This window comes from Deltaproteobacteria bacterium (assembly GCA_019308925.1).
Classification (GTDB): Bacteria; Desulfobacterota; B13-G15; order B13-G15; family RBG-16-54-18; genus JAFDHG01.
Genome location: JAFDHG010000006.1, coordinates 1 through 52201, shown reverse-complemented (window position 1 = coordinate 52201; position 52201 = coordinate 1). Strand labels below are relative to the sequence as shown.

The window sequence follows — 52201 nt, the reverse complement described above, 5'->3', positions numbered from 1 at the left end:
CCTTCTTTTCTTCTATAACATCATCGACAAATATTTTTCTATACAGCACACTGAAATTCAGGTAATTATCTCCAAAACTTCTATCTATGCCGAACCCGCCTGTAAAAGAGCTTCCTTTGGTATAATCCACTATATCCTTTTTCTGAAAGCCCACATTGGTAAGTAAAGCCCCCTCTCCCCTTATACCCCACTTTCCTTTCACCAGCTCAAAATCATAGCCAAACATATGGCCTTTAAAATATTCAGCCTTAACCTTATTTAGGTTGGCATCCAAACGATATGACGGAAAATCCTGAAATCCTCGGAAATAATAAATAGACCAGTCAACTTCCCGGAAGGTGCTCGAAAATCTTCCACCGTATTCTATGTTTTTCATATTTTTTGATGGCAGATTCTCTTCTACCGGCAACGGGAAGTGTACTATATTAAATGGAGAACTTTTCTCGTTTAACTCATCATAGGTACCCTCTTCGAAAAGAGGCACCACGATGAAATCAAGGCGGCTTGCCTCTCCAAAATAAGGAGATACCATGAAAAGAGGGACGGGTAACTTTGCTTCCTTTCTTTCAGCCTCCAAGAAGAGTTTAGAGATATCCAATGGATTTATGATGTCGGTAGGTGCTAATTGATCGAGTTTTCCCCAAATAACTTTAGAGTAACCAATTTTAACCTCAACCTTCGGAAATGAAAAATTAAGATAAGCATCATCTGCTTTCACTAAAATATCATTTTCGTCTTCTTCTCTATTAGACAAAAGTCCATCTATGCGGCCACTGAGATAAAAAGTGAGCCAATCCTTTAAATCTACCTCCTCCTCTAATAAAAACCTGCTTCGTGACTCAAATATATCTTCTTTATTAGGGAAGTATATAACTCTAGTCTCTATGTATCCATTAAGGGAATACGCAGGCCCACAGGGTAACAGCACAAAAGAGAAAAATACCACCGGCAATATAATTCTTCGTATTTTCATGGTTTAAATTTTCTTATTAAAAACCTTCTCGTTGCCACTATGCTTGAGGGAAGGACTAATATATCTCCAATGAGGGCAAAGAATAAAGTCAGGGCAATTAACATTCCAAATTCTCGTGTAGGCTGAAAGCCGGATATTAAAAGGATTAAAAATCCCGCCATATTTATCACCGAAGTAAAAATAATGGCATCCCCGACAGAAACAGTAGTTTCCTTTAAGGCATCTTGGACGGGAAATTTGTTAGATTTAAGTTCTTTCCTGAATCTGGAGATAAAGTGAATGGTATCATCTGCGGCGATACCCAGGGCTACAGAAGCTATCATTACGGTTCCAGTGTTAAGGGCAATACCAGACCACCCCATAATCCCCATAATGAATATTATTGGTAGTAAGTTAGGTATTATGCTTAATCCACCATATCTTGCTGACCAGAAAGCAATAAACAGAACTCCTATTACCGATAAAAATGCTAAAGAGAAACCTCTGATTTGGCTTTCCAGGAGGTATTCTTGCAGTAAATTATATAGATAAATAGTTCCAGTCAGAGTAATACTTATCCCTGTTCCTGAAAAGGTCTCTTTCGCCATTTTCTCCAGCAAATTGCCCAGGATTAGACTTTTTCGGGAAGGCATAGATTCAGTCTTTATAGATATTCTCCCTTGTGCATAATCGGGTGTGACTATGTTTTCCAATTCTTTTCTACCATCGTCAGAGAGGGTAAATAAAAGTAGCTCCTGCGCTATTAGAGATTTAGAGTCGGGTATTCTGTAATATTCAGGGTTATCCGCCTCTAATGCCTTGTTTATCCTTTTCACATAATCTACCAGAGAAATCAGCTTTTTGACACGAGGAAGTTTTTCAATCTCCGAAGACAGCTTATCCACTCTTTTTAATATTTCCGGTTCCTTTAACACATCTTCCTCACCTTTGATGACTATTTCCATAACTCCAATTCCAGAAAGATTCTTATCCACCAGCATAGAGGATTTATAAAAATCTCCTTTTTTAGGGAACCATTCGATTTGGTTTGTTTCTATCTTTACTTTTGTAATACCCCAACCAAAGAAGATGAATCCGAGAACTGCCACTACTAAAGTATATTTAAATCTTCTTTCGTTAAATTTAGAGATCCCATTTAGAAGGTGTTTTAAGCCTCGACCTCTCTTTATTTCTTGGTTAGAGGGTAATAGACTTAACAATAGAGGCACTAGGGTGATAGAGATAAAGAAAGCAAACATAATCCCCGCTGCTGAACCGATACCAAAGTGCTTCACTGCATCAATATGGCTGATAGACAAAGATAATAGTCCAAAGGCAGTGGTTATGCTGGTAATGAAACAGGGAATAGTAATATATTTTATAGTACGTATAAAGGCCTCTCTCTTTTTAGAATCTTCTCTTACCTCATCGAAATATTTCATTATATGAATGCAGTTGGCTATGGATAAGATCATAACCAAAGGAATGAGCATCCCTGTTACTACATTAAAGGTATATCCCAAAGCTGAATAAAACCCCAATGCCCAGCAGAGGCTCATCCCTATAACTAAAAGGATGATAAGATTTTTATACAAAGAGCGGAATAAAACGAATATAAATATACAGATTACAGCAATTGTCAGAAGTGGGAATATACTCTGGTTTTGTTTAGTGAATCTGTTAAATTCAGACATCGCTCTCATATCGCCGGAAAGAGACACTTCTAAATTCCTTGGTCTTCCTTTATGAGCTATCTCTTCAACCTGACAGACCGCTTTATCTGTTTCCTCGGCAGGCATGTCCTCAAAGGTAATCACGATAGCGGTAAATTTTTCATTGGATGAAACCAAATAATCTCTGAACAGCTCGTCTTCGAGGGCGTATTTTCTTATTTTCTGTAAGTTATTTGTTTCTAATTCTAAAAGAAGGGGATTAATCTCAATACCTTCTGAAGTCCCGATTACTTTGTTGGCGTTTGCCAGACTATGGACTCGCTTTACTTGAGCTAAGTCTTCAAACTCTTCTGTCTTTTGCTTGATATAGTTTAAGACCTCTAAGGAAAATATATCTTCAGAGCGTAGAACAACCATTAAGACCCTTCCACCTTCAAATGTATCTCGATAATCCTCATAAACGATGTAATCTGGGTCACTCACTGAAAACCATGCCTTGAGTGAGTTATCCATCTCAATTTTAATTAAAGAACCAAAAACAACCGTTACCGCAATGATTGGGCCCAGCCAGAAGAATCTGAACCTATATAAAATTTTGGCCAATCTTTCCATTATCTCTTTAGCTTTCTTCTTTCAAAACGGTCATCAGAAATACCTTTGTTATACTGAACTTCTTTCACCTTGATGGATGTCTTATGATTGGTTTTGAGATTTTCCATTAAAAGTTCCAGTGAAGTCCAGATTCCATCGATTTTTTCCAGTTTCAAAACTTTGTAGATCTTTTCAATTTCCCCTTTCTTGCTATAATATTCTGCTTTAGTTACAACGAAATTGTCCTTCCTGACCCAGGAAAGGATTTTCGGATATTTGGAACCCTTCTCCTTTGGATATGAGGCTAAAAGATAACAATTTTTCCCTTCATAGATTATCCCTTCTTCTATTAATTGGTAGGTATAGTCTTCCAATTTTCTGCCCGATATATCCTCATAGGAGAAGTCTGTGCCAACGAAGTTTTCATCTTTCTCTCGAGTAGCGATCCTTCTTATCCTGCCAAGGGCAGGGAGATAGAGAAACCTTTCGTTGTCTCTCCCTTTGTGCTCCCATACCAAAAAAGATGTCCCTTTTATATCCTTAGGGTAAGTAAACTTGAGAAGTAGCTTGTCTTTTCCATCAAAATCTTTTCGGATTATGAAAAGTCTTCTTTTCCTTTCTTTGCCCTTCTTGCCTATTAGGGTCATGTCCATTTTAAAACTTGCATCATCACCCTTTTCTCTCTCATCTGTCTTTTGGGCAACCCATAAACCTGTGGGTTGGGAGAAACCAATCTCCATGCCTGATAGCAGGAAGATCAAACTTAGTAAACATAGTAAGCAACGCCTCATCTTTTTATACCTCCTTCTGGATTCCTTCTAATAATGCCTTAGCAAATTGAGTCCAAATTTTTTCATAATCTATCTTTTCGCCACTTATCTAATTCGGTATATATTATAGTTAAATAATTGACATAGGGTCAAATATAATTTTTAAGGCACTTGATCTCCTGAAGCGGGCAGGGCACTTTAAATGCCTTTCCTTTTCATGAATTCAATTAAAAAGGGTTTTGTCGTCTGTGAAAGACAAAGTGGCTATGCTCACGGTCCAATATGGCGACGAGGTGCTGGCAGGTGCCGCAATCAATGCAGCTACCTTCATCCTTCTGCATCTACCAGAGGATTATATTGCCTCCGGGGCAGCGGCTTTGAGCCTGTTCATTTCTTCTTCCCAGCGAAGGTTAGGCCGATGATTCCTCGTGATTTCGCTTTTGCATTATAAAAAACACCGAGCCATACCATTCTTTGTATTTCTTAAACAGGTCTATCTCCCGTTGTTCCTTGTCAAGTACTGCAAGGACCTCGGAGTCATCGACATACTTCGTGCGAAGATCTTGGATTCGCCTCTCTAGGGGACCGTAGTACTCAATCCACCAGGCGTCCTCTGGTAGGGTGAAATGTCCAATGAGGTCATAGCCGCAGCCAGGGATCAGCTCCAGGTTTTTCGGGACGTTCCTTATGCCTGGATAGATCTCCTTCCAGTAGTTGTAGATTTCCTGCGGTGGATCCGGACGCAGCCAGGTCATCTCATGAACAACCAGGAAGCCGTTGGGCTTGATCAACCGTTGCCACTCCTTGAGGCCCCTTTCAAATCCGATGATGAAGATGGAGCCCTCGGCCCAGATGATGTCAAAGCTCTCATCCGGGAAATCCATCTCGAACATCGAGCAGTTCACAACCCGGATACGTTCCGAAAGCCCTGCCTCTTCGATTTTTTTTATAAATTTATCTAGGTAGGGTTGGTGGAAATCTAATCCGATTATCTCGCCTTCACTCAACCTTGCAAGTTCCATCGTCGGCCCACCCGTGCCACAGCCAATATCCAGGATGCGGGGTCTGTCCAGTTCGGGAAGCATTTGGAACGCCCTTCTCGTGTATTGGTTTCTTCCGGGGCCTTCTCTTGGAAGGTCTTGATGTAGCTCGAAGAAGATGTCCCTGGACATTGCCTGCTACCGCAGAATCAGGTGCTTTCTGATGAATATCAATGCTGACTTCTCTTAAACAAAAAAATCCTCGCCTGTTTGCCTGAATAAGAAAATCCTCCCCGTTCTATTGCATCTATCAATTTTTTCTCAGACCCTCTGGTCTTTTTATAAGAAAGCAGACCCCCGGGTTTCAAGATACGATGTATTTCAGATATTATGTTTTCTTGTCCGCCAACAATGTGAGGAAGATTGAAGATAAAGGCAAGGTCAATGCTCTGTTCCGGAAGCCTGGTGTCGGATGCATTGGTAAGCATAGGCTGAACATTTTGTATGCCTTTGCTCTCAATTTTCTTTTGAACCCTTTTGATAGCGAGCGGATGAACATCCACAGCATAGACAATGCCTTCATTTCCCACGATGTTTGCCGCTGGAATGGTAAAGAACCCTGGACCACATCCAACCTCCAGCACTTTTTGACCGGGCTTCAGTCCTGCCGTTTTTAGCAGCTTGTATGGATTTATTAATATCGGGAGAAATGGGTTGTCATGCATCAAGGTTATGATCATGAAAGCAAATTTCGATGGCGTATGCTCAGAACGACGACGTCTTTTATTAATTTTGTTGTTCATTTTTTCTGTCCTTTTTAGGAATTTGGGGGACGGTCTTAACTATTAAATATTCAATTTTATAACTTAATGTTTAAGATGTGACTCTTCCTTCTTTCTCGGCGGCCCTGGTCGCCTCATAGGCCGAGAGCATCTGGTTCAGGGTAGGGGAGGGGAGGTCCTTGGGGTCCATCCCCTATACGGCCCCCATCCGCTTGAGCTGCACCATCAGAACGGAGATGGCCGCAGGGGTGACCCCTGATATCCTGCTGGCCTGTCCCAGGGTCATGGGCCTGATGGTCGAGAGCTTCTCCTTTATCTCCCGGGAGAGACCGGGGATTGCGTCGTATCTCATATCCTCCGGTATTCGCACCCGCTCCATCCGCCGGAACCGCTCCACCAATTCCTCCTGTTTCTTGATATAGCCTGCGTACTTGATCTCCAACTCCACCTGTTCCACTACCTCCAGAGGGAGGGAATTGGAGGAGGGATCGAAGGCCTGGAGGTCTTTGTAGGAGAGTTCTGGTCTGCGCAAGAGCTCTTCAAGGGAGGTGACGTTCTTAATGGGGTTGCTCCTCAACTCCTGCAGCTTGTCATTGACCCCCGAAGTCGGTCTGATCTTGACCTCCTTGAGCCGCCCTATCTCGCAAGCGATGGCTTTCTTTTTCTTCCTAAACTTATTGTAGGTCTCTTCGTCCACCAGGCCGAGGCAATAGCCTTTATCCATGAGGCGCAAATCTGCATTGTCCTCCCGCAAGATGAGCCTGTATTCGGCCCGGGAGGTGAACATGCGATAGGGCTCTTTGGTCCCCTTGGTGACCAAGTCGTCGATCAGGACACCGATATATGCCTCGGAGCGATCGAGGATAAAGGGTTCCTCTCCCTTGATCTTCAGGGCAGCGTTTACCCCCGCCATGATCCCCTGGGCAGCCGCCTCTTCGTAACCGGAGGTCCCGTTGATCTGTCCAACGTGATAGAGTCCCTCTATTAGCTTGGTCTCCAGGGTGGGCCTGAGCTGGACCGGGTCAACATAGTCGTACTCAATGCCGTACCCTGGGCGCATGATCTCTACTCTCTCCAGCCCCTCGATGCTGCGCAATGTCTTGAGCTGGATATCCAGGGGGAGGCCTGTAAAGAGACCGTTGGAATAGTACTCGTGAGTACGCAGACCCTCGGGCTCCAGAAAGATCTGGTGTCTCTCCTTTGCTGGAAACAGAGCCACCTTGTCCTCCACCGAAGGGCAGTACCGGGGCCCCATCCCCTCGATTATCCCGCTGAAGAAGTATGAGTGATCGAGCCCGCTGCGGATGATCTCATGGGTCTTGGGATTGGTATAGGTGATATAGCAGGGGAGGAGTTTCTTCGGGAGTTCCCTGGTGGAGAATGAGAAGGGGCGCGGGGGGTCGTCGCTCTCCTGCTTGCCGAGGCGGGAGAAGTCGATGGTCTTGCCGTCCACCCGGGGAGTGGTGCAGGTCTTGAGCCTGCCCAGCTCGAAGCCGATCTCCCTGAGGCTCTCCGAGAGCCGCACCGAAGGGAGTTCCCCCATCCTGCCGGCAGGGAAGTGGGTGAGGCCGATGTGGATGAGGCCGTTGAGGAAGGTCCCTGGGGCGATGATCACCGTTTGGCCGTGGAAGACCTCATGGGTGCTCGTTTCCACCCCTTCGACCCTTCCATCCCTAACCAGGATCCTATCCACCAGGCCCTGTTTTATCTCCAGACCGGGCTGGCTCTCCATGACATACTTTATCCGCAGCCGGTAGGCTTGGCGATCGGACTGGGCCCTGGAGGACTGTACTGCGGGACCCTTTCTGGTGTTCAACCTTCGGAACTGGATGGCCGTGGCGTCGGTGTTTTTGGCCATCTCACCACCCAGGGCGTCGATCTCCTTGACCAACTGCCCCTTGGCCAATCCCCCGATGGCGGGATTGCAGGACATGAGGCCGATGGTGTCGATGTTTATGGTAAGCAGGAGGGTTTGACACCCAAGACGGGCGGCAGCCAGGGCCGCCTCACAACCCGCATGTCCCCCACCCACTACAATTACCTCGTATCTCTTGGGGTGGATAATCATTTCTTTATGCTAATTTTTTTATATGGTTCTTTTCCCAAAAAGTTGTTAAAAAGGATCCAAGGATTCATCTCATAGGGTTCCAGCGGTCTAGGGTCCTAGGGTTCTAGTGAAAGACAAACACCCTTGAGCCCTTGAATCCTTGAACCTTGATTGTAGGTTGCCCTCTTCAATCCTCTCAATTCTACCAACTAAATTAGAGAAGTTTTTTTACATTATAGCATCTTTTCCCTGTTCCTGAAACTGGCAAAAAATCGACAAAAGGGTACAATAGATTTAAGACCTAGAGGGAGATAATGTACCATCTACTGGCGGATTTTGCCTTTTCGCTCCACCTCGCCTTCATCATCTTCGTGATCTTGGGGGCCTTCCTGGTGTGGAGGTGGCCCTGGTTGGCCCTCCTGCACATTCTGTCGGTTATCTGGTCCTTGGCGATCCAGTTTCTCCCCAATGTCCCCTGTCCATTGACCCCCCTGGAGCAGATGCTGCTGCGTAAGGCGGGTGAGGAGGGCTACACAGGTGGGTTTGTGGACCACTACATCGTCCCCCTCATCTATCCCGAGGTTGAACCTCGCTTCCACTACGAGGCCGGGGTCTTTCTATTGGTGGTAAACCTTGTAATCTACGTATTGATAATCATCCGAATCAGGTCAAAAAGATCCAAACGATAAGGGACTGAGGGGACAAACTCCTTGCATATAAGTGGATAATCCAACCTGGCCAATCCAGAGATCCTCTGAGGTCCTTGATCTACAAAAGAGATCTATTATTAAAAGAGGACAAAGAGCAAGAAAAGCATTAGAAGAAGTCAAAAAAGCTTGATGAGTTAATGGACAGCGTCTTTTTCCAGCTTGACACAAAACCATCGCTTCCCTATACTGCCAAGGCGGTTGCCTGTTCACATCAAACCCTTTCCCGTGGCTCTGATGAACTATTTTTTATATCTGATCAACCTTAGCTGAACATTTAATATAAAAGTAGAAAGGAGCCTCTGAGTGCCAAAACGCAAGGATATCAAGAAGGTTATGATTATCGGTTCAGGGCCCATTGTTATTGGTCAGGCATGCGAGTTCGATTATTCTGGCACCCAGGCCTGCAAGGCCCTTAGGAAGTTGGGTTATGAGATCGTGCTGGTCAATTCCAACCCTGCCACCATTATGACAGACCCCGGAATGGCCGATATGACCTACATTGAGCCGCTCACCTTTGAGGCCATGAAGGAGATCGTTGAAAAGGAACAGCCTGATGCAATACTGCCCAATCTCGGGGGGCAGTCCGGACTGAACCTTACTTCGCAGCTGGCGCGCGCTGGTGTATTGGACGAATATGGCGTCAAGGTGATCGGCGTTGAGTTGGATGCCATAGAGCGCGGCGAGGACCGCCTGGCATTCAAGGAGACCATGAACCGGCTAGGCATCGAGATGCCGAAGAGCGAAATCGCCTATAGCGTCGAGGAGGCGGAAAAGATTGCCGCTGGACTCAGCTACCCGGTGGTCATCCGCCCTGCCTATTGTCTGGGCGGCACCGGCGGCGGCCTGGTTTACAACATCGAGGAGCTGCGTACCGTTGCCAGTCGCGGTCTTTCGGCAAGTCTCGTCGACCAGGTGTTGGTGGAGGAGTCGGTCCTGGGATGGGAGGAATTGGAGCTCGAAGTGGTGCGCGACGCCAAAAACCAGATGATCACCGTCTGTTTCATCGAGAATGTGGATGCCATGGGCGTGCACACGGGCGATTCCTATTGCACCGCGCCCATGCTCACCATCGACTCCGAACTCCAGAAACGTCTCCAAAAGCATTCCTACGACATCGTCGAGGCGATCCGGGTCATCGGCGGCACGAACATCCAGTTTGCCCACGATCCCAAAACTGGCCGGGTGGTGGTGATCGAGATCAATCCCAGGACATCTCGCTCTTCGGCGCTGGCCTCCAAGGCCACAGGCTTCCCCATCGCTCTCATCTCCGCTATGTTGGCCGCAGGACTGACCCTGGATGAAATCCCATATTGGCGGGAGGGGACCCTTGAGAAATATACGCCTTCAGGGGACTATGTGGTGGTCAAGTTTGCCCGCTGGGCATTTGAGAAGTTTCGGGATGCCGAGGACAAGCTGGGCACCCAGATGCGCGCCGTTGGCGAGGTGATGAGCATCGGCAAGACATACAAAGAGGCCCTTCAGAAAGCCATCAGATCCCTGGAGATCGGCCGATATGGGCTTGGCTTCGCCAAGGACTTTCATGAGAAGTCCCTGGATGAGCTGATGGAGCTCTTAAACGAGCCCTCCAGCGAGCGACAGTTTATCATGTACGAAGCCCTGCGCAAGGGAGTCGACGTGGAAAAGCTTTACGAGAAGACATATATCAAGCCCTGGTTCATCGAGCAGATGAAGGAACTCGTGGAACTGGAGGGAAAGATCCTCCAGTACAAAGGTAGGGGATTGCCTGAAGACCTATTTGTGCAGGCCAAGAAAGATGGATTTGCAGATCGATACCTTTCCCAGCTGCTCGGCATCCCGGAAAAGGAGATCAGACAGCGGCGCAATGCCCTTGGTGTGCTCCAGGGGTGGCAACCGGTACCCGTGAGCGGCGTGAAGGATGCGGCCTACTATTTTTCAACATACAATGCACCTGACCAGGTGGCGACAAGCCAGCAACCAAAAGTTATGGTCCTGGGCGGGGGGCCCAACAGGATCGGGCAGGGAATTGAATTTGATTACTGCTGTGTTCATGCGGCATTTGCCCTGCGGGACGAGGGATTAGAGTCTATTATGGTCAACTGCAATCCTGAGACCGTCTCCACCGATTACGACACCTCAGATAAGCTCTATTTCGAACCCCTCACGGTCGAGGATGTGTTGAGTATCTACGAAAAGGAGAAGCCCATTGGGATTATTGTTCAGTTCGGGGGCCAGACCCCCCTCAATATCGCCAATGAACTGGCTGAAGCGGGTGTGAAGATCTTGGGGACATCACCGGAGACCATAGACCTGGCAGAGGACCGGGACTGCTTCCGTCAAATGATGCGCAAGTTGGACATTCCCATGCCAGATGCGGGTATGGCCAGCACCCTGGAAGAAGCCCTGACTGTGGCCGAGAAAATTGGTTATCCCCTGATGGTCAGGCCCTCCTATGTGCTCGGCGGACGTGGCATGGAGATCGTCCACGACGAGGAGATGCTCAGACGCTATGCGACAGCAGCCGTGGATGTGACTCCCGATCGGCCCATACTCATCGACAAGTTCCTAGAAAACGCCATCGAGGCCGAGGCAGACGCCATTGCCGATGGCACCGATGCCTTTGTCCCTGCGGTGATGGAGCATATCGAGTTGGCTGGTGTCCATTCGGGGGACTCTGCCTGTGTAATTCCTCCCATCAGCATCCCCACAAGACACTTAGATACTATCTATGATTACACCAGAAAGATCGCCGTGGAGCTCAATGTGGTCGGACTGATGAACATCCAATACGCCATTGCCAACGATATAGTATACGTACTGGAGGCCAACCCCCGTGCCTCGCGAACTGTACCGCTGGTTTCAAAGGTGTGCAACATCCCCATGGCGCGGGTGGCCACCCAGCTCATGCTCGGCAAAAAGCTCTCTGAGCTGGACATCAAGCCCAAGTCCATCCCTCACTTTGGGGTCAAAGAGGCGGTCTTCCCCTTCAATATGTTCCCAGAGGTTGACCCCCTCTTGGGTCCAGAGATGCGGTCCACAGGTGAGGTCTTGGGGGTAGCCAACTCCTTTGGGCTCGCCTTTTTCAAATCCCAGGAGGCTGCCAGCCAGCGGCTTCCCACTGACGGAACTGTGCTGATTACTGTATTCAAGAAGGACAGGCCAGCAGTTCTGGAAGTAGCCAAGCAGTTTCAGAAATTGGGTTTTAAGATCAAGGCCACTAAGGGCACCCACAGGTTTTTGGTCAACCATGGCATTTCATCCGAGCACATCCTCAAAATGCACGAAGGCCGGCCCAACATTGTCGATGGTATTATGAATAAGGAGATTGACCTGATTATCAATACACCAAGCGGCAGGTTGAGCAAGTACGATGATTCTTACATTCGCAAGGCGGCCATCAAGTACAAGGTACCATATATTACCACCCTGGCCGCAGCCGCAGCCGCAGCAAAGGGCATCGCCACTTACAGGCGAGGCAAGGGTGGGGTCCAGTCGCTTCAGATCTACCATAGGTATATTAAGTAACCTGAGAGGCGAGCGTCCCCTTACGCATGGAATTTATCACATTTTAAACCAAAGTCATCGGAGACAGGAGGATATGAAGATGAGACAAAGGGAGGTAACTTGCCCCTTTTGTGATGCGGAGATCCCATTAGATGGGGATGAGAAAGAAGGGGAAGAGATCTACTGCTCCTATTGCCACATGAAGCTAATATTGGAAAGGAGAGAAAAGAAGCTGGAGGCCGTGGAGGAAGAGGAATGAGGATCTCTCCCCAGATCCTGGCCATCGACATCGGGGCCGGGACCCAGGACATCCTCGTCTACCAAAGGGGGAGGGAGGAAGAGGACAACCCCCAACTGGGCCTCCCCAGGGGGTAACATGATGCTGACCGGTCCCTGGGGCCTGGTGGCGGGAGCAAAATTAAAAGGCCTACTTCCTGAAGAGGGCAAAGAAAAGCGTCAATAGGCGAATGATAATGATGCAGGTCGTGTACTATTGAATGTCTTTACTTTGATTTGTTTTCTCTCTTTTGCATAGAAATATTTTTGTATAATCCGAAAATGTAGAAAGCCATGAAGAAAAGCTTTCCCGCTTGGGATAAGCACGGCAAGCCCATATTGATTGCCAGGATCTCTGGAATGACATCTTAAATCATTGTGTTAGCAATTTAAAGGAATAGACTCGACGAAGTCAAGAGAAGATTAAATTCTACTCCATACTTTTGATGGAGTGCAGATGACATGATGAGGATTTCAGGGGTATCAGGCTTTGCCTGCCTTGGTGTACCTGCTTTCACGGATCATCTATTAGTTTGTCTACCACCTTTATTTGATATAATCCACATCGTCATCATTTTCACTTCCTTCGTTTTGCTGTTTGTGTGGGTTGCGTAAGAAGTTCAAAGCTTCACTGATTGCCATTTTGGACCATTTTTTATAATAAAGGTTTAAAAATCCATGTTGAGCATCAGGATATTTATCCCTTGAAAAGAATAGAGTCTTATAAGGGATGTCCCTATTGGGAAATATGCGGTGGTGGTTACGGAATTCACTGGCCTGATATTGACGAAGATTTGAGTACTGAAGGCTTACTTCGTGGTGCACCTGCTCCACGCAATCTCAAAATTGCCTAACAAATCCTCCCATCGTACGGCTTAGGAAGACAATGGGGTTCGGCCCCTGACATTTAATTCGATTTAGAAAATCAGGGTTAAACATACAAAACACCTTTGATAAACCGGCCCCCACAAAAGGGGCCTTTTTACTGCCGGAGTATAGTTAATATGACAAAATAATTTCGTAACATATATTAATACATTTAAGTGCCTTTACAACCCGCCTTAAAAGCCGCATAATGGCCCCTACATTAACCATTGATTATCTATTGTATGTGTCCTCCTCATTTTAATGCGATTTAGGGGCCAAAAATCCTCATTTCGACTGCAAAGCTACAGAGCGGTGGAGGAATAAGATGAGAAAAAAGATCGTTCTCCTAATTGTCATCCTTCTCATGCTGGGTGCCCTCTTTTATTATTTCTTCTATTACCGAGACCGTGGTGGTCCAGGACAACTCCTCCTCTCAGGGACGATGGAGGTCACTGAGGTGGAGATCTCACCGGAGCTCTCGGCAAGGGTAGTGGCCCTCTATCACCGGGAGGGTGATCAGGTAACGGAGGGCGACCCCTTGCTCGACCTGCAGGGGAGCGACCTGAAGGCAAAGCTCCGGGAGGCCACGGCTGCCAAGAGGGCCATCGAGGCCGAGATCTCGTTGAACAGGGTCAAGATGGAAAACGCCCGGCGGGAGTTCAAGAGAAACCTCCAACTCTATCGGGCCAAGGCGATCTCCGCCAGCAGTTTTGATGCCGTCAAGACCGCTTATGAAGTCACCAAGGAGACCTATACCGCCTCCCTGCACAGGCAGGACGAGGTCCAGGCCAGGATCGAAACCCTCCAGTTGCAACTAAAGAAGACCCACCTCTCTTGCCCCATCACCGGAGTGGTCTTGGAGAGGAATGTGGAGGTAGGGGAGGTGGTCTTTCCTGGGATGGTGCTGATGACCATAGGAGATCTGCAGCGCCCCTGGGTCCGGGTCTATATCGGGGAGAGGGATATCGGAAAGGTACGCCTTGGACAGGGGGCCTCGGTAATGACCGATGCCTATCCTGAGCGAAGATTCCCCGGAATCCTGCGCTACATTGCCAAGGAGGCGGAGTTCACCCCAAAAAACGTGCAGACCCGTGAAGAGCGCGTCAAGCTTGTCTACGAGGCTAGGGTCTATCTCGCCAATAAAGAGGGGATCCTGAAGCCAGGGATGCCAATAGATGTCTACTTGCGCCTGGAGGAATAGGTGATGGCCATCATCCAGGTAAGGGGCCTGAAGAAGCGTTTTGGGGATCATGAAGTCATTGGAGGGGTCGACCTCTCCATAGAGGAGGGGGAGGTCTTCGGACTGATCGGCCCGGATGGGGCTGGCAAAAGCACCCTGATCCGGATGATCGCCGGCATCCTGGAGCCCACAGAGGGGGAGATCTATGTACACGGCATCGACGCCATCAGTGCATACGAGGAGATCCGCAGTGCCGTGGGGTATATGCCACAGACCTTCGGCCTCTATGGGGCCCTCACCGTTGAGGAGAACCTCCGCTTTGTGGCCCGCATCCACGGGTTAGGAAGAAGGGAGTTTCAGGACAGGACAGAAGGGCTCTATCGTTTCAGCGGCCTTGGACCCTTTAAGGATCGCCGGGCAGCCCAGCTCTCCGGGGGGATGAGGCAAAAGTTGGGCCTTTCCTGCATCCTGATCCATCAACCCAAGATCCTCCTGCTCGACGAACCCACCATAGGGGTAGATCCCATCTCCCGCCGGGAGTTCTGGAACACACTCCATTCCTTCTCCTCCGAAGGGGTCACGATCTTCATTTCCACCCCTTATCTGGAGGAGGCCGAGAGGTGCCATCGCATCGCCTTCCTACAGGAGGGGAAGATCCTGGAAGTGCTGGATCCTCGGGGGCTGCGGGCACTCTTTCCTTATGCCACATGCGACATCTACGCCCCAGAGATCAGGGGTCTGCTGCGCCGCCTGCGGGAGCGCCTTCCCCTACCCGTCTCCTTTCTCAGCGGCGACCATATCCACTTGGTCTGCGAAAAAGGGGCCCTCGATTCGGGGGAACTGGAGGAGATATTAAAGGAGCTCTACGCGGAAGGTGTCCAATTAAAGAAGACCATCCCCATTGTTCAGGACCTCTATTTTATCTTGGAGAAAAGGGGCCATGTTGCCTGAGGCCCTTCGCCGCAGCACCGCCCTTGCTTACATAGAGACCCTCCTTATCCTCCGGGACAAACGGAGCCTGGGGCTCGCCTTCCTCCTGCCTTTTCTGCTCTTGATCCTATTTGGGTCCTCCCTCTCCTACGATGTGAGGAACATCCCCCTGGCAATCTGGGATCAGGATCGCACCCCGGCCAGTCGGACCCTAATCTGCGCCTTTCGGGGTTCCCCTTACTACCGTATCATCGCCCTCAGGGGAGGATACCCCGAGCTCATCAGGGATCTCGACCAGGGAGAGGCCCTAGTGGCCATGGTCATCCCGCCCGATTTCGGCAAACGTCTGGACAGGGGTCAAGAGGTCCAGGTCCAGTTTATTCTCGATGGCAGCGATTCTACCACAGCCGGCATCTCCATGGGCTATATCCAGGGTATCATGGAAAGGTATAACCTCTCCCTTCAGCAAGAAAAGGCCCTTCGGTGGGTAGAAATTCCGGTAGATCTGGCAATAAGGGTCTGGTTCAACCCGGAGATGGAGAGCCGGAATTTCATCGTGCCCGGCCTGATCGCTGTCATCCTGATGATCATTGCGGCCCTGCTGACCTCCCTCACCCTGGCCAGGGAGTGGGAGACCGGTACTATGGAGACTCTCCTCTCCCTGCCGCTCAGGCCAATAGAGGTGGTCATTGGAAAGATGACCCCTTACTTCGCCATGGGGATGATCAATATCTCCATCCTCCTTCTGGCCAGCCGCTTCATCTTTCAGATCCCCATCAGGGGGAGCATCCCCCTCATCTATCTCTTTGCCTCAGTATTCACCATTGGTGCCATGGGTCTGGGGATATTTATCTCCGGTGTGGCGAAGAGGCAAACCTTGGCCACGCAGATGGCCATCATCACCACCTATCTCCCTGCCCTACTCCTTTCCGGCTTTGTCTTTCCGATCCGCAATATGCCCATCCCCCTTCAGGGTATAAGCTATCTCGTCCCAGCCCGCTACCTCATCCATGCCCTTAAGGGGATCTTCCTCAAAGGTATCGGTCTCTCCATACTCTACCCCCCCCTCCTTCTGCTTTTGGCCTTTGCTATCTTTGTCCTGTGGCTTGCCGCCCGACAAGTCCCCCGTCAGATCAAGGAGCGAAGGAGATGAGCCTGCAGCGTATAAAGGCCCTTTTTCAAAAGGAGATCAGGCAGGCCCTCCGGGATAAGAGGATGCGGATGCTCATCTTCGGCGCCCCTTTAATTCAACTCATCCTCTTCGGTTACGCCGTCAATACCGATGTACACGACATCCGCACAGTAGTCTGTGACCGCTGCGACACCAGCATCAGCCGTGGCCTCGTCGACGCCTTTCAGGCCACCGGTTACTTCCAGATCGTGAAAAGGGTAAGAGAGCCCCGCACAGCAGAACCCCTTTTAGACAAAGGAGAGGTCCAGGTCATCCTGGTCATCCCCGAGGACTTCTCTCGTGCCCTACAAAGGGGTCGACCTGCTGATCTGCAGATGATCGTGGAGGGGACCGACTCAATCGTGGCCTCCACAGCGGTATCCTATGGGAACAGGATAATCGCCGCCTACCTTCAAAAGCTCAAGGAGAGGCATCCCCCCCTCAATAAAAAGATAACCACAGGGAGGCGTTCCCCCCGGATAAGGCCGGAGATCAGGATCTGGTTCAACCCCGACCTTAAAAGCCGCAACTTCTTCGTCCCCGGGGTCATCGCCCTGTTGCTCACCCTTATCTCCCTGATCCTGACCTCCTTTTCTATCGTGAGGGAGTGGGAGGTGGGGACCATGGAACAGCTTATCGTCACCCCCCTTCGGCCGGCCGAGCTGATCGCCGGCAAGACCCTCCCCTTCTTCCTTTTGGGACTGATCAACCTCGCCTTGATCTTTGTGGTGGGGACCCTCTGGTTTCGGATCCCCTTTCAGGGTGATGTCCTTCTGTTGGCCATTTCTGCCGTCCTCTACCTGATCACTGCCCTCGGTATAGGCATCCTCATCTCCACCATCTCCCGGACCCAGCAACAGGCCCTGATGGGGGTCTTCTTCTACTTCATGCCCTCAGTGTTGCTTACTGGGTTTGTCTTTCCCGTCTACAACATACCTGCTATTGTGCGCTGGCTTGCCTACATCAACCCGATGACCTACTTCCTGGTCATCGTGAGGGGGGTCTTCCTCAAGGGTGTGGGGATAGCTGTGTTGTGGCCCCAGCTCTTGTTCCTGACCATTGCCGGGCCGATTTTTTTGGGGATAAGCATAAAAAGATTCCATAAGAAATTAGATTAGAGGGAGAGATGGAGGCGATTGTAGCAGAAGGGCTCACCAAAAAGTTCGAGGATTTCGTCGCGGTGGATGAGGTCTCCTTTTCCATCTCCCAGGGGGAGGTATTTGGTTTCTTAGGCCCCAACGGCGCTGGCAAGACGACCACCATCAGGATGTTCTGTGGCATCCTCCCCCCCACTGCAGGCCGGGCCCTGGTGGCAGGGGTGGATGTGGCCGAGGATCCCGAAAGGATACGGAGCCGGATCGGCTACATGTCTCAGCGCTTCTCCCTCTATAGGGATCTGACCGTCTGGGAGAACCTCTCACTCTATGCGGGGATCTATGGTCTCCTTGAGGGGCACTTTAGGGAGCGCCTCGACGAGGTGATGGAGATGATCGCTTTATCCGGGAAAGAAGGCCTTTTGGTAGAGAACCTCCCCACCGGGTGGAGACAGCGACTGGCCCTGGGGTGTGCCGTGCTGCACCGCCCGGAGGTCCTCTTTCTGGATGAGCCGACCTCTGGGGTGGACCCGGCGGCCCGTCAAGCCTTTTGGGAGCTGATCTATAACCTCTCCTCCCAAGGAACTGCGGTGCTGGTGACCACCCACTATATGGAGGAGGCGGAACAGTGCCACCGGCTCGGGATGATCTTCAACGGGAGGCTGGTCGCCACAGAGACCCCCACCCGGTTAAAGCAGAAGATACCCGGAAGGGTCTATGAACTGGAAGTAGAGGAGATCACCAAGGCCACTGATATCCTGCGCCAGATCCCGGGCATAGCAGAGGTCTCCCCCTTCGGTCGCCGTCTACATATCCTCACCGAGGCAGACGTCCCCACTCAGGAGGAAATCCGCAAAACTCTCGAGGAGGCGGGGGTCTCCGTCCTTGAATTAGAGGCAGTTCCCCCCAGTCTGGAGGATGTCTTCATCTACCTGGCGGAAAAAGGGGGATGAGCGACACAAAGATTTTCAATTCGTAACGACTGGGCCATGTATACCACATAAAATCTAATAAATTTTGTCAATTTAAAAGATTAGATCCTTTATTTACTCACTACTCCTACATTTTTGAAAAATTTTGGTCTAGGTAAGCTATTTCCTGATTTGACAATGTTTGTAATAAGTGGTAAGTGGCACTTTATACTAAGTATTCTTTAGGGAATGACTAAATTAAGGGAGAAAAGGCTGATGAAGATGGCTGAGCTGGTTGAAAGGACAGGGGTGTCAAAGTCTACCATCTTATACTATGTCCGGGAGGGGTTGCTCCCCCCACCGGTTAAGACCAGTAAGAATATGGCCTACTATAGCGAGGATTACATCGACAGGATCCGCTTAATCAAAGAGCTTCAGGAAAAAAGGTTTTTCCCTTTATCCAGGATCAAGGATTTTTTAGAGAAGATGGAGGCCGGTGCGGATCTAGATTCCCTCTTAGAGCTTGATGCTCTTATATTTCATCGAAACGAAATCAAGGAGAAGGCCTACACAGAAGAAGAATTTTTAGAAAAGACCGGCCTAGGGAAAGAAAAACTGGAGGAGGCAGAGAGATTGGAGCTGCTCCTTCCTTTAAGCGTAAAGGGTGAGAAGAGATATGATGAGGAGGACCTGAAGGCAGGGATACGTTTATCAATGGCCCTTTCTGTAGGTATAGATCTGAAGGATCTGGTATTTTATCCCAAATGTGGGGAGAAGATCATCGAAGAGGAGATGGCACTGAGGAACAAGATTATTGCTGGAAAGGAGATAGGCCCTGGGGTCGAGATCACCTCCCGACTTGCCAAGGGGGCCAAAGAACTTCGAACCTATATCCTGACCAGACTTTTTCAGAGAAAGGTACAGGAGGAGATCCAGGAGGGGAGATGGGGTGAGAAAAAGATCCATAAAAGGAGGTAAAAAAGATGTATAGGTACATTCTTTGTGTCAGTATTTGTGCTGTTATATGTGTTATTAATGGAAGATGGTTAATCCAAGCAGTTAGGGAACGCACAACCAGTGAAATCTATATTCATACAGGCTTGGGTATTTTCTTCACCTTGCTAACCCTAGACCTTTATGGGCGAGCAACACCATATAGCAGCGGATAAAAGAGAACCCTTTGATTTCCCAAAAGGTAGCCGGTATAGATTAGGCAGCAGATTTCACGTTAACCTTTTTGTTTGAAAGGAGGTAATAGCATGCTCAACAAAAAGATATCCAGACGTTCCTTTCTCACCATTTCAGCCATAACCGCTGCATCCTTTGCCCTGGATTGGAAAAGGATCACGGCCTATGCCGCTAAGATGGGCCCCAAGAGTGAGTATCCGACCGTGATCATCGGGGCTGGATTGGGCGGGCTGTGTTGCGGGGCCTATCTGGCCAGGCAAGGGATTCCGATAACCGTAGTTGAGCAACACAATGTCCCAGGAGGCTATGCCACCTCCTTTGACAGGGCTGGAGGAAAGTTTACATTCGAGGTATCCCTGCACGGAACCTCGATCAACAATAATGCCCCGGCACGCATCCTGCGAGATGTAGGTGTCCTGGATAAACTGCAGTTGGCCCAACTCCCTGAGGTCTACCGTCTGAAGACCCCTGACCTGGATATTTCGGTTCCCCAGAAAGACCCGGAGGCATACATTCGCCTCTTGGCCAAGCACTTTCCCGATGAAACCGAGGGCATCCGAGGCTTTGTCCAAGAAATGATCGGCATTGCCGAAGAAACTAACAGTTATCACCAAAAAGGGAGATTGTACAAGCGCATCTTCAGGGTCATCTTCCCGATTCAGTATCGCAAGATGTGGAATGTTCGGGACAAGACCCTAGCTGAGCTGATGAACGAATATGTCAAAGAGCCTGCGCTCCAAGATGTTTTGGCCGCCCTGTGGGGCTATTACGGTCTGCCACCATCCAGGCTCTCCGGGTTCTACTATGCAAATGCCACCGGAGGCTACCTCAAGAACGGTTCCTACTACGTTAAAAACCGTTCCCAAGACTTGAGCTATGCATTGGCCGACGTGATCGAAAAATCTGGTGGAAAGATCCTGTACGAAACCTTAGCGCAAAAGATCTTGGTCAAGGATGGGGCCGCGCAGGGGGTGGTTATATCAGGAGGGAAGGTCTTGCCTGCCCGGGCTGTGGTCAGCAACGCCAGCGCACTTACCACGTTCAAAGAGATGTTACCTCGGAAGGTTGTTCCACCCGATTACCTAAGAGAGCTAGAAGGATACCGTCCCAGTATCTCAACCTTTATTGTATGGCTTGGGTTGAACCGAGAATTAAGGGGAAAGATAAAAGGATTCAGTACCCACGTGGCTTCAGGTCGAGGAGCGGAGGCCGATTATCAATCCTACCTAATGGGAGAGGTCGACAAGGGTCCCTTCAGCGTCAGCATCTACGATAATATCTTCAAAGGTTACTCCAGGCCGGGGACATCCAGTCTGATGATCTTATTTCTGTGCGGGTTTAAACCATGGCGAAAATTTGAGGCAGATTACCGGGCAGGGTGCAAGAAAGCCTATTACAAGGAAAAGGAGCGATGGACCAATATCCTCATCCGCAGGGCTGAAAAGGAGTTAGTACCCGGACTCTCCTCGATGATTGAGGTCAAGGAAGCGGCTACACCCCTGACAAACTGGCATTACACCCGGAATGCTGAAGGGGCCATCTATGGCTTTGAGCAGTCCATGGACAACGCCTATATGAATCGGATCAGCAACCGGACTCCCATCAAAGGGCTTTATTTGGCCAGCGCATGGGGGTATCCTGGTGGTGGATACGCTGGAGTACTCAGAGGCGGGCAGCGGGCCTTTCAGGTGATGATGGAGGATTGGGGGGGCTGATATTATTTTTACTTATATGTGTTGACAGCCGTTTGAAAAGATGCAAGGGTCTTTAAAGAGGATCCATTATGAAGAAAAGGTCTTTTAAGGTCGCCCCCTTTGAGAAGTACATGCATATGGAGATCCTGGAGATCGGGGAGGGATTTGCCAGGGTGAGGATGCCCTATAGAGATGAGTTCACCAACCCTGCGGGGAAGATCCATGGGGGCGTCATCGCCTCACTGGTGGATACTGCCATGGCGGTGGCCGTCTTCTCCTTGGTGGGACCAGGAGTAAGATATTCCACTGTAAGGCTGGAGATAAAGTACAAGGCCCCGGTGAGGGATGGGGAGATGCTCGCCGAGGCCAAAATCAATATACAGAAAAAGAGGCTCTTTAAGGTGGAGGCGGCGGTAAAGGACGGAGATGGTCAGGTGGCGGCCACGGCCACGGCGACCTTCATGCTTACGAACCAGGGTCATTAGCACCTTTAAGCTATCTCCCCTCCTCTGCCTTATAGATGTTGCACAGGAGGGTTCTGAGGTTGATGGACCCCAAGCCGATTATTTGCCGATCAAACCGATCTCACCTCATACATTCTTCGCTATTCTTTGCTTAATCTCCTCCAGATCTCCAAAATGGATACAATGGGCCAGGCAGACGTTGTCGGCGCACGCAGGCAACAGCCCCTTATCCACCCGCTGGTAGCAGAGGTTGCATTTCTGTGCAATACCCTCCTCAGCGTCAAAGGCAATGGCATCGTAAGGGCATACCTCAATACATAACTGGCACCCTGTGCATTTTTCATAATCCATCACCACAATACCATCTTCTCTTTTGATGATTGCCTCTTCAGGACAGGCATCCGCGCAGGGAGGCTCGTCACAGTGTCTACAGACATTAACCCGAAAAACAAATTCCAGCTTGCCATCGACCATCTTGGGCCCATCTTCTGAGACAGAAATTAACTTGACCCCGTCAGCAGCATGGTTTTCCTGTTTGCACGCTACCTCACAGGCCTTACACCCCCAGCAGGCTTCATGATCGATAACCAGAGCATATTGTTTCATGACTTTTCTCCTTCTTTCATCTCAGGATAGATCTTGCATAAAAGCACCCGCACATTCGTTGCCCCCATCGCAGGGTCGCATATTTCATAGGCATTGTCCGTTAAAATGTTGATGTTCGATACATCCCAACCGTGGCCAGGGTCTTTTCTCTCAGGAAACCACCACGCATGCTGAGCGCCCACAACCCGCGGATCTATACCGGCGAAGAGCTTGGCTCGCTGCCTGACTCTACCACGCGGGGATTCGATGGTAACCCAATCTCCCTCCTTAATTCCCTCCTTTGCTGCCGTCTCAGGGTGAATCTCAACCATAGGCTCCCTGTGAAGCTCCCGCAGCCACGGCACCTGACGATTTTCGGTATGGAAAAACCCAGGCATCCTCATGCCTGTGATAAGGATGTACGGGTACTCTTTGTAAACTTCAGGGGTACTGACCGGGCTTTCAGGCATTTCATGGTACTGGGGAAGAGGATCGTAGCCCCATTTTTCCAGCAGCGTTGAGTACAGCTCGAATTTACGGGTGGGCGTCGAAAATCCCTTCTCCTTGTATTTCTGATACTTCACCTCTCCTCGTAGGTAATCCATCTTTTTGAAATCCTGCCACGTGATACCCATCGGTTCCAAAATGTAATCCAGGCCTCCTTCAAAGGTGTCCCACCAGTATTCACCCTGCCCTACTCGATGGGCGAGGTCATTGAGCATCTCATGATCGGAGCGGCACTCACCCACCTGAATAACCTTTCGCCGAGGCAACAGGTAACCATGCCGCTTCCAAAAGTCCCCGATATAGTCCATCTCTAACCAGGTAGCCGCAGGCAACACAATGTCCGCCAATTCGGCCGTTGGCGTCATGAAGAAGTCAGACACAACCATGAATTCGACCTTTTCAAGAGCTTTGTACACCTCTCTTGCATTGGCACGAGTCATCACAGGATTTGAGCTGATGAAAAAGAGCATCTTCACTGGATACGGTTTTTCTTCAAGGATGGCATCCCATACACACTTGGGGTTGATAATGGCAAAGTTGCCGGCAAGACGGAACCAATCGCCGCCTAATCGTTTCACCGCTTGCTCCTTGGACAACATGCGGTGGGCACCGAATTCACCGACATTAAGTATTTTCGGTGCCCCGAAGAGTACCTGTCCACCCGGAACATCGATATTTCCGGTGATCCCCATGAGCACCATCAGTGCCCGATTGTTGTCTGCGCAGTTTATCTGCTGCTCAATGGCCACCCCCCATTGGATAGCTGCCGGTTTGGTGGTAGCAAAGAGTCGGGCTGCCTCTCTGATCTTCTCTTTCGAAACCCAGGTGATCTCTTCCACCCTCTCCAATGGGTATTCACTCACCCGGTCTACAAAGGGCTCCCAGCCGTGGACATAATTCTCGACAAACTCTTTGTCATACAGTTTTTCGGAAACAATGACATTGGCCATACCGAGGGCTAGCGCCGTATCCGTTCCCGGCCTGAGTTGTAGCCAGATGTCCGCACGGGCTGCAATACGTGTCAGTCTGGGATCAACAACAATGAGTTTCGCCCCTGCATCAAGACTGACTGAAAATGGTTCCCCCTTATATTCATCCGGGTTACTGATCACCACGTTGTTGCCCCATACCATAAGGCACCTCGGATGATTCTCGTAATCCACAAGAGGATTCGAGCCACAGGTAATAATACTGGTGGCTATTCGCGGACCGTAGCAGAAATGTCCTGCCGTCAGCACATTGGGAGTACCTAAGATGTTGGCAAAGCGATAGATTACCGCTTCGTTCTCCCTCCCTGTTCCATACCCCATGACAATCGACTCAGCCCCAAACGTTTCTTTATAGGTCAATATCCGCTCTGCAATCATATCCAAGGCCTCGCCCCACGAAATACGCTCCCAATTACCGCTCCCCTTTGGACCAACTCGTTTGACAGGGTAGGTAAGTCGATCTGGATGGTAGGCTAATTGCGCCGATGCAATTCCTTTGCTGCAGAGCGTGCCATGATTTATTGGGCAGTTAGGATCACCAGCAATTTTTGCCACTTTCCCATCTTTGACATAGACCAAAACGCCACAACCTCCGTGACACATGCGACAGTGGCTTTTCACGACAGAATCATACCCGTACACCTCCATCTCACGTTCAACATTAGAATATTTAAATTCAGTCACGTCTCCCCCCTTAGACATAATTTTTTAGTTTAAAAGGGATGCCTATCCATCATCCATAGGTACATGATGATAAATCTGCTCAACATCTGCGCCGAGGGCGTAAGAAATCTTTCTGGCACTCTCAGCTACCATTGAACCATACTGCTGAATCAAAGACGCAGGAAAGGTTCCGATGACAAACAGGCAACCAATTAATTTCCCATGCGAACCAAAGACAGGAGACGCAACAGCATTGATGCCAGGACTTAACTCACCCCTGTCCACCGCAAACCCCGACCGCCTACAGGCAGCAAGCTCTTTTTGCAGTCGGTCCCGATCCAACTGGGACACATCACCATGGAAGTAGAGCTTTTCACCTGCCATAATTCTCTCCCTTTCCACATCAGGCAGAAACGCAACAATGGCCTTGCCGTGTGCTCCCCAGGTGATGGGAAACCTATGGCCCAATCGAATCGTTATACCGATATCCTGGTTACCTTCGCGTTTCGCGACTACAAAAAGGTGTCCGTCAGCTATCACGCCGAATAGGGCCGTACTCTTTGTCTGCTTAGCAAGCGTCCCGAGAAAAGGGGCCACAACTTCCTGGTAATCCAGGTTATCCAAAACCCTCCGAGATAGAGAGATTAATCCAGGTCCCAGCGAGTACGTTTTGGCTTCAGGATCTTTTTGCACAAAACCAAACTTTTGTAGCGTGTTTAAAATCGAGTAGCCCTTACTTTTGTGGATATCAACGTGGTTGCAGATATCGGTCAACCTCATCTTGAAAGACGGCCCTTGCGCCAGGCAAACAAGAATTTTTCCCGCCTGCTCCACCGCCGGTACCAATGATGTATACCCTGATTTCACTCCCTTAGTGTCCTTTTTGGTACCCTCTTTATTCAATTAAATAATTCTGCATATAGAACATTTTTTTCTATATTAAACTTTATGCAGGTATTTGTCAAGCCAAAACTCTCCTTGTCTCTCTGTGCTGCTTTATGATATCTAGTGTCTATCAAGATTGATGACCAAAAAGAGGCAGCATCCTTACCTTGTCTCAAAGCCGAATAGATCTATGGCCATGGAGATCGCAGAAAACCTCCTAGATATACAATGCTAAAGCTTCCTTTCGATCCCATTCAGAGGGCAAAAGAGGTTGAGGATCTGGTAATGAAGGGCCTGAGGAGAAAGTACTACAGACTTAGGCCGGCCCGATATTATGGGGGGATCGCCACCGCCGACCTGGTTGGGTGTAATCTTCTCTGTGCCTATTGCTGGAATTACAACAGGAACTTAAGACCATCCGAATGTGAAGGCTGGTATTACAATCCTACGGAGATCGCCAAGAGGCTCTCGGCCATTGCCAAAAGAAAGGGTTTCAACAGGATAAGGCTAAGCGGGGCAGAGCCTATCCTGGGAGAGAGGTCTTTTGACCACCTCTCGGGTGTGCTGGAAGAGATCAGCAAAGTAGACCCAAGAATGGAGTTTATCTTGGAGACCAATGGCCTCTTTATAGGCGCAAGGCCGGAGTTCGCCCAGAGACTCTCCCAATTCCATCGACTGCAGGTGAGGATCTCCTTAAAAGGGTGGGACAAGGAGAGCTTTGAGAGGATAAGTGGTGCAGAGGGTAGGTATTTTGAACTACCCCTGAGGGGTTTGAAGACATTGCTGGAGTTCGGGGTTGAGGCCTGGCCCGCCATCATGCTTGAGCTCTTCGGACCAAAGGGGATTGAAAAGATCAGCGAAAGATTAAAGGAACTTTTCATCAGACCGGAAGAGCTAGAGGTGGAATATCTGGAGGCCTATCCCTTTGTCTTGGAAAACCTGAAGAGGCGCTCCCTTGATCTCTATGGTTAAGACACCCAAAAGATCAAGGCCAGATGAATAAAAGGGAGGAAATTCCGTCAATATAAGTGAAAAAATCCCTTGACAAGAGGGGGTCTGGCATTATAAATCTTGCTGTGACCTTAAAAAGAAAGGGGGGTGGAAGATGAAGAGATGGTCTTATCTGATTGTAGCGGCGGCATTCTTGGCAGGGGGGGTCCTCAGCATCGCCCTAGCAGGACCCGAAATGGTCAAAATTGAGAATAAATACGCTAGAGACCTGAAGAAGCCGGTGACCCTCTCCCACAAGAAACATGCGGAGACGTACAAGATAGCCTGCACCGAATGTCACCACACGTGGAAGAAGGCGGAAAGGAAGACACCCCAGAAGTGCGCCGCATGTCACAAAGAAAAGGCAGAGGGAAAGAAACTGAGTACTAAGAGGGCCTATCACAAACAATGCCAGGGATGCCATAAGGCGTTGAAGGCCCAAGGGAAAAAGACAGGGCCCACTACCAAATGTACCGGCTGCCATCCGAGCAAACGGAAAAAGTAGAGGGGCCAAAAGAGTGAGCAAAACTAGGGAGGGGGATGGAAGAGATCCCCCCTTCTCTTTATGTACAAAGAGGGTGATGGTTAGGCTCCACATAGAAGACGCTACCAAGGCCCTTAATACCCTGAGGGCTCTGCAAGATTATACTCCTCCCTTTGAGATCGTGGGCGACTATCATCCTGCGGGCCGATGGCAGGCAGATGCACGAGGCATCCACTGGTGTGGGACCGGTGGATGCCCTGGCCAAGGTCCTAAAGAAGTCCCTCACCCCCCTCTTCCCTGAACTGGAGCGGGTGAGGTTGGTTGATTTCAGTTCCCAGATTTTCGACCCACACTCGGGTACGGAGGCCCGTGTGCAGGTCCAGATTACCTTCAGCAACGGAAAGGATGTCTGGCGGGTGCAGGCCTTCTCCGAGAACATCAACAAGGCCTCTTTCTTGGCCTTGGTGGATGGTTTCGAGTACGCCATCCTCCTCTCACGCCGAGAGGGCTAAGAGGATATCTTTGCATAAGGGGATCAGGGGCCCTGGGCCGATATGGCCAGGATCAGAACCCCCTCTTTATGTCTTGGCCCGCCGATGAGGAAGGTCCCCCCCTTCTTGAGTTTGGCCTTGGTCTTAAAGATCACTCTCCCCTCCCGCAGGATCTCTACAGCGATCTCCACAGTTCCCTCTTGTTCTTGGATGAGTCTGATACGCAGATCCTTTTTTTTGGTCAAGGGGAGTTGACCTACCTGGCCTTGCGCAAGGAGGAAGGAGCGCTCTTGCAGAAGTCGATAAGATGAATAATTGAACAAAGTGCTTAATTTTTCTTGGATATCCTGCAGGCCTGTATCCACGCCCTTCCCTTTATGTGAGGCAAGGATAACCCTAATCCCTATCTGTACCTCCCCCCCTAAGGCAAACGATGGGTAAAATAGAAAAAAAAGCATGCTTAAGAGGCCCAGAGAGACTACCTTTTTCACCCTATCTCCTCCTTTCCTTCTTCTGTCTCGAAGAGCCAAATAATCGTTAGCCCTTCCTCCCCCTGGAAGATCATCACAGGGTCCTCGCTCTCCACCGACTCCACAACAACAGGTGGTGATGGAGTGGACGTCACCAAGGGGAGGGTGAGCAAGAGGATGACCAGTAAGGCCGTCCCCCAGGCGAGGGTCCTAAGGGGTCGAAGGGGGAAAAAGAGGTCCCTTACAGGCCACCATACTCTCTGCCTCAAGGAGGGGATCCTCAACCTCTCCCATACCCCTTCCCATACTGCTTGGAGTTGCGCGTCGGTCACCCTCTCCTCCACCGCCCCTGTCAGGAGTTCACGCAGAGCGCAGAGGTCCTCCAGCTCCTTTTGGCAGCGAGGACAAACCCGCAGGTGTCCCTCTACGGAGTCCCTCTCCACGGGAGGAAGTTCTCCATCCAAATACATCTCCAAACGAGGGGTGAAATGCTTGCAGCCCGGCATCTAACCCTCCCCCTTCAGATAAGATGCGAGGCACCGGCGCAACCCCTCCCTGGCGTAGTGAAGCCTGGACATCACTGTCCCTAATTGGCAACCCATTACCTCTGAGATCTCCTTATAGGACAGCCCCTCCACCTCCCTTAAAAGGATGATCGCCCGGTGTTGAGGGGGTAGTTGGGCCATGGCCTTTAGGATCTGTTCTCTAAGCTCATTACGCATAAGGCAGGAGTCAGGGCCCCCTTTCTCTGGAGGGTCAACCGCTTCCTTCACCCCGGGGGTCGCCATCCTATGGCGACGAAAGTCGAGGGCGAGGTTTACGGCGATCCGGTAAAGCCAGGTATAAAAAGAGGAGGCCATCCGGAAACCCCTAATGGATCGATAGGCCTTGATGAGCACCTCCTGGGTCAGTTCCAAGGCGTCCTCCCGATCCCATACCATACCGTAGAGAAATGAGTAAATCTTCCTTTGATAGGGGGCCACCAGATCCTTAAAGGCCTCTTTCTCCCCCCCCTGTACCCTCTTTACCAGCTCCTGTTCTTCCAAGGTGATCTTGATTAATTAGATGCGATTTCCTTTAAAGTTATTCAACCCTTTTCTCTTCACCCAACGGATCTCGGCATCAGATGGCCTAACATAAATGGGTACCAAGGAGGAGATATCATCCCTCTCCCCCTCCATGATGCGCTGCAGGCCCAGCTCGGCCACCATCGTCCCGCGGAGAAACCTCAGGTGAGGTGGGGCGAAGAAGGCCCTCTCACCCAACCTCTCCTTGATGAGCTCACCATAGACCCTGACCCCATCACCGAGGAAGATCGTCTCCTTGGGGGGGATCTCCTCAAGCATAATGGAGGGTGAGAGGACCTGATAAGGGGTCAGCCTCTTCACCCTCCCCCCTCCCTCATCTTTGTACAGGGCGGTGTAGACCTCCCCCCTTCTAGCATCCAGAAAGGGGCAGATCAGATAGGGGGTGAAGGGGAGATTGTGGGCGAGGGCGTCCAGGGTGGGAACACCGACCACCGGCTTTTCAGCCGCCAGGGCCAGCCCCTTGACGGTGCTCAGCCCTACCCTGAGCCCGGTAAAGGAACCCGGCCCCAGGGAGACGGCCAGTCCATCTACATCTTTGATATCCAACTTGGCTCCCTTCAGGAGGACCTGGATAGAAGGGATCAAACGCGCGGAGTGGGTCTCCTCCCTATTAAGGTTGTACTCGGCCACTACCTGGTCCCCGTCGATGAGCCCGAGGCTCCCGCAGCTGGTCGATGTATCGATCCCCAAGATCATCATCACTTGGTCCCTTGGGGAAGGATCCTCATGATATCGTTGTAGAATACTAAGACCATCAGCAGGATGATGATGATCAAACCGATCTGCTGGGCCAACTCCAGCTTCTTTATACTTAAGGGTCTCCCAATGATGGACTCCAGGGTCAGAAAGAGGAGGTGACCGCCATCGAGGATGGGAATGGGGAATAGGTTCAAGATGCCCAGGTTGATGCTTAACACCGCGGTGAAAAAGATAAGGTTAAGAAGACCCTGTTGGGCCTGCTTGCCGGCCATCTGGGCGATGAGGATGGGGCCTCCTATGGTCTTGGCTGGGATGACCCGCTGTATGATCTTGACGATGCTTAACACCACCAGCTTGCTGACAAACCAGGTTTGATGAAAACCCTTGCCCACCGCCTTGTGGACGGGCTCCCTTTTGAGTACGGCCTCCCCTGACGCTATGATTCCGATCTGATAGGTCTTGATTTCCTCGCCGAAGATGTTTTTTTTCGTTACGGCCTGGGGGGTGACCCTTATTCTAATGACCTCTTCCCCCCTCTTAAGGGTCAACTGAAGCTCCCCCCCCTCGCTCTTGGGGATTACCGAGAGGAGATCGGACCATTGGGCTATCTCCTTTTCGTTCACCTTTAAGATCACATCTCCAGGCCTTACCCCTGCCTTTTGGGCGGGAAAACCGTCTGCTACCTTCCCCACTACGGGAGATAATTGAGGGATCCCCACACTGAACAGCGAGGAGAAGATGAGGGCTGCGAACAGCATGTTTGCCAGGGGTCCAGCCACAACGATGGCCATCCTCTTGCGCACGGATTGATAGCGAAAGGCCCTCCCCTCTTCCTCTTTTGCGACCTTTTCCCCGGGGTCATCCCCAAAGAGTTTTACGTATCCCCCTAGGGGGAGGGCGGATATCATATATTCTGTCTCACCTATTTTTTTGCCGATAAGCTTGGGGCCAAAGCCGAGGGAGAACTTCAACACCTTTACCCCCCCCAGTTTGGCGACGAGGAAATGCCCCAGTTCATGGACGAAAATCAATACCCCCAGTACAAACAAAAAGGCCACAATATGGATCATCGGGACACCTTTTGGATGAAGTCTAGGGCCTTTTCCCTGGCCCACCGGTCCGCTTGCAGGGCGTCGTCCACCCCTTTCAAAGGGGTCGCCCTGTGCCCGTCCATGGTGCGCACGACCACCTGCGGGATTTGATCAAAGCTGATCCTGCCTTGAAGAAAGGCATCTACCGCCATCTCATTGGCGGCGTTGAGCACACTCGGCAAGGTCCCCCCTCTCTCTAAGGCCTGATAGGCCAACCTCAGAGAAGGGAATTTCTCGTAGTCAGGGGGGGCGAAGGTCAGGTTGGCGAGTTCAACAAAGTTCAGCGAGGGGAGATCCACCTTCAACCTCCTGGGATAAGAGAGGGCATAGGCGATGGGGATCTTCATATCTGGGATGCTGAGCTGGGCGATGATGGATCTATCCACAAATTCCACTAAGGAGTGGATCACCCCCTGGGGGTGGATCAGGATCTCGATCTTTTCCGGGGGGACCTGGAAGAACCAGTGGGCCTCGATGACCTCCAACCCCTTATTCATCAAGGTGGCAGAATCCACCGAGATCTTGGGGCCCATCTCCCAAACAGGGTGGGCCAAGGCCTCTTGGGGGCTTACCCCTTGTAACCCCGCAGCGGGCAAGGAGTAAAGAGGGCCCCCCGAGGCGGTCAAAATTATCCTCCTTACCTCTTCCCATCCCCTCTTTCCTCCCAAGGCTTGAAAGATGGCGCTGTGTTCACTGTCGATGGGTAAGATATCCACCCCCCTCTCTTGCGCCTTTTTTACAATGATCTCACCGGCCATCACCATCGATTCCTTATTCGCCAAGGCGATATCCTTCCCCTCCTCGATGGCCGCAAGCAGCGGAAAGAGACCTGCCGAACCCACCACCGCCGAGACCACCATCTCCACCCCTGGGAAGGTGGCTACAAGAACGAGTCCCTCTTGTCCATACACTACCTCCACCCCTTCGCTCCGAAGATCCCTTTGGAGGGTTTGGGCAAGTTCTTGGTTTAGGACAGAGACAAGTTGGGGCTTGAACTTTTTGATCTGTTCGCGCAGCAACGGCAGGTTGGTCCCGGCAGAAAGGGCTAGAACATCAAATTCGTCCCTGAACCGTCCCACGATGTCGAGGGTATTAACCCCGATGGATCCGGTAGATCCCAAGATGGCCAACCGCTTCATAATACCCCAGGGTAAATTTTATAGACCAAAAAGTAATAAAGAAAAGGGGAAGAGAAGAGGAAGCTGTCCAATCTATCGAGCATCCCCCCATGTCCAGGGATGAGGGCCCCTGAGTCCTTCACTTTGGCCCCCCTCTTAATCATCGATTCAGAGAGGTCCCCCAACTGCCCGAAGAGGGCGATGCCTGATCCAATGATAAGAGCATCCTTTGTCGCCAATGCGGGAAGGAACAGGGATTTAAAAGCAAAAAGAGAAAGTATAGCGCCGATAAAACAACTAAAAAACCCCTCTACCGTCTTTTTAGGGCTGATCCGGGGACAAAGCTTATGTCTCCCCCAAAAGGAGCCGATAAGGAGTGCAAAGGTGTCCCCTGCCCATACGGTGGCTACAAGCAAAAGGACCCAGAGGATCCCTTCGGGCAATTTGTTGATCAAGGTTACATAGGACAGCAGAAAGGGGATGTAGACGATGCCGAAAAAGGTGATCCCGATCCGGTTCGGCAGGGTGGAGAGCTCAGAGGAGAGGAGAGGAAAGCTAAGGAAAAGGACCAAGAGGATCACCCCTAGGAGTGAGATGACCGCCTCATAGGGGGCCCACTGAAAGACCCCGCAGAGGATTGTTCCCAGGATAACCCCGCCGATCTTTCCTGCTGCCCTCTGTTCCGGTAGGGCCAGATTATAAAACTCATAGAGTCCGAGGATGGCGGCCACGGAAACCATGATATAGAGGGTATAGTGAGGGCCGAAGATGATCAATAACGTCAGGGGTGGAATTATAATCAATGCCGAGAACACCCTCTTCATCATCAAAGCTCCCAATCCATCGGGCTGATAAGTCCTCATTTCACCAAGGCGGAAAATCCTCCCGGATTTGAGAGGTGGTGAGACCAAAACGCCTCTCCCTTGTCTGGTAGTCAAGCAAAGCCTGGATCAGCTCCTCCTTACCGAAGTCAGGCCACAGGGTCTTGGTGAAGTAGAGCTCTGTATAGGCGATCTGCCAGAGGAGGAAGTTGCTGATGCGCAACTCCCCGCTGGTGCGGACCAACAGATCCGGGTCTGTGAGGTCCCTGGTGAAGAGATATCTGGAGAAGGTCTCCGGGGTGATATCATCCTTGCTGATTTTTCCCTCTTCCACCTCCTCAACGACCCTCTTGACCCCGGTAACGATCTCTGAACGCCCCCCATAGCTGAGGGCGAGATTGAGGGTTAGGCCATCTTTGTGACGGGTCCTTTCCACCGTTTCCAAGAGGGCCTGGAGGATAGGGGTGGGGAGGTCTTCTAAGTCTCCAATGGCGTTAAGACGAATATTTTTCTTTAAAAGCTCCTCTCTCTCATCCAGCATATATCTTTGCAAGAGCCGCATCAGCTCATTTACCTCTTTATGCGGGCGGCGCCAATTTTCTTTGGAAAAGGCATAAAGGGTGAGGATCTTGATCCCGAGCTCACCGCATGCCTCCACCACCTCTTTGACTGCTTCGAGCCCCTTCTGATGCCCTTTGATCCTGGAGAGGTGTTTTTTCTGTGCCCAACGACCATTCCCATCCATGATGATGGCTATGTGGCGGGGTAACTTTCCCGGGTCAAGCCTCTCCATCTTCCTTCCCTGAACTGTCATTACTTAGGGGTACAGTGTGTTACTCCCTGAACTAATAACCAATCCTTTTGCTTAAACCTATATCTTCCCGATAAATCTAACATAAGTCTTGGGGCTTTGCAATGAGGGAAGCCGTGAGTGGTCCTAATGAGGAATTATTTATGAATGCAAAGGGAGAGGGAGCAGAAACGTTCTGCTCCCTCCTACCTATACTTCAATAACCGCATCTACTGGGCAGACCTCCATACAGGTCCCACATTCGGTGCATTCATCCTGCTTTATAACATATATGTCCTCACCCTCCTCTATGGCATCTGCGGGGCACTCCTCGGCACAGGTCCCGCAGGCCACACACTCATCAGTGATCTCATAAGGCACTTCTATCACCTCCTTACTTTTAGATCTCCATTACTTCCTTTTCCTTGGCCTCAATCAACTCATCGATCTGGCCGATGAATTTATCCGTTATCTTTTGTACCTGGGTTTGCCATTGATGTAATTCATCTTCTGAGATCTCCTTCGCCTTCTCCATCTTGCGCAATCTTTCGATGGCCTCTCTCCTGATATTGCGCGCCCCGATCTTGCTGTTCTCCCCCATCTTTTTGACCACCTTCACCAACTCTTTTCTACGCTCCTCCGTCAGCTTGGGGATGGTGATGCGGATGACCTTCCCATCATTTACCGGGGTCATACCCAATTCAGACTTCAAGAGCGCCCTTTCTATCTCACCGATTGTGGAGGTGTCCCAGGGTTGAATGACGATGAGTCTGCTCTCAGGCACCGAGAGGGTGGCTACCTGGTTGAGGGGGGTAGGAGCCCCATAATAGTCCATCCTGATGTCGTCCAAGAGGGCCAAGGAGGCCCTGCCAGTGCGCACCTTCCCCAGTTCCTTATCCAAGGAGGAGAGGGTCTTCTTCATCTTAGCTTCACTTTCTTTTATGACCTTAGGTTCCATAGGATCACCTACCTATCAATGTCCCTTCTTTTCCCCCTAAGATTATCCTCTTCATGCTTCCCCTGGCCCCGATGTTGAAGACCACAAGGGGAAGTTGATTGTCCATGCAAAGGGAGATGGCGGTGAAATCCATTACCTGCAACCTCCTCTGCAATATCTCCTGGTACGAGATGTGGTTGAATTTTATTGCCGCTGGATTTTCTAGGGGATCAGAATCATATACACCATCTACCTTAGTGGCCTTGAGGATGATCTCTGAGCCTAACTCAAGGGCCCGCAAGGAAGCCGCCGTGTCCGTGGTGAAGAAGGGGCTCCCTGTCCCCCCTACAAAGATGATCACCTTCTTCTCCTTCAAGTCCCTGAGGGCATGGTCGCGCACATACGGTGCCACCAGCCCCCCTACCGGCAAGGCAGATTGTAAAGATGTCGAAACTCCTGCCTCCTCCAACACGTCTCTTAAGGAAAGGCCGTTGATGATGGTGGTCAACATCCCCATTTGATCCGCTGTCACCCTCTCTATCCCATAATCAGCGGCCTGTGCCCCCCGGATGAGATTCCCCCCCCCGATCACCAAGACCATTTCTATTCCTAACTCCCCTAGCTCTTTGATCTCCTGAGCCAACGCCCGCAAGGCCGCAGGATCTATTCCCACTCCCTCCTCCCCTGTCATTATTTCACCGCTCAGCTTTATCAATATCCGTTTGTATTTCGATTTTTCTCTCATTATGGAACGATCATAGGTAATCGGAGGCCTTGGGATCAATTATTTCCTATAGAGCCCCGCTTAGTTGATATCTGGTGAAGCGTCGCACGGTGATATTCTCCCCCAATTTGGCTATGGCATCGGAGATAAGATCGTCGACGGTGATTTCAGGATTTCTGATATAGGCCTGCTCTAGCAGGCAATTTTCTGCGAAGAATTTTTCAATTCTCCCCTTTACGATCTTTTCTACCACCTTCTCAGGCTTGCCGGACATCACTGCCTCGGCCCGCAAGATCTCCTTCTCCCTCTCTATGACCTCTGCTGGGACGTCTTTACGACTAACATAGAGGGGATTCATGGCGGCTATGTGCATGGAGATCCCTTTCACCAGATTCTGAAAATCCTCTGTCCTGGCCACAAAATCTGTCTCACAGTGCACCTCCACCAAGACCCCTATCTTACCCCCAACATGGATGTAAGAGCCGATAAGGCCTTCAGCGGTTACCCGATGTGCCTTCTCCGCCGCCTTTGCCAGCCCCCTCTTGCGCAGGAAGTCGATGGCTTCATCTATATTTCCCGCAGACTCCGACAGGGCCTTCTTGCAGTCCATAACTCCAGCCCCTGTCCTCTGCCTCAGTTCCTTAATAGCAACGGCTGATATCTTCATGTCTGCAGATCTCCTCATCTTTTCTGGCGGGGCTAAACCTCCTCCTCTTCATAGTGGACCTCTTCTTCCACCTCGATCTCTTCATCTAAGGTGGCCTCTGTCGGGGCCTCTCCCTCCATCTCACCCTGGAGCTCCTCTTCAAGGAGTCTCTTCCCTTCGATCACCGCCTCTGCAATCTTAAAGGAGAAGAGGCGGATGGCCCTTATGGCATCATCATTCCCGGGGATCACATAGTCTATTTCATCGGGGTCACAATTGCTGTCCACAATGGCCACCGTGGGGATCTGCAATTTCCTCGCCTCACTCACCGCTATCCTCTCCCTCTTGGTGTCGACGATGAAAAGGGCCCCGGGGTATTGATCCATATCTTTGATCCCCCCTAAATATTTCTCCAGTTTTACCCTCTTTTTCTGCAATTTAAGGATTTCCTTTTTAGGAAGGCGCTGAAATTCTTCGTTTTCCTCCAATTTCTCTAATTTCTTGAGTTTATCGATGCTCTTTTTTATCGTCTGAAAATTTGTGAGCGAACCTCCCAACCAACGATGATTCACATAAAACATGCCACAGCGCGTGGCCCCTTCGTAGATGGACTCCTGGGCCTGCCTCTTCGTCCCTACAAAGAGGATCTTTCCCCCTTTGGCTACGGTGTCCCTGATAAATTCATAGGCCACATCTAAAAGTTTAACCGTCTGCTGCAAGTCTAGTATATAGATACCATTCCTCGCCCCGAAGATATAGGGTTTCATCTTGGGGTTCCAGCGCTTCGTCTGATGGCCGAATTGGACCCCCGCCTCTAATAGTTCTTTCATCGTAACAACGGGCATAGTACCTCCTTTTGGTTTGGTCTTCCGCCCCCCTCAACTCGTTTGGAACCCTCACAGGCACCCCCAAATCGATCAGGAGGCGTGTTTAGTGAGAATGACCTTTAACACAACCCCCTCTGTTTTGCAAGAGAAAATTTGGCCTCTCGCCTTCCTTGAAAAACCCCCTTCCTTCTGGTATATTTCGGGTGAGGTTAAAAGGATGGGCCTTACAAAAGATGGGATAAAGGACGATCTGCACAATATCATCAAGAAGGTAACGGGAAAAGATCTCACGCCCGAAGAGGTGGAGGAGCTCGCCTCAGCCCTGAAGGACTACTTTGAACAATGGTTGCAGGCACGCCTGGAGGCAAAAGCGCTCAAAGGGAAGATTGCCGAAAGGATTTCCTCGGAGGTGGTAAAGATAAAAGAAGTCTTCGCTACCATCGGCTCCTCCCTAGGGGAGGCCATGGATCTACAGAGTTGCGCCCTATTCTCCTTGATCGGCAACGAAAGGTTGACTCTAATGGCAAGTTATCCACCTGTCGAAGGAGAAGAGGAATTTGTCCTTCCAGACACCCCCCCCTTTCGTGATCTGCTAGGCAGTGGAGGGGCCACCCCTTCCCCCTATCTCATTTTGGAGCACCCGCGAAAAGACCCTTTCTTTGATGAAATACTAGGGTACCTCGTGGGTTCCAGGGATGTCAACGCCATCGTCTTGGTCCCCCTCCTAATGAGGGGAAGGGTTCAGTACCTTATCACCTTTCATGCATTGGAGGGGAAAAAGGGGTTCACTGAGGACGATGTGCAGACCTTTGCCTTTTTGGGTAATGAACTGACAAAGGTTATGTGGATTGAAAGATTGGAGGAGGTTGTCCATGACCTCAGGGGTCCTGCTATCGCTGCAGCCGGGTTCACCAGAAGGGTAAAAGGTATGTTGGAAGAAACCGGCTATGACAAAAGGCGAAAAAGGATTGATCAAGCCCTGGAGGTGATCGCAGAGGAGACCAAAAGGATCCAAGACCTGGCCCTTAGTCTCTACCAAGAGGGCAAACAGCAGAGGGTAAATGTGACAAAGAAATTACTCCGGCGTTTTCATATAAATCAAGAGGTCATCAAGGAACTGGGGCTGTGCAACATCAGCTTGGCAAAGGAGGAGTTGGACCGGTCGCTCTGGATCCGCTGCACTCCTCTACAGTTGGAGCGGGTCTTCAGCAACCTACTGGAGAACGCCATCAATGCCCTCCGCGAAGGGAGAGGAGAGTTGAGGATTAAGAGCTACCGGGAGAGGGAATATGCCTGTGTGGAGATCGCCAATACGGGCGAGGTCTCGGAGGACAAGAGGAAGGAGATACAAAAGGGGAAGGGGTTGGGAAGGGGATTGGGGATCACCCAAAGGTTGGTGCAAAATATGGGTGGAGACCTCCAACTCCACACGGGTGGGGGGGTCACCACCTTTAGGCTTCTCCTCCCTCTGGTAGAATAAGAGGCAAGGTCATGATGCCAAAGATCATCGATCGCTATATCGCAAAGGAAATACTGGTACCTGCAGGGATAGGGGTTGTGGTCTTTACCTTCGTATTCTTTATGGGCAGATTATTTCAAGTGACGGATAAGGTAGTGGAAAAGGGCATCCCATTGATATACGCTCTGGAGCTTTTTTTGTGTCTTATCCCTGCCTTTTTGGCCTTCGTCGTCCCCATGGCCTTCTTGCTGGGGGTCCTCTTGGGCCTGGGGAGATTGTCCGCAGACAATGAGATCATCGCCCTCAAGACATCGGGGATTGGACTTTATCGTCTGAGCCCTCCGGTGATCTTCCTCTCCTTGCTAACCTTTTTCTTCACCTCTTTCCTCGTGTTCTATGCCGTTCCCTGGGGGAGCGAAAACTTCCGCGAAACCCTCTTTGGACTGGCCGAGACCAAAGCGAAGGTGGGCATAAAGGAGCGGGTATTTGACGATACTTTTGGCGACTTGATCATCTATGTAAACAAACTCTCCCAAAAGGGGAATGTTTTGGAGGGGGTCATGATCTACGATGAGAGGGATCCTAAAGTGAACAACACCATCCTTGCCCGCAAGGGGTATCTCATCTCATACCCCCAGGCCCAAAAGGTGGTCTTGCACCTCTTCGACGGAAGTATCCACTCCAAGGAGGTGAAGGGGGAGACTTATCGTACCATCAATTTCAACACCTATCAGTTCAAACTATCGCTGAAGGAGGAGATAGAAAAGGCACGAAAGGGTGGTGGAATAAGTATGAAGGATAGGGAGATGTCCATCAAAGAACTTCGTAAAAAAATAAAGATGAAGCAGAGGATGGGAAAGAATGTCGCTCCAGAATTGGTAGAGCTACACTTTAAATTTACCATCCCCTTTGCCGCTCTGATCTTCGGCCTTGTGGGAATCCCCTTGGGGGTGCAGCGAACACAATCAGGGAGGTCCTGGGGATTCGTCCTGAGCCTCTTTATCCTCCTCTCTTATTATATTCTATACTGTGTGGGAAAGGACTTGGGCAGCAGCGGGGTTATCTCCCCTATCTTGGCCGCTTGGTTCCCCAATATCCTCTTGGGTGCCTTGGGAATCTACCTCCTTGTAAAGGCGGCTAGGGAGTCCCCCCTGGGCATCATCGCCTGGGGGGATAAGGGGATGGAATTCCTGAAGGAGAGATGGAAAAGGTCTCCCCGCAAGATATAGAGCCATCTGCAACCCAACTCTCTTTGCCCTTTGCCAGGGCGAAGGGATGGAGCCCCAGGGATCTAAAGGATTGAGAATAATCACCCGCTACATCATCAGGGAGTGTCTGAAGATCCTCTCCTTCGTGGTGGCCACCTTCTTGCTCATCTTCTTTGTGGTGGAGCTATTTGAGAGGGTTGACAATATCATCATACATAACGCTCCGATATACTTATTGTTGGAGTACTTTTTTTTCCGCGCTCCTCCCTTTTTCACTCAATCTCTACCCTTCACGATCCTTTTGGCCACTTTGATCACCCTGGGGGTCCTCTCGCAGAACAACGAGATCATAGCCCTGAAGGCTCATGGTATCAGTGCCTACAGGATAATCTTCCCCCTGCTCGTCTTGGCCGCCCTGGTCACTGCTTTCATCTTCTTCTGTAACGAGATCATTGTCCCCTACTCCGTCCGCAAGGCTCATCACATTTGGTCTGTAAAGATAAAAAAAGAGGAGGAACGGGCCTTCTTCAGGCTCAATAAGATCTGGTACCGTGGCGAGGACGTCATCTACAACATCCGTCTCCTTGAGCCGAAGAAAGATGTCCTGAAGGGGGTAACCATCTATCGGTTCGACAAGGAGTTTAACCTCCGCCAGCGCATAGACGCCCATGAGGCCCGTTGGAAAGGGGATGCTTGGACCTTCCATCAGGTGGTCAGCAGGGATTTCGCCCCCGGAGGGGGTGTGCTGACAAAGACCTATGAGGAGAGGGATATCCCCATACCTGAGAGACCAGAGGACTTCAAAAAGGGGATGAAGAGCCCAGAGGAGATGAGTTATCGGGAACTCAGGGACTACGTCGATAAACTCAAAAGGTGGGGATATGATCCTACCCGTTACCTCGTTGATCTCCACGCCAAGGTGTCTTTCCCCTTTTTAACCTTAATCATGGTCTTGATTGGAAGCCCCCTTGCCTTGATGTCAGGTCAAGGACGTGGCGGGAGTATAGCTCAGGGGGTGGGGCTCAGCTTGACGATCGGATTCATCTATTGGATGGCCTTTGCCATCTCTATCACCATGGGGCATATCGGCACCTTACCTCCGTTCATCGCCGCCTGGGCACCAAATGTCTTCTTCGGCTTGACCGGAGGGTTCCTGCTGGAGAGTATCCGTCAATGACAGGGGGTGGTTACTATGGCTATCATGGAAATTAGCGTCATCCCTGTGGGGACGAGAAGCACAAGTGTTAGCAGCTTTATCGCTGAATGTGTGAGAATCCTAGAAACAAAAGGGGTTAAATACGAGGTTACCTCGATGGGGACAGAGGTGGAGGGTGAGGTGGGGGAATTGCTACGCTTAGCCGAGGAGATGCATACCGCCCCCTTTATCAAAGGAGTGAAGCGGGTGGTCACCACCATCAAGATAGACGACCGCCGGGACAAGGTGTTACAGATGGAGAGAAAAAAAGGGGCAGTTCACGCCAAGCTCAGGGCGATGAAGGGCCAGCGATAACCAGTGCATAAGAATCCATCGTAATATATTTTCGGGCTACTCGCATCACATCTTCCTGGGTTACCCGTTCTATCTCGCCTGGATACCTGTGGTAAAAGTCCCCGCCGAGGCCATATCTCTCGTCGAAGGCCATGGTAGAGGCCAGGGCAAGGGGACCTTGAAGGCCGATCTCATAGTTCCCGATGAGATAATTCTTAGCCCTTACCAGCTCTTCAGAGCTGATCCCCCTCTGTCGGACTTCTTGAAGGATCCTCTTGACCCCTCGCAACGCCTGCTCTGCCTTTTGGGGGCTGGTGGCCAGATATAACCCCAGGTAGCCGGGATCTAGATCAGATCGGACGAAGAAGGCCACCACATAGGCCAACCCCTCCTTATCCCGCAATTGGGTGAAGAACCTCCCCCCTTGCCCCCCCAGGGCAGCCTCCAAGACCTCTAGGGGGAAGCGGTCTTGATCCTTTAAGTTGGTCCCTAGGAAGCCAAGGGCGAGATGGACCTGTCTTTTCTCCCGCTCTACCTCATTTTTTTTGATCACCCTTTTCTTTAGTTCCTGGGGGATAAGGGGAGGGGAAAAGTTCGCCCTGCGCAGCCCTTGAAATGCCCCTTTTACGGACTTTAATACCTCCTTCCACTTGGCGTCCCCCGCTATAGCCAGGACCAGATTTGGGGGGATGACATATCTCTTATAATACCTCACCAGATCCCTCCGCCCTATGCGCTCTATCGTCCCTTCCTCTCCCAAGGCGTTCAGGCGGTAGGGATGCCTCTCATAGAGGGTCTCGCGCAGCAGCCGCATGGTCCAGGGGACCATCCTGTCCCTCTCCTTACCCAATGCGGCCAAGATTTCGCCCCTTACCTTCTCTACCTCCTTAGGCGGAAATGACGGTTCGGTGATTACCGAGGCCACCAACCTTAAAAGGTGAGAAAAATCCTTGCTCAAACCCTTGGCTTGTACCCCAAAACTGTTGCGCCCTGAGAAGGTCCGCAGGGTTGCCCCTATAGAATCCACCTCCTGGGCCAATTGGATGGCGTTATACGATTCGGTACCCCTGGTCAACATCTTGGAGACGAAGTGGGTGAGGCCGGCCTCTTGCTCTTTTTCAAACCTCACCCCTCCCATGAACACACCGCATATCCCCACCACGGGCAGTGAGTGGTCCTCATGAAAGAGGAGGGTGATACCGTTCTCCAGCATGGTTCTGTTCATCTCCCCCGCCATCTCCTGGGGGGCGGCTGTAACCTCCAGCCCCTTCACCAGTTCCTCCAGGGTCCGGGGGTTCACTATTTCCCCTTGCCCCTCGGGCAGTAGCAAGCAGAGGGTGAGATTTTCCGGGCGAAGGTATCTCACCGCCACCTTCTTGATCTCCTCGCCCCTCACCTGGAAGATCCCATGCAGGTATTCCCCCTCCTTAGTGGCATCACCCATGACCATCTCGAAATAACCGAGTTTCCTCGCCTCCCCTTGGACTGTTTCTTGGTCATAGGTAAAGTCCGCCTCCACCATGACCTTTACCTTTCTCAGCTCTTCCTCACCTATCCCCTCCTCCTTTATCCTGGAGATCTCCCCTATAATCCCTTTGATCCCTTCCTTGACCCCTCCTGGTCTTAACGCCCCCTTAATCACGAATAGCCCAGGGTCCTTGGGGGTAAAGGCGTAGGCATAGATGGAGCTGACCACCCCCCGCTTGATCCTCAACTCCCGCTGCAGGCGGGAGGATTCTCCCTGACCCAGGATCGCAGCCAATAGGTCCAGGGCGAACATATCTTCATCCCTTACGCTGGGGATGTGGAAGCCCAGGGCAAAATACCTCTCCCTAAAATCCCCCTGCATGATAAAGGGGCGGAAGGCCTCCTGGGGTGGGTTCGATGGCCTTTGCCTCGGGGGGAGGAGACCGGAAGGGGAGGTGAAGAGGGTTTTTAGCCGGGATAAAAGCTTCTGCGTACTAAAGTCCCCCACCCCTACAAAGATCATATTCTCCGGCGCATACCACTTTTTATAATAGTTGAAGACCTCATCCCTGCTGAATCCTTTAACCTTCTCCGCATATCCTATGATGGGCCTTCCATAAGGGTGGCGTCGAAAGCTGTTTCTGAAGAGGGCCTTGTGGAGCATGTGACCGGGGTCATCTTGCCCCATCTTTATCTCCTCGATTACCACCTCCTTTTCGCTGGCCAGCTCTTGGGGGTCGAAGGAGGGGTATTGAATGGCGTCGGCCAAGACCTCCAGCCCCTTCTCCTGATAGCGGCTGGCGATCACCACGTGATAGACAGTGTAGTCATAGCTAGTATAGGCATTTATATGGCCCCCATACCTCTCTATGGCCCCTGCTATTTCCCCTACCCTCCTCTTATTCGTCCCCTTAAAGATCATGTGCTCGATAAGGTGCGATATCCCTGTCTGACCAGGGTTCTCGTCGGCGCTTCCCACCTCCACCCATACTTGAAAGGCGGTCACCGGGGCCGCGTGGCTCTCCTGCAGGATCACCCTCATCCCGTTTTCCAGCCTACACCTGAGGATCTCCCCTGCCCAGCAGAGGGTGGGGACTAGAAATAAAAAGGTAAGGATTATAACGATGGTCTTTCTCCTCATATACTCCTCCGCTAATTTTTTTTCCTCTGTAAAACTATGCCTCCTTCCTTACCTTGTCAAGGATTCCTCAACGGGAATCTCCTCTCACCCTTGATTTTCCCCCGAAAACTAGCTAGGATAAATTTTAAGGGGGGTGAAAATGATGAAAGGGATCAATTGGGAGACCTTCCATAAGCTGCGGGGGAGCGAGAAAAAAGAATACTTCGTGCGGGATGGGAACATCTTCCATGTCATTATGTCCCAACAATTTGACCGGAAGTTTCTGGACGAGATATGTGAACTGGCCACCAAGATCAGGGGGATCTCCAAGGGTAACAAGGGGGTCAGGTTCCTCCAATCCCTCCTGCTGGGGAAGAGGGCGATGTTGTATTTTGTCCAACCTTCTACCAGGACCTTTCTCTCTTTCATGGCCGCCTGTCAAATCTTGGGTATCCAGTGTTCAGAGGTGAGGGATACCTCCACTTCCTCGGAGGTGAAGGGAGAATCACCAGAGGACACCCTTAGGACCTTTAGCAGCTATGTGGACCTCATCGTGATGCGCCACCCCCAGGCAGGGTTCGCAGAGAGGATCGCCTTCCTCCTGAATCAAATCGGCAGACCGGTACCCATCATCAACGCCGGCTCGGGAAGGGACCAACATCCCACCCAGGCCCTGTTGGACATCTACACACTGCACCGTTCTTTCGAGAACTATGGCGGGATCGACGGCAAAAAGATCGCCTTTGTAGGGGACCTGTTGAGGGGGAGGACAGTAAGGTCGCTGGCATATCTGCTGAGGAACTACGAGGGGGTAAAACTTTACTTCGTCGCCCCCAAGGATCTACAGATGGGGCAGGACCTCAAGAGGCACCTGCAGGAGCAGAAGGTGGAGTTTGAGGAGAGGGAGGACTTGGAGGAAGTCATATCCTTGGTGGATGCCATCTACATGACCAGGATCCAAGATGAATACGATGAGGCAGGGGAGTCCAAAAGGATAGATTACTTTAAGTACTACTTTAAAAAGGAATACCTGAAGATCCTTCCCCCCAACGCCATCATCATGCACCCCCTACCCAGGAGGGACGAGATACCCGTGGAGATAGATGAGGACAAAAAAGCCATGTATTGGCGTCAGGTGCGCAACGGGATGTGGGTCAGGGTGGCCCTTATCGCCAAGATATTTCGTAAGGACAAGGATATAATGGAGTACTAGCGGATGAGGTGGCCTATCCTCCTCCAGCGGACCTTGTAGAGGAGGGAGGGGGCCTGCCAGTCCCAAGACCAATAGGCGATGAAGGCCTTTCCCAATACATCCTTGATAGGGACGAAACCCCAAAAGCGGCTGTCTTGACTGTTGTCCCTGTTATCTCCCAAGACGAAAAGGGAACCAGGGGGGACGGTTACAGGACCAAAGTTCTCCTTGGCTGACAAACCCCAAAAGGGGTTGGTCCTACTGTAGACCCCCCAGGGGTCTTCTAAGAGGCAATCATTGACGTAGATCTTTTGCCCCTTGATTTCTATCTTCTCACCCTCAAGCCCAATGACCCTCTTGATGAAGTCCTTGCTCCTGTCGCGGGGATAGATGAAGACGATAACATCACCCCGGCGGGGTTTTTTAATGGTGAAGAGCCTTTTGCCAACCAAGGGCATTCTGATCCCATAGATGAACTTATTAACCATTATATGATCCCCCACCAGAAGGGTGGGCTCCATGGAACCGGAGGGGATCTTGAAGGCCTGAACCACAAAGGCCCTGACAAAGAGGGCAATGAGCAAGGCAATGACAAGGGTCTCTACATATTCCCTGGTCTTGCTCTTCTTCTTCATCTCGGGCATTCGTTCTTTACCTCCTTTCACCTGACCTGTAAGAGAGCCAAGAAGGCCCCCTGGGGAAGATCCACCTTCCCCCCGCTTCATCCTTCTCTGCCCCTCTTTCTCATAAGCCCTTTATTATCCTTGTCCCTTTGATTGCTTCGTTCACAGCAACCTTTTCCTTTACCGCTTGGGCCTCCTTCAGGCTCTTATACCCGCCCAACCTAACCCTATACCAAAGACCCTTGCCCTCTATCTCCACGGGGAACAGGTGGGTCTTATATCCCTTTTTTACCAACCTATCCTGCAAGGCCTCCGCTTTCTCCTTCTCCCTAAAGGAACCAACTTGGACAAAGTAAAGGTCTTTGTTTGCTGGGGGCCTCTTGACCTCCTTGACCATCTGGTTAGGCGGAGGGGTTGCCTTCGCCCTCCCCTTTTCTTTCCTTCCTGTCTTTGTCTCTGGAACCTCTTTTTTTGTTAAGGTCTCATAGAAGGTAAACCGCATCTCCTCTTCTTTTTTCTCAGGCTCTGAGGGGGCCTTGGCCTCCTTGCCCACACCTGAAGGTCCCCCCTCTTTGTTGATCCCACTCTGTGGGGGTGTACCCTGGGAAATATGCACCCTCTCCCTCTCCAGGTGTATCCCCACTATCACCCCCAAAACGAAAATCACAAAGACAAAGACCATCCCCCCCATAATGGCGAAGAGGCGCTTTAGCTGGCGGCGTTTTTGTACCTTGGCGATGGGCTCCTTATAGTCCTCCATCACATCTCCTCCAGGGCCACGATTCCCAGCAGTCCCAAAGCGTTTTGCAAGACCCCTTTAATGGCCTTTACCAATAGGAGCCTAGCGTCCATCATCTCCCTGTCCTCTGAGATGACCCGGTGCTTGTTGTAGTAACTGTGAAATAGCCCGGCCAGGTCCTGCAGGTAAGAGGCCAGACGATGGGGTTCCAAGGAGATGGCCATTCCCTCCAATAACTCGGGGAAGATGGCTACCAGCTTTACTAACCCCCTCTCTTCTGGGAGGCGCAGCAAAGAGGTGTCCACTTCGTCTAAGGTCGGTAATTTCACCCCCTTCTCCGCTGACTTCTTGAAGATACTCGCTATCCTAGCATGGGCATATTGCACGTAATAGACGGGGTTTTCCGGCCCCTCCTTTTTGGCTAGCTCCAGGTCAAAGTCCAAAGGAGAGTCGGCCCTGCGCAGCATGAAGAAATAGCGGCAGGCATCCACCCCTACCTCATCCATCACCTCCCGCAAGGAGGTGAACTCCCCCGTCCGGGTGGACATGCTCACCTGTTCCCCCGCCCTCCACAGGTTTACCAACTGCATGAGGATGATCTTAAAACTGGACTTGTCACACCCGAGGGCGTGGATGGCGGCCTCCATGCGAGGGATGTATCCATGATGGTCGGCCCCCCAGATGTCTATTAAGAGATTATATCCCCGATCATATTTATCCTTGTGATAGGCGATGTCCGAGGCGAAATAGGTAGTGGCACCGTTGGCCCTGACCACTACCCTATCCTTTTCATCACCAAAGAGGGTACTCTTAAACCAGCGGGCCCCCTCCTCCTCGTAGATATAACCCCGCCCTTGCAGATCTTCCAAGATCCGTGGGACCAGCCCCCCACGGTAAAGATCTCCTTCCCTATACCACCTATCAAAGCAGACCCGGAACCTCTTTAAATCATCCTTCATCCACCCCAAGATGAACTCGGAGGCCTGTTGTCCGAGGAGGTCCACAACCTCCCCCTCGGGCAACAGGAGATATCTATCACCTTCCCTTTCTTTGACCTGGCGGGCGATCTCCCTGACGTATTCGCCTTGATACCCATCGGCAGGGAACTTGACCTCTTTTCCCCACTCCTGTAAGTAACGAAGATATACTGATCGCCCCAACAATTCCATTTGTGTCCCGATATCGTTCACATAATATTCCCGCTCCACCTCGTAACCGACCTTCTCCAAGATGTTGGCCAGGGCATCTCCGAATGCGGCGATCCTACCGTGCCCGATGTGCAGGGGACCCGTGGGGTTGGCGCTGAGAAATTCCACCAATACCCTCTGCCCTATACCCAACTCCCCCTCTCCGTATCTCTCCCCTTGTCGGTCTGCCTCTCGCAAGAAATGGCGCCAGTAGTCTTCCTTGAGGAAGAAGTTTATGAAGCCAGGCCCTGCCACCTCCACTCGCTCGATGATCCCTGCCTCGTCTTCTATCCTTTTCACAATGATTTCAGCCACCTCCCGCGGGGGCTTCTTCTCACGGGAAGCAATGACCATGGCGATATTGGTGGCGTAGTCACCATGCCTTTCTTCCTTGGGGTATTCTAAGATCACAGTGGGGAGGGGGCCCTTGACCAACTCGCCCCTCTCCTGTCCCCTTTTGACGGCTTGCATGATGATCCCGCTCAGACCCTTTTTCACATCACTCCCGCTCTGCCAGGGGAGCATATACCTCTGGCCTCCGATCTTTCAAGAAGGGCCACTCCTTTCTCACCCTGGATACCTCTTCGAGGGCGACCTCCACCAGGAGGATCCCCTCCTGGAGGCCTGTCGGTTCATCCACCAGCTCCCCTTCAGGGGAGAGACAGAAGCTCATACCGTAGAAATCCTGTTTGGGTTCACTCCCCACCCTATTTACCCGCAAGACAAAGATGCCGTTGACAATGGCGTTGCCGGCCATTACCTTCAGCCACCTTTGTTGAGAGGCGAAGGCAGCCGCGGTGGGGGCAAAGACGATCTGGGCCCCCTGCAGGGCCAAGGCCCTAGTCCCCTCGGGGAAGAAGTTATCCCAGCATATCTGAATTCCTACCTTGGCGAGGCCGAGGTCGAACACAGGGAATCCCTTGTCCCCAGGGGCGAAGTAGGTCCTCTCTTCCCATAGGGGAATCTGAGGGACATGGATCTTTCGGTAGGTGTCCAAGATCCTCCCTTCTTGATCGATCACTGCGGCCGTATTAAAATTTTTGTCCCCATCCCTCTCGAAAAACGGGCAGATCAAAGCCACCCCCGTCTCCTTGGCCAATGCCTTCATGGCCCTTAAGGTGAAGCCATCCAAATCCTCCGCCAAGAGCAAGTTCTCCTCATCGATATCCTTGGGGAACCAATGGGTGTTGAATAGCTCCTGAAAGCAGATTATCTGGGCCCCTTTTTCTGCGGCGACCTGCCCCATCTTTAGGGCCTTTTGAACATTATCTTCTTTATCCTCTCGGCAGGCCATCTGTACCCCGGCGATCTTAATCTACATCACCCCTTTCATGCAAAGGATGGAACAAATTACATCAAATGTCCTTCCTTTGTCAAATCCCCACCTGCTGGTACCTGGATCAATATCTTCCCCAGGAAAGTTCTCCTTGACATCGCACAAAAAGAGGATTATAAAAGAGGCGCTCATAAAAAGGAGTCCAGGATGTCCAGGGTGTGTGAAATATGTGGCAAGGGGCCCCTCAGGGGACATAATGTCAGCCATGCCAACAATAAGACCAAAAGGGTCTGGCGCCCAAACCTCCAGAAGGTAAGGGTCCTCCATGAAGGAAAGGTAGTCAGGATGAAGGTTTGTACTAAATGTATCAAGGCGGGTCGAGTCGTCAAGGCCCCAAGTGTCCCTGCCACCCCTTAATACGTTCCACCCTTATCACCCCCTTTATCTTCTGCAAGGCATTGGTTATCTTCTTCAACTGTTTTAAGTTCCCGATCTCGATATCAAAGGTGCTCACCGCATTTCCATCATCGGTGGTTTTGACCTGGGCCCCAGTGATATTGACCCCGTTGCCGGAAATGGAAGAGCTGATGGTAGCCAACATCCCCTTTCTGTCGGTAGAGTAGATCCGAATCCTGGTAGGGAAGGTGGAATCTCCCTCCAGGGCCCAACATACCTCTATGCGTCTTTTTGGATCGGTAGCGAGGGCGTTTATGCAATCTGTCGTGTGAACAGTTACCCCCCTTCCCCTAGTGATAAAGCCCACTATCCTGTCCCCTGGCAGGGGGTTGCAGCAGCCAGCAAACCTCACTAGGACATCATCAATCCCATCGATCTTTACAAGCCCCTTAGATCGACTGGTCATCTTCTTGATGACCTTTTCCAGCCTTCCCCCACCCTCCTTTTTCTCATCTATCTTGATCTCCTCTGGTGCCAGGCGTCCGATCACCTGCTGAGTGGTGATCTTTCCGTAACCGATGGAGGCCAAGAGTTCCTCTACGTTGGGGAGGCTGAACTCTTGTGCTACCTTGTGGAGATCCCCTGATTTCCCGAACTTGGAGAAATTTAAGCCTAACTTCTTGAAATCCCTTTCGCACAGGTCCTTTCCCAGGGCGATGCTCTTCTCCTTTTGCTGGGCCTTTATCCACTGGAGGATCTTGGCCTTCGCCCGTGAGGTCTTCACAATTTTTAGCCAATCTCGACTGGGGTGGTGTTTGGACGAGGTGATGATCTCCACCGTGTCCCCGTTTTGAAGCTGGTAATTGAGGGGAACCAGGCGGCCGTTCACCCTTGCTCCTACACATCGATGGCCTACATCAGTATGGATGCTATAGGCGAAATCAATGGGGGTGGCACCCTTGGGAAATTCCCTTACCTCCCCCTTGGGGGTGAATACATATACCTCAGCAGGGAAGAGATCCACCTTTAAGGTCTGGAGGAATTCTTGACTGTCCTCCAGGTCCATCTGCCACTCAAGCAGTTGTCTCAACCAGGAGAAGCGCCTCTCGTCTTCCTCTTCAATAATCCCCCCCTCTTTATATTTCCAATGGGCAGCAATCCCCTCTTCCGCTATCCTGTGAATCTCCCAGGTCCTGATCTGAATCTCTACCCTCTCTCCATAGGGGCCGATGACAGTGGTATGGAGGGATTGATACATGTTCCCCTTGGGAAGGGCGATGTAATCCTTAAATTTACCAGGGACAGGGGGCCAAAGGGAGTGTATCACCCCTAAGGCCTCATAACACTCCTTGATAGTCCCCACTATGATCCTGAAGGCCGTGATGTCGTATACATCATGGAACTCTATTCCCTGCCTCTTCATCTTCTGGTAGATGCTGTAAAGCTGTTTGACCCGTCCTGTAATTTCTCCTTTTATGCCGAACTCCTTGAGTCTTTCCAGGATTATCCCCCTCACCTCCTCCACATATCTCTCCCGCTCCTTCTTTGTCTTGGCCACCTTCCGTGATAGCTCTTTATAGGCCTGAGGTTCCAGGTAACGGAAGGACAATTCCTCCAGTTCCGTCTTGATCCAATCGATACCGAGGCGGTTGGCGAGGGGGGCATAAATATCCAAGGTCTCTTGGCCGATCTCCCTCTGTCTCTGGGGGGCAAGAAAGTGAAGAGTCCGCATGTTGTGGAGCCTGTCGGCGAGCTTAATCAGGATGACCCTTATATCCTTTACCATGGCAAGGATCATCTTGCGGAAGTTCTCGGCCTGCTGTTCTTCTCGGGTCTGAAAGCTCATCTGGCTGATCTTGGTCACCCCATCCACCAGTTGGGCGATTTCGTCGCCGAAGTTCTCCCTAATCTCCTCCAAGGTGGTCAGAGTATCTTCGATGGTATCGTGGAGAAATCCGGTGGCGACGGTGGCTACATCCAGCCTCATCTTGGCCAAGGTCCCGGCCACCTCCAGGGGGTGAATTAGATAAGGCTCTCCCGAAAGTCTCACCTGCCCTTGGTGGACCTTGGCCGAGAAGACATAAGACTTCTCCAAAAGTCCCAGGTCTGCCAAGGGATTGTAAGACTCGACTTGTTCTGCTATGTCGTTGAATCTAAGCATATACAAATAAATTATATCCCTTAGCCCATAAAAGGGCAAGGCCTTCCTCCAGATGTTACCTGCCCAATCTCTTTAGGATCCTCTCCCATTTAGTTGGTGGAATTGAGAGGATTCTAGGAGCAATAGATACAGGGTCCTAGGGGCCAAGGGGTCCAGTAGTCGAGTAAAATACACTAGAACCACTCGGCTGTCTTCGACCCTGAGACTTCGGCGTGAGCTCAGTCGAACGCTCAGACCGAAGGGAGCTCGCCGCAAGCCCTAGAATCCTGGAATCCTAGAACCCTTCATTTTAAATCCTTGGACCCTTTTTCTGTACTATTTGTTAAAATTGACGATGGTTTGTGTTGACACCAGGAAAAATTTTTGATAAATTTTTCAAAAAAAGTACCTTTGGACTTGAAAAAAAGAAAAATATCGTTTAATATTTAAATTAGAAAAGAAAAAAAGGGAAAGAAGTGTCAAAAAAATCTAAAAATTTCCCTTTTAAGTCATTTTTAGCTGTTGATTTTTAAGTCATTTAGAGTTTTACTTATAAAATTATGCTGGTGTAGCTCAACTGGTAGAGCGGCTGATTTGTAATCAGCAGGTTGCGGGTTCGAGTCCCATCACCAGCTCCATTTTTCACAAAGGAGAGGTTCCCGAGCGGCCAAAGGGGGCAGACTGTAAATCTGTTGGCGTAGCCTTCGGAGGTTCGAATCCTCCCCTCTCCACCATCTACCGTGAAAATAGTTCACGGTAAATTGAATCCTTATAAGGGAAATGGGTCTTTATACGTTTGCGGCTTTACTTCAGGGGGCAGGCCCCCCCTGAAACCCCCAATAAGAACCAGAGAGACAAGTCAAATGACTGTCAGGGGGAGTTTGAGGGGGTTGAGATCCCCTCAACGAGAGGTTCAAAGGAAAAATGAGGTTATTTTTATTGTTGGGGGTGAGAGTAAACCCTCATGAGGGTTTAGATGGAGGGCGGGAATAGCTCAGTTGGCTAGAGCATCAGCCTTCCAAGCTGAGGGTCGCGGGTTCGAATCCCGTTTCCCGCTCCATAAAGGGCAAATGAGCCTTTGGCGATTAAGGATTAAGCCCATCGGCAATTTGATTTTAAGCTCTTAGCCCACGTAGCTCAGAGGTGGAGCGCTTCCTTGGTAAGGAAGAGGTCATCGGTTCAATCCCGATCGTGGGCTCCAGAAAAAGGAAATTTTTATGCAAAAGGAGGTCATCTGATGTCGAAGCCTAAGTTTGAGCGGCGTAAGCCTCATGTGAACATAGGCACTATTGGTCATGTGGATCATGGCAAGACGACCTTGACGGCGGCCATTACGA

Annotated in this window: 50 protein-coding genes, 4 tRNA genes and 1 pseudogene; 27 read left to right on the top strand and 28 right to left on the bottom strand. The window is 50.8% G+C overall.

Features of this window, described 5'->3' with window-relative positions; translation table 11 throughout:
* From JRI46_01755 to JRI46_01745, 3 genes are all read right to left on the bottom strand, one after another.
* A partial coding sequence (locus JRI46_01755) for a hypothetical protein (GenBank protein ID MBW2038313.1) occupies positions 1–952 on the bottom strand: 952 nt, incomplete at its 3' end.
* Positions 953–969: 17 nt separating this feature from the next.
* Positions 970–3237, bottom strand: a complete 2268-nt coding sequence (locus JRI46_01750) for an MMPL family transporter (GenBank protein MBW2038312.1) — start codon at positions 3235–3237, stop codon at positions 970–972.
* Complete coding sequence (locus JRI46_01745; GenBank protein ID MBW2038311.1) at positions 3237–3956, bottom strand: outer membrane lipoprotein-sorting protein; 720 nt, start codon at positions 3954–3956, stop codon at positions 3237–3239. The genes JRI46_01750 and JRI46_01745 overlap by 1 nt, the downstream gene beginning before the upstream one ends.
* A 278-nt stretch (positions 3957–4234) precedes the next feature.
* Here JRI46_01745 and JRI46_01740 point away from each other — a divergent pair, with 278 nt between their 5' ends.
* On the top strand, positions 4235–4408 hold the full coding sequence (locus JRI46_01740) for a hypothetical protein (GenBank protein MBW2038310.1): 174 nt from the start codon (positions 4235–4237) through the stop codon (positions 4406–4408).
* Here the strand turns inward: JRI46_01740 and JRI46_01735 are convergent.
* The 3 genes from JRI46_01735 to mnmG all read right to left on the bottom strand — a co-directional run bounded on the left by JRI46_01735 (position 4397) and on the right by mnmG (position 7816).
* On the bottom strand, positions 4397–5158 hold the full coding sequence (locus JRI46_01735; GenBank protein MBW2038309.1) for a methyltransferase domain-containing protein: 762 nt from the start codon (positions 5156–5158) through the stop codon (positions 4397–4399). The genes JRI46_01740 and JRI46_01735 overlap by 12 nt on opposite strands.
* Positions 5159–5196: 38 nt before the next feature.
* Positions 5197–5769 (bottom strand): class I SAM-dependent methyltransferase, encoded by a 573-nt coding sequence (locus JRI46_01730; protein MBW2038308.1) that lies wholly within the window; start codon positions 5767–5769, stop codon positions 5197–5199.
* Between the two features lie 172 nt (positions 5770–5941).
* Positions 5942–7816, bottom strand: a complete 1875-nt coding sequence (gene mnmG, locus JRI46_01725) for a tRNA uridine-5-carboxymethylaminomethyl(34) synthesis enzyme MnmG (protein MBW2038307.1) — start codon at positions 7814–7816, stop codon at positions 5942–5944.
* Between the two features lie 293 nt (positions 7817–8109).
* Between mnmG and JRI46_01720 the strand changes: the two genes are divergently transcribed.
* The 12 genes and pseudogenes from JRI46_01720 (at position 8110) to JRI46_01665 (ending at position 21784) form a co-directional block, all read left to right on the top strand.
* On the top strand, positions 8110–8484 hold the full coding sequence (locus tag JRI46_01720; GenBank protein MBW2038306.1) for a DUF2784 domain-containing protein: 375 nt from the start codon (positions 8110–8112) through the stop codon (positions 8482–8484).
* Between the two features lie 324 nt (positions 8485–8808).
* Positions 8809–12009 (top strand): carbamoyl-phosphate synthase large subunit, encoded by a 3201-nt coding sequence (gene carB / locus JRI46_01715; GenBank protein MBW2038305.1) that lies wholly within the window; start codon positions 8809–8811, stop codon positions 12007–12009.
* Between the two features lie 79 nt (positions 12010–12088).
* On the top strand, positions 12089–12247 hold the full coding sequence (locus tag JRI46_01710; GenBank protein MBW2038304.1) for a hypothetical protein: 159 nt from the start codon (positions 12089–12091) through the stop codon (positions 12245–12247).
* 757 nt (positions 12248–13004) lie between these two features.
* Positions 13005–13118, top strand: a pseudogene (locus tag JRI46_01705) (DUF2442 domain-containing protein).
* 338 nt (positions 13119–13456) lie between these two features.
* A complete protein-coding gene (locus JRI46_01700; GenBank protein ID MBW2038303.1) occupies positions 13457–14332 on the top strand; it encodes an efflux RND transporter periplasmic adaptor subunit in 876 nt (291 codons plus the stop codon).
* Between the two features lie 3 nt (positions 14333–14335).
* A complete protein-coding gene (locus tag JRI46_01695) occupies positions 14336–15262 on the top strand; it encodes an ABC transporter ATP-binding protein (protein ID MBW2038302.1) in 927 nt (308 codons plus the stop codon).
* Complete coding sequence (locus JRI46_01690; protein MBW2038301.1) at positions 15252–16394, top strand: ABC transporter permease; 1143 nt, start codon at positions 15252–15254, stop codon at positions 16392–16394. Before JRI46_01695 ends, JRI46_01690 begins: the two co-directional genes overlap by 11 nt.
* Positions 16391–17530 carry an ABC transporter permease gene (locus tag JRI46_01685; GenBank protein MBW2038300.1) on the top strand — a complete coding sequence of 380 codons (1140 nt, stop codon included), beginning with the start codon at positions 16391–16393 and terminating at the stop codon, positions 17528–17530. Before JRI46_01690 ends, JRI46_01685 begins: the two co-directional genes overlap by 4 nt.
* Positions 17531–17538: 8 nt before the next feature.
* Positions 17539–18459 (top strand): ABC transporter ATP-binding protein, encoded by a 921-nt coding sequence (locus JRI46_01680; GenBank protein ID MBW2038299.1) that lies wholly within the window; start codon positions 17539–17541, stop codon positions 18457–18459.
* 234 nt (positions 18460–18693) lie between these two features.
* Positions 18694–19395, top strand: a complete 702-nt coding sequence (locus JRI46_01675; protein ID MBW2038298.1) for a MerR family transcriptional regulator — start codon at positions 18694–18696, stop codon at positions 19393–19395.
* 281 nt (positions 19396–19676) lie between these two features.
* Positions 19677–21320, top strand: coding sequence for an NAD(P)/FAD-dependent oxidoreductase (locus JRI46_01670; protein ID MBW2038297.1), 1644 nt, complete (start codon positions 19677–19679; stop codon positions 21318–21320).
* Between the two features lie 68 nt (positions 21321–21388).
* Positions 21389–21784 (top strand): PaaI family thioesterase, encoded by a 396-nt coding sequence (locus JRI46_01665; protein MBW2038296.1) that lies wholly within the window; start codon positions 21389–21391, stop codon positions 21782–21784.
* Between the two features lie 105 nt (positions 21785–21889).
* On the opposite strand, the gene JRI46_01660 is transcribed toward JRI46_01665, so the two are convergent.
* Genes JRI46_01660 through JRI46_01650 form a run of 3 tightly spaced genes read right to left on the bottom strand, consistent with a single transcriptional unit; the run spans position 21890 to position 25374 of the window.
* Entirely contained in the window at positions 21890–22369 is a 480-nt protein-coding gene (locus tag JRI46_01660; protein MBW2038295.1) for a 4Fe-4S binding protein, read from the bottom strand.
* Entirely contained in the window at positions 22366–24528 is a 2163-nt protein-coding gene (locus JRI46_01655; protein MBW2038294.1) for a molybdopterin-dependent oxidoreductase, read from the bottom strand. Before JRI46_01655 ends, JRI46_01660 begins: the two co-directional genes overlap by 4 nt.
* 42 nt (positions 24529–24570) lie before the next feature.
* On the bottom strand, positions 24571–25374 hold the full coding sequence (locus JRI46_01650; GenBank protein MBW2038293.1) for an IclR family transcriptional regulator: 804 nt from the start codon (positions 25372–25374) through the stop codon (positions 24571–24573).
* 303 nt (positions 25375–25677) lie between these two features.
* Here JRI46_01650 and JRI46_01645 point away from each other — a divergent pair, with 303 nt between their 5' ends.
* The 3 genes from JRI46_01645 (at position 25678) to JRI46_01635 (ending at position 27378) form a co-directional block, all read left to right on the top strand.
* Positions 25678–26364, top strand: a complete 687-nt coding sequence (locus tag JRI46_01645; GenBank protein MBW2038292.1) for a radical SAM protein — start codon at positions 25678–25680, stop codon at positions 26362–26364.
* A 133-nt stretch (positions 26365–26497) separates the two neighbouring features.
* Positions 26498–26887: a cytochrome c3 family protein gene (locus JRI46_01640; protein MBW2038291.1), complete on the top strand. Its 390-nt coding sequence runs from the start codon at positions 26498–26500 to the stop codon at positions 26885–26887.
* A gap of 152 nt (positions 26888–27039) precedes the next feature.
* Positions 27040–27378 carry a hypothetical protein gene (locus tag JRI46_01635; protein ID MBW2038290.1) on the top strand — a complete coding sequence of 113 codons (339 nt, stop codon included), beginning with the start codon at positions 27040–27042 and terminating at the stop codon, positions 27376–27378.
* A gap of 23 nt (positions 27379–27401) precedes the next feature.
* Here JRI46_01635 and JRI46_01630 read toward each other — a convergent pair whose 3' ends face one another.
* From JRI46_01630 to rpsB, 13 genes are all read right to left on the bottom strand, one after another.
* A complete protein-coding gene (locus tag JRI46_01630; protein MBW2038289.1) occupies positions 27402–27848 on the bottom strand; it encodes a hypothetical protein in 447 nt (148 codons plus the stop codon).
* Positions 27845–28333 carry a zf-HC2 domain-containing protein gene (locus JRI46_01625; GenBank protein MBW2038288.1) on the bottom strand — a complete coding sequence of 163 codons (489 nt, stop codon included), beginning with the start codon at positions 28331–28333 and terminating at the stop codon, positions 27845–27847. Before JRI46_01625 ends, JRI46_01630 begins: the two co-directional genes overlap by 4 nt.
* Positions 28334–28873 carry a sigma-70 family RNA polymerase sigma factor gene (locus JRI46_01620; protein ID MBW2038287.1) on the bottom strand — a complete coding sequence of 180 codons (540 nt, stop codon included), beginning with the start codon at positions 28871–28873 and terminating at the stop codon, positions 28334–28336.
* Positions 28874–28888: 15 nt separating this feature from the next.
* Entirely contained in the window at positions 28889–29614 is a 726-nt protein-coding gene (gene tsaB, locus JRI46_01615) for a tRNA (adenosine(37)-N6)-threonylcarbamoyltransferase complex dimerization subunit type 1 TsaB (GenBank protein MBW2038286.1), read from the bottom strand.
* Positions 29614–30684, bottom strand: a complete 1071-nt coding sequence (gene rseP / locus JRI46_01610; GenBank protein MBW2038285.1) for an RIP metalloprotease RseP — start codon at positions 30682–30684, stop codon at positions 29614–29616. Before rseP ends, tsaB begins: the two co-directional genes overlap by 1 nt.
* Complete coding sequence (locus JRI46_01605; protein ID MBW2038284.1) at positions 30681–31844, bottom strand: 1-deoxy-D-xylulose-5-phosphate reductoisomerase; 1164 nt, start codon at positions 31842–31844, stop codon at positions 30681–30683. The genes rseP and JRI46_01605 overlap by 4 nt, the downstream gene beginning before the upstream one ends.
* Positions 31841–32650 (bottom strand): phosphatidate cytidylyltransferase, encoded by an 810-nt coding sequence (locus JRI46_01600; GenBank protein ID MBW2038283.1) that lies wholly within the window; start codon positions 32648–32650, stop codon positions 31841–31843. The genes JRI46_01605 and JRI46_01600 overlap by 4 nt, the downstream gene beginning before the upstream one ends.
* Positions 32651–32687: 37 nt before the next feature.
* Complete coding sequence (locus JRI46_01595; GenBank protein ID MBW2038282.1) at positions 32688–33458, bottom strand: isoprenyl transferase; 771 nt, start codon at positions 33456–33458, stop codon at positions 32688–32690.
* Between the two features lie 186 nt (positions 33459–33644).
* Positions 33645–33815 carry a 4Fe-4S binding protein gene (locus JRI46_01590; protein MBW2038281.1) on the bottom strand — a complete coding sequence of 57 codons (171 nt, stop codon included), beginning with the start codon at positions 33813–33815 and terminating at the stop codon, positions 33645–33647.
* A gap of 19 nt (positions 33816–33834) precedes the next feature.
* Positions 33835–34392: a ribosome recycling factor gene (frr, locus tag JRI46_01585; GenBank protein ID MBW2038280.1), complete on the bottom strand. Its 558-nt coding sequence runs from the start codon at positions 34390–34392 to the stop codon at positions 33835–33837.
* Positions 34393–34396: 4 nt separating this feature from the next.
* Entirely contained in the window at positions 34397–35116 is a 720-nt protein-coding gene (pyrH, locus tag JRI46_01580) for a UMP kinase (protein MBW2038279.1), read from the bottom strand.
* Between the two features lie 46 nt (positions 35117–35162).
* Positions 35163–35762 carry a translation elongation factor Ts gene (tsf, locus tag JRI46_01575; GenBank protein MBW2038278.1) on the bottom strand — a complete coding sequence of 200 codons (600 nt, stop codon included), beginning with the start codon at positions 35760–35762 and terminating at the stop codon, positions 35163–35165.
* A gap of 32 nt (positions 35763–35794) precedes the next feature.
* On the bottom strand, positions 35795–36586 hold the full coding sequence (gene rpsB, locus JRI46_01570; protein ID MBW2038277.1) for a 30S ribosomal protein S2: 792 nt from the start codon (positions 36584–36586) through the stop codon (positions 35795–35797).
* A gap of 199 nt (positions 36587–36785) precedes the next feature.
* On the opposite strand from rpsB, the gene JRI46_01565 reads away from it, so the two are divergent.
* From JRI46_01565 to JRI46_01550, 4 genes are read left to right on the top strand one after another with little or no spacing between them, the layout of a single operon-like run.
* Positions 36786–38048: a GAF domain-containing sensor histidine kinase gene (locus JRI46_01565; GenBank protein ID MBW2038276.1), complete on the top strand. Its 1263-nt coding sequence runs from the start codon at positions 36786–36788 to the stop codon at positions 38046–38048.
* 11 nt (positions 38049–38059) lie between these two features.
* Positions 38060–39256, top strand: coding sequence for an LPS export ABC transporter permease LptF (gene lptF / locus JRI46_01560; GenBank protein MBW2038275.1), 1197 nt, complete (start codon positions 38060–38062; stop codon positions 39254–39256).
* 46 nt (positions 39257–39302) lie between these two features.
* Positions 39303–40412 carry an LPS export ABC transporter permease LptG gene (lptG, locus tag JRI46_01555; protein ID MBW2038274.1) on the top strand — a complete coding sequence of 370 codons (1110 nt, stop codon included), beginning with the start codon at positions 39303–39305 and terminating at the stop codon, positions 40410–40412.
* 15 nt (positions 40413–40427) lie between these two features.
* A complete protein-coding gene (locus tag JRI46_01550; GenBank protein ID MBW2038273.1) occupies positions 40428–40745 on the top strand; it encodes an MTH1187 family thiamine-binding protein in 318 nt (105 codons plus the stop codon).
* Here the strand turns inward: JRI46_01550 and JRI46_01545 are convergent.
* Positions 40720–43332 carry an insulinase family protein gene (locus JRI46_01545; GenBank protein ID MBW2038272.1) on the bottom strand — a complete coding sequence of 871 codons (2613 nt, stop codon included), beginning with the start codon at positions 43330–43332 and terminating at the stop codon, positions 40720–40722. The genes JRI46_01550 and JRI46_01545 overlap by 26 nt on opposite strands.
* Positions 43333–43474: 142 nt before the next feature.
* On the opposite strand from JRI46_01545, the gene pyrB reads away from it, so the two are divergent.
* Entirely contained in the window at positions 43475–44524 is a 1050-nt protein-coding gene (gene pyrB, locus JRI46_01540; protein ID MBW2038271.1) for an aspartate carbamoyltransferase, read from the top strand.
* On the opposite strand, the gene lepB is transcribed toward pyrB, so the two are convergent.
* The 4 genes from lepB to JRI46_01520 form a co-directional block, all read right to left on the bottom strand.
* Positions 44521–45147: a signal peptidase I gene (gene lepB / locus JRI46_01535; GenBank protein ID MBW2038270.1), complete on the bottom strand. Its 627-nt coding sequence runs from the start codon at positions 45145–45147 to the stop codon at positions 44521–44523. The two genes, pyrB and lepB, sit on opposite strands and share 4 nt — an antisense overlap.
* Before the next feature lie 100 nt (positions 45148–45247).
* Positions 45248–45886 carry an SPOR domain-containing protein gene (locus JRI46_01530; protein MBW2038269.1) on the bottom strand — a complete coding sequence of 213 codons (639 nt, stop codon included), beginning with the start codon at positions 45884–45886 and terminating at the stop codon, positions 45248–45250.
* Positions 45886–47577 carry an arginine--tRNA ligase gene (locus JRI46_01525; protein ID MBW2038268.1) on the bottom strand — a complete coding sequence of 564 codons (1692 nt, stop codon included), beginning with the start codon at positions 47575–47577 and terminating at the stop codon, positions 45886–45888. Before JRI46_01525 ends, JRI46_01530 begins: the two co-directional genes overlap by 1 nt.
* Complete coding sequence (locus JRI46_01520) at positions 47552–48346, bottom strand: hypothetical protein (GenBank protein MBW2038267.1); 795 nt, start codon at positions 48344–48346, stop codon at positions 47552–47554. The genes JRI46_01525 and JRI46_01520 overlap by 26 nt, the downstream gene beginning before the upstream one ends.
* A 189-nt stretch (positions 48347–48535) precedes the next feature.
* Between JRI46_01520 and JRI46_01515 the strand changes: the two genes are divergently transcribed.
* Positions 48536–48745, top strand: a complete 210-nt coding sequence (locus JRI46_01515) for a 50S ribosomal protein L28 (protein MBW2038266.1) — start codon at positions 48536–48538, stop codon at positions 48743–48745.
* Here the strand turns inward: JRI46_01515 and JRI46_01510 are convergent.
* Positions 48714–50885 carry a bifunctional (p)ppGpp synthetase/guanosine-3',5'-bis(diphosphate) 3'-pyrophosphohydrolase gene (locus tag JRI46_01510; protein ID MBW2038265.1) on the bottom strand — a complete coding sequence of 724 codons (2172 nt, stop codon included), beginning with the start codon at positions 50883–50885 and terminating at the stop codon, positions 48714–48716. The genes JRI46_01515 and JRI46_01510 overlap by 32 nt on opposite strands.
* A gap of 541 nt (positions 50886–51426) precedes the next feature.
* Here JRI46_01510 and JRI46_01505 point away from each other — a divergent pair.
* From JRI46_01505 to JRI46_01485, 5 genes are all read left to right on the top strand, one after another.
* Positions 51427–51502 (top strand) — tRNA-Thr (locus tag JRI46_01505).
* A gap of 11 nt (positions 51503–51513) precedes the next feature.
* Positions 51514–51598 (top strand) — tRNA-Tyr (locus JRI46_01500).
* A 249-nt stretch (positions 51599–51847) separates the two neighbouring features.
* A tRNA-Gly gene (locus JRI46_01495) sits at positions 51848–51924 on the top strand.
* A 66-nt stretch (positions 51925–51990) separates the two neighbouring features.
* Positions 51991–52065, top strand: a tRNA-Thr gene (locus JRI46_01490).
* Between the two features lie 36 nt (positions 52066–52101).
* Positions 52102–52201, top strand: a 100-nt coding sequence (locus JRI46_01485) for an elongation factor Tu (GenBank protein MBW2038264.1), incomplete at its 3' end; no start/stop codon positions are given.

Coding starts and splice junctions, on each gene's coding strand:
- pyrB (MBW2038271.1), top strand. CDS start 43,475: ATGAAAGGGATCAATTGGGAGACCTTCCATAAGCTGCGGGGGAGCGAG.
- JRI46_01675 (MBW2038298.1), top strand. CDS start 18,694: ATGAAGATGGCTGAGCTGGTTGAAAGGACAGGGGTGTCAAAGTCTACC.
- JRI46_01520 (MBW2038267.1), bottom strand. CDS start 48,346: ATGGCCTGCCGAGAGGATAAAGAAGATAATGTTCAAAAGGCCCTAAAG.
- JRI46_01595 (MBW2038282.1), bottom strand. CDS start 33,458: ATGACAGTTCAGGGAAGGAAGATGGAGAGGCTTGACCCGGGAAAGTTA.
- tsf (MBW2038278.1), bottom strand. CDS start 35,762: ATGAAGATATCAGCCGTTGCTATTAAGGAACTGAGGCAGAGGACAGGG.
- JRI46_01730 (MBW2038308.1), bottom strand. CDS start 5,769: ATGAACAACAAAATTAATAAAAGACGTCGTCGTTCTGAGCATACGCCA.
- lptF (MBW2038275.1), top strand. CDS start 38,060: ATGATGCCAAAGATCATCGATCGCTATATCGCAAAGGAAATACTGGTA.
- JRI46_01665 (MBW2038296.1), top strand. CDS start 21,389: ATGAAGAAAAGGTCTTTTAAGGTCGCCCCCTTTGAGAAGTACATGCAT.
- rpsB (MBW2038277.1), bottom strand. CDS start 36,586: ATGCCCGTTGTTACGATGAAAGAACTATTAGAGGCGGGGGTCCAATTC.
- JRI46_01525 (MBW2038268.1), bottom strand. CDS start 47,577: ATGCTCCCCTGGCAGAGCGGGAGTGATGTGAAAAAGGGTCTGAGCGGG.
- JRI46_01690 (MBW2038301.1), top strand. CDS start 15,252: ATGTTGCCTGAGGCCCTTCGCCGCAGCACCGCCCTTGCTTACATAGAG.
- JRI46_01640 (MBW2038291.1), top strand. CDS start 26,498: ATGAAGAGATGGTCTTATCTGATTGTAGCGGCGGCATTCTTGGCAGGG.
- mnmG (MBW2038307.1), bottom strand. CDS start 7,816: ATGATTATCCACCCCAAGAGATACGAGGTAATTGTAGTGGGTGGGGGA.
- JRI46_01565 (MBW2038276.1), top strand. CDS start 36,786: ATGGGCCTTACAAAAGATGGGATAAAGGACGATCTGCACAATATCATC.
- JRI46_01670 (MBW2038297.1), top strand. CDS start 19,677: ATGCTCAACAAAAAGATATCCAGACGTTCCTTTCTCACCATTTCAGCC.
- JRI46_01750 (MBW2038312.1), bottom strand. CDS start 3,237: ATGGAAAGATTGGCCAAAATTTTATATAGGTTCAGATTCTTCTGGCTG.
- frr (MBW2038280.1), bottom strand. CDS start 34,392: ATGGAACCTAAGGTCATAAAAGAAAGTGAAGCTAAGATGAAGAAGACC.
- tsaB (MBW2038286.1), bottom strand. CDS start 29,614: ATGATGATCTTGGGGATCGATACATCGACCAGCTGCGGGAGCCTCGGG.
- JRI46_01735 (MBW2038309.1), bottom strand. CDS start 5,158: ATGTCCAGGGACATCTTCTTCGAGCTACATCAAGACCTTCCAAGAGAA.
- JRI46_01545 (MBW2038272.1), bottom strand. CDS start 43,332: ATGAGGAGAAAGACCATCGTTATAATCCTTACCTTTTTATTTCTAGTC.
- pyrH (MBW2038279.1), bottom strand. CDS start 35,116: ATGAGAGAAAAATCGAAATACAAACGGATATTGATAAAGCTGAGCGGT.
- JRI46_01510 (MBW2038265.1), bottom strand. CDS start 50,885: ATGCTTAGATTCAACGACATAGCAGAACAAGTCGAGTCTTACAATCCC.
- JRI46_01745 (MBW2038311.1), bottom strand. CDS start 3,956: ATGGAGATTGGTTTCTCCCAACCCACAGGTTTATGGGTTGCCCAAAAG.
- JRI46_01625 (MBW2038288.1), bottom strand. CDS start 28,333: ATGCCGGGCTGCAAGCATTTCACCCCTCGTTTGGAGATGTATTTGGAT.
- JRI46_01645 (MBW2038292.1), top strand. CDS start 25,678: ATGAAGGGCCTGAGGAGAAAGTACTACAGACTTAGGCCGGCCCGATAT.
- JRI46_01710 (MBW2038304.1), top strand. CDS start 12,089: ATGAGACAAAGGGAGGTAACTTGCCCCTTTTGTGATGCGGAGATCCCA.
- JRI46_01695 (MBW2038302.1), top strand. CDS start 14,336: ATGGCCATCATCCAGGTAAGGGGCCTGAAGAAGCGTTTTGGGGATCAT.
- JRI46_01550 (MBW2038273.1), top strand. CDS start 40,428: ATGGCTATCATGGAAATTAGCGTCATCCCTGTGGGGACGAGAAGCACA.
- rseP (MBW2038285.1), bottom strand. CDS start 30,684: ATGATCCATATTGTGGCCTTTTTGTTTGTACTGGGGGTATTGATTTTC.
- JRI46_01660 (MBW2038295.1), bottom strand. CDS start 22,369: ATGAAACAATATGCTCTGGTTATCGATCATGAAGCCTGCTGGGGGTGT.
- JRI46_01530 (MBW2038269.1), bottom strand. CDS start 45,886: ATGGAGGACTATAAGGAGCCCATCGCCAAGGTACAAAAACGCCGCCAG.
- JRI46_01700 (MBW2038303.1), top strand. CDS start 13,457: ATGAGAAAAAAGATCGTTCTCCTAATTGTCATCCTTCTCATGCTGGGT.
- JRI46_01605 (MBW2038284.1), bottom strand. CDS start 31,844: ATGAAGCGGTTGGCCATCTTGGGATCTACCGGATCCATCGGGGTTAAT.
- lptG (MBW2038274.1), top strand. CDS start 39,303: ATGGAGCCCCAGGGATCTAAAGGATTGAGAATAATCACCCGCTACATC.
- JRI46_01685 (MBW2038300.1), top strand. CDS start 16,391: ATGAGCCTGCAGCGTATAAAGGCCCTTTTTCAAAAGGAGATCAGGCAG.
- JRI46_01600 (MBW2038283.1), bottom strand. CDS start 32,650: ATGATGAAGAGGGTGTTCTCGGCATTGATTATAATTCCACCCCTGACG.
- JRI46_01720 (MBW2038306.1), top strand. CDS start 8,110: ATGTACCATCTACTGGCGGATTTTGCCTTTTCGCTCCACCTCGCCTTC.
- lepB (MBW2038270.1), bottom strand. CDS start 45,147: ATGCCCGAGATGAAGAAGAAGAGCAAGACCAGGGAATATGTAGAGACC.
- JRI46_01515 (MBW2038266.1), top strand. CDS start 48,536: ATGTCCAGGGTGTGTGAAATATGTGGCAAGGGGCCCCTCAGGGGACAT.
- JRI46_01680 (MBW2038299.1), top strand. CDS start 17,539: ATGGAGGCGATTGTAGCAGAAGGGCTCACCAAAAAGTTCGAGGATTTC.